At 65.8% G+C, this 56516-nt stretch carries 54 protein-coding genes, 1 tRNA gene and 1 other RNA gene (1 of these 56 running past the window's edge); 24 read left to right on the top strand and 32 right to left on the bottom strand.

All coding sequences use genetic code 11. The features are described 5' to 3' along the window. From GNZ21_RS05845 to GNZ21_RS05835, 3 genes are all read left to right on the top strand, one after another. Positions 1 to 189, top strand: the final stretch of a protein-coding gene (locus GNZ21_RS05845; protein ID WP_373868351.1) for a quaternary amine ABC transporter ATP-binding protein. The gene continues 999 nt to the left of window position 1, outside the view; the window shows 189 of its 1188 coding nt (coding positions 1000–1188); its start codon lies off the left edge, out of view; the stop codon is at positions 187 to 189. After that, on the top strand, positions 186 to 1121 hold the full coding sequence (locus GNZ21_RS05840) for an ABC transporter permease (protein ID WP_157322272.1): 936 nt from the start codon (positions 186 to 188) through the stop codon (positions 1119 to 1121). The genes GNZ21_RS05845 and GNZ21_RS05840 overlap by 4 nt, the downstream gene beginning before the upstream one ends. A 77-nt stretch (positions 1122 to 1198) precedes the next feature. Further along, positions 1199 to 2176, top strand: a complete 978-nt coding sequence (locus GNZ21_RS05835) for a glycine betaine ABC transporter substrate-binding protein (protein WP_157322271.1) — start codon at positions 1199 to 1201, stop codon at positions 2174 to 2176. Positions 2177 to 2237: 61 nt separating this feature from the next. Here the strand turns inward: GNZ21_RS05835 and ltrA are convergent, their stop codons facing one another. Both ltrA and aceA read right to left on the bottom strand, forming a co-directional pair. Next, the gene (gene ltrA / locus GNZ21_RS05830) at positions 2238 to 3539 is read right to left on the bottom strand and encodes a group II intron reverse transcriptase/maturase (protein WP_157322374.1); all 1302 of its coding nucleotides are present in this window, start codon (positions 3537 to 3539) and stop codon (positions 2238 to 2240) included. Between the two features lie 685 nt (positions 3540 to 4224). After that, complete coding sequence (gene aceA, locus GNZ21_RS05825; protein WP_157322269.1) at positions 4225 to 5583, bottom strand: isocitrate lyase; 1359 nt, start codon at positions 5581 to 5583, stop codon at positions 4225 to 4227. A 197-nt stretch (positions 5584 to 5780) separates the two neighbouring features. Between aceA and GNZ21_RS05820 the strand changes: the two genes are divergently transcribed. Next, positions 5781 to 6335: a thermonuclease family protein gene (locus GNZ21_RS05820; RefSeq protein WP_157322267.1), complete on the top strand. Its 555-nt coding sequence runs from the start codon at positions 5781 to 5783 to the stop codon at positions 6333 to 6335. A 71-nt stretch (positions 6336 to 6406) separates the two neighbouring features. Here GNZ21_RS05820 and GNZ21_RS05815 read toward each other — a convergent pair whose 3' ends face one another. Next, positions 6407 to 6811, bottom strand: a complete 405-nt coding sequence (locus GNZ21_RS05815; RefSeq protein WP_229659316.1) for a hypothetical protein — start codon at positions 6809 to 6811, stop codon at positions 6407 to 6409. Positions 6812 to 6897: 86 nt separating this feature from the next. Beyond that, positions 6898 to 6994: signal recognition particle sRNA small type (ffs, locus tag GNZ21_RS05810), an RNA gene on the bottom strand. A gap of 66 nt (positions 6995 to 7060) precedes the next feature. Between ffs and GNZ21_RS05805 the strand changes: the two genes are divergently transcribed. The 6 genes from GNZ21_RS05805 (at position 7061) to GNZ21_RS05780 (ending at position 13860) form a co-directional block, all read left to right on the top strand. Further along, positions 7061 to 7567, top strand: a complete 507-nt coding sequence (locus tag GNZ21_RS05805) for an SRPBCC family protein (protein WP_157322264.1) — start codon at positions 7061 to 7063, stop codon at positions 7565 to 7567. Next, the gene (locus tag GNZ21_RS05800) at positions 7564 to 8349 is read left to right on the top strand and encodes a tyrosine-protein phosphatase (RefSeq protein ID WP_157322262.1); all 786 of its coding nucleotides are present in this window, start codon (positions 7564 to 7566) and stop codon (positions 8347 to 8349) included. Before GNZ21_RS05805 ends, GNZ21_RS05800 begins: the two co-directional genes overlap by 4 nt. A 63-nt stretch (positions 8350 to 8412) precedes the next feature. After that, positions 8413 to 8501 (top strand) — tRNA-Ser (locus GNZ21_RS05795). A 470-nt stretch (positions 8502 to 8971) separates the two neighbouring features. Then, on the top strand, positions 8972 to 9913 hold the full coding sequence (locus GNZ21_RS05790; protein WP_157322260.1) for a hypothetical protein: 942 nt from the start codon (positions 8972 to 8974) through the stop codon (positions 9911 to 9913). A 29-nt stretch (positions 9914 to 9942) separates the two neighbouring features. Continuing rightward, positions 9943 to 11142: a hypothetical protein gene (locus GNZ21_RS05785; RefSeq protein ID WP_157322258.1), complete on the top strand. Its 1200-nt coding sequence runs from the start codon at positions 9943 to 9945 to the stop codon at positions 11140 to 11142. 171 nt (positions 11143 to 11313) lie between these two features. Further along, the gene (locus GNZ21_RS05780; protein WP_157322255.1) at positions 11314 to 13860 is read left to right on the top strand and encodes a bifunctional metallophosphatase/5'-nucleotidase; all 2547 of its coding nucleotides are present in this window, start codon (positions 11314 to 11316) and stop codon (positions 13858 to 13860) included. A 57-nt stretch (positions 13861 to 13917) separates the two neighbouring features. Here GNZ21_RS05780 and GNZ21_RS05775 read toward each other — a convergent pair whose 3' ends face one another. Then, positions 13918 to 15051: a GuaB3 family IMP dehydrogenase-related protein gene (locus GNZ21_RS05775; RefSeq protein ID WP_157322253.1), complete on the bottom strand. Its 1134-nt coding sequence runs from the start codon at positions 15049 to 15051 to the stop codon at positions 13918 to 13920. Positions 15052 to 15061: 10 nt separating this feature from the next. Next, the gene (gene guaB / locus GNZ21_RS05770) at positions 15062 to 16582 is read right to left on the bottom strand and encodes an IMP dehydrogenase (protein WP_157322251.1); all 1521 of its coding nucleotides are present in this window, start codon (positions 16580 to 16582) and stop codon (positions 15062 to 15064) included. A 193-nt stretch (positions 16583 to 16775) separates the two neighbouring features. On the opposite strand from guaB, the gene GNZ21_RS05765 reads away from it, so the two are divergent. The 4 genes from GNZ21_RS05765 (at position 16776) to groL (ending at position 21518) form a co-directional block, all read left to right on the top strand. Next, the gene (locus tag GNZ21_RS05765) at positions 16776 to 17972 is read left to right on the top strand and encodes a sulfurtransferase (protein ID WP_157322249.1); all 1197 of its coding nucleotides are present in this window, start codon (positions 16776 to 16778) and stop codon (positions 17970 to 17972) included. A gap of 136 nt (positions 17973 to 18108) precedes the next feature. Next, a complete protein-coding gene (locus GNZ21_RS05760) occupies positions 18109 to 19365 on the top strand; it encodes a YeeE/YedE family protein (RefSeq protein ID WP_157322247.1) in 1257 nt (418 codons plus the stop codon). A gap of 222 nt (positions 19366 to 19587) precedes the next feature. Further along, a complete protein-coding gene (gene groES / locus GNZ21_RS05755; protein ID WP_188503368.1) occupies positions 19588 to 19884 on the top strand; it encodes a co-chaperone GroES in 297 nt (98 codons plus the stop codon). A 35-nt stretch (positions 19885 to 19919) separates the two neighbouring features. Beyond that, the gene (groL, locus tag GNZ21_RS05750) at positions 19920 to 21518 is read left to right on the top strand and encodes a chaperonin GroEL (protein ID WP_157322245.1); all 1599 of its coding nucleotides are present in this window, start codon (positions 19920 to 19922) and stop codon (positions 21516 to 21518) included. Positions 21519 to 21658: 140 nt separating this feature from the next. Here groL and GNZ21_RS16065 read toward each other — a convergent pair whose 3' ends face one another. Then, positions 21659 to 21790, bottom strand: a complete 132-nt coding sequence (locus tag GNZ21_RS16065; protein ID WP_268234802.1) for a hypothetical protein — start codon at positions 21788 to 21790, stop codon at positions 21659 to 21661. A 101-nt stretch (positions 21791 to 21891) separates the two neighbouring features. Here GNZ21_RS16065 and GNZ21_RS05745 point away from each other — a divergent pair, with 101 nt between their 5' ends. Beyond that, on the top strand, positions 21892 to 22710 hold the full coding sequence (locus GNZ21_RS05745) for a CPBP family intramembrane glutamic endopeptidase (RefSeq protein WP_188503369.1): 819 nt from the start codon (positions 21892 to 21894) through the stop codon (positions 22708 to 22710). On the opposite strand, the gene GNZ21_RS05740 is transcribed toward GNZ21_RS05745, so the two are convergent. The 6 genes from GNZ21_RS05740 to GNZ21_RS05715 all read right to left on the bottom strand — a co-directional run bounded on the left by GNZ21_RS05740 (position 22699) and on the right by GNZ21_RS05715 (position 27334). Then, positions 22699 to 23277, bottom strand: coding sequence for an arsenate reductase/protein-tyrosine-phosphatase family protein (locus GNZ21_RS05740; protein ID WP_157322243.1), 579 nt, complete (start codon positions 23275 to 23277; stop codon positions 22699 to 22701). The genes GNZ21_RS05745 and GNZ21_RS05740 overlap by 12 nt on opposite strands. A 7-nt stretch (positions 23278 to 23284) precedes the next feature. Then, on the bottom strand, positions 23285 to 23812 hold the full coding sequence (locus tag GNZ21_RS05735; protein WP_157322241.1) for a GNAT family N-acetyltransferase: 528 nt from the start codon (positions 23810 to 23812) through the stop codon (positions 23285 to 23287). Positions 23813 to 23907: 95 nt separating this feature from the next. After that, positions 23908 to 25455: a DEAD/DEAH box helicase gene (locus tag GNZ21_RS05730; protein WP_229659317.1), complete on the bottom strand. Its 1548-nt coding sequence runs from the start codon at positions 25453 to 25455 to the stop codon at positions 23908 to 23910. A gap of 8 nt (positions 25456 to 25463) precedes the next feature. Further along, a complete protein-coding gene (locus GNZ21_RS05725) occupies positions 25464 to 25697 on the bottom strand; it encodes a DUF3107 domain-containing protein (RefSeq protein ID WP_157322237.1) in 234 nt (77 codons plus the stop codon). 104 nt (positions 25698 to 25801) lie between these two features. Further along, positions 25802 to 26434, bottom strand: a complete 633-nt coding sequence (locus GNZ21_RS05720) for a TetR/AcrR family transcriptional regulator (protein ID WP_157322235.1) — start codon at positions 26432 to 26434, stop codon at positions 25802 to 25804. A gap of 42 nt (positions 26435 to 26476) precedes the next feature. After that, a complete protein-coding gene (locus GNZ21_RS05715; protein WP_157322233.1) occupies positions 26477 to 27334 on the bottom strand; it encodes a PHP domain-containing protein in 858 nt (285 codons plus the stop codon). A 59-nt stretch (positions 27335 to 27393) separates the two neighbouring features. On the opposite strand from GNZ21_RS05715, the gene GNZ21_RS05710 reads away from it, so the two are divergent. Beyond that, positions 27394 to 28944 carry an aminopeptidase P family protein gene (locus tag GNZ21_RS05710; RefSeq protein ID WP_157322231.1) on the top strand — a complete coding sequence of 517 codons (1551 nt, stop codon included), beginning with the start codon at positions 27394 to 27396 and terminating at the stop codon, positions 28942 to 28944. A gap of 18 nt (positions 28945 to 28962) precedes the next feature. Here GNZ21_RS05710 and GNZ21_RS05705 read toward each other — a convergent pair whose 3' ends face one another. Beyond that, positions 28963 to 29787: a general stress protein gene (locus GNZ21_RS05705; RefSeq protein WP_157322229.1), complete on the bottom strand. Its 825-nt coding sequence runs from the start codon at positions 29785 to 29787 to the stop codon at positions 28963 to 28965. 32 nt (positions 29788 to 29819) lie between these two features. On the opposite strand from GNZ21_RS05705, the gene GNZ21_RS05700 reads away from it, so the two are divergent. The 4 genes from GNZ21_RS05700 (at position 29820) to GNZ21_RS05685 (ending at position 34714) form a co-directional block, all read left to right on the top strand. Then, positions 29820 to 30968 carry an Mrp/NBP35 family ATP-binding protein gene (locus GNZ21_RS05700; RefSeq protein WP_229659318.1) on the top strand — a complete coding sequence of 383 codons (1149 nt, stop codon included), beginning with the start codon at positions 29820 to 29822 and terminating at the stop codon, positions 30966 to 30968. Positions 30969 to 31123: 155 nt separating this feature from the next. After that, the gene (locus tag GNZ21_RS05695) at positions 31124 to 32161 is read left to right on the top strand and encodes a TAXI family TRAP transporter solute-binding subunit (protein WP_157322227.1); all 1038 of its coding nucleotides are present in this window, start codon (positions 31124 to 31126) and stop codon (positions 32159 to 32161) included. A gap of 31 nt (positions 32162 to 32192) precedes the next feature. Then, the gene (locus GNZ21_RS05690; RefSeq protein ID WP_157322225.1) at positions 32193 to 32678 is read left to right on the top strand and encodes a DUF1850 domain-containing protein; all 486 of its coding nucleotides are present in this window, start codon (positions 32193 to 32195) and stop codon (positions 32676 to 32678) included. After that, on the top strand, positions 32678 to 34714 hold the full coding sequence (locus tag GNZ21_RS05685) for a TRAP transporter permease (protein ID WP_157322223.1): 2037 nt from the start codon (positions 32678 to 32680) through the stop codon (positions 34712 to 34714). The genes GNZ21_RS05690 and GNZ21_RS05685 overlap by 1 nt, the downstream gene beginning before the upstream one ends. A 28-nt stretch (positions 34715 to 34742) precedes the next feature. Here the strand turns inward: GNZ21_RS05685 and GNZ21_RS05680 are convergent, their stop codons facing one another. Together GNZ21_RS05680 and GNZ21_RS05675 are read right to left on the bottom strand one after the other, a co-directional pair. Continuing rightward, the gene (locus GNZ21_RS05680) at positions 34743 to 35327 is read right to left on the bottom strand and encodes a Sec-independent protein translocase family protein (RefSeq protein WP_157322222.1); all 585 of its coding nucleotides are present in this window, start codon (positions 35325 to 35327) and stop codon (positions 34743 to 34745) included. A 29-nt stretch (positions 35328 to 35356) separates the two neighbouring features. Beyond that, complete coding sequence (locus GNZ21_RS05675; RefSeq protein ID WP_157322220.1) at positions 35357 to 36202, bottom strand: hypothetical protein; 846 nt, start codon at positions 36200 to 36202, stop codon at positions 35357 to 35359. Positions 36203 to 36298: 96 nt separating this feature from the next. Between GNZ21_RS05675 and GNZ21_RS05670 the strand changes: the two genes are divergently transcribed. Beyond that, positions 36299 to 36940: an O-methyltransferase gene (locus GNZ21_RS05670; RefSeq protein WP_157322218.1), complete on the top strand. Its 642-nt coding sequence runs from the start codon at positions 36299 to 36301 to the stop codon at positions 36938 to 36940. On the opposite strand, the gene GNZ21_RS05665 is transcribed toward GNZ21_RS05670, so the two are convergent. From GNZ21_RS05665 to GNZ21_RS05635, 7 genes are all read right to left on the bottom strand, one after another. Next, positions 36941 to 37111, bottom strand: coding sequence for a DUF3117 domain-containing protein (locus GNZ21_RS05665; protein WP_157322216.1), 171 nt, complete (start codon positions 37109 to 37111; stop codon positions 36941 to 36943). A 58-nt stretch (positions 37112 to 37169) separates the two neighbouring features. Then, positions 37170 to 37499, bottom strand: a complete 330-nt coding sequence (locus GNZ21_RS05660) for a DivIVA domain-containing protein (protein ID WP_157322214.1) — start codon at positions 37497 to 37499, stop codon at positions 37170 to 37172. 96 nt (positions 37500 to 37595) lie between these two features. Next, complete coding sequence (locus tag GNZ21_RS05655; protein ID WP_157322211.1) at positions 37596 to 38534, bottom strand: undecaprenyl-diphosphate phosphatase; 939 nt, start codon at positions 38532 to 38534, stop codon at positions 37596 to 37598. Positions 38535 to 38538: 4 nt separating this feature from the next. Further along, positions 38539 to 39489: an ABC transporter permease gene (locus tag GNZ21_RS05650; protein WP_157322209.1), complete on the bottom strand. Its 951-nt coding sequence runs from the start codon at positions 39487 to 39489 to the stop codon at positions 38539 to 38541. After that, complete coding sequence (locus tag GNZ21_RS05645; RefSeq protein ID WP_229659319.1) at positions 39486 to 40481, bottom strand: ATP-binding cassette domain-containing protein; 996 nt, start codon at positions 40479 to 40481, stop codon at positions 39486 to 39488. The genes GNZ21_RS05650 and GNZ21_RS05645 overlap by 4 nt, the downstream gene beginning before the upstream one ends. Positions 40482 to 40558: 77 nt before the next feature. Further along, complete coding sequence (locus GNZ21_RS05640; RefSeq protein ID WP_157322205.1) at positions 40559 to 42715, bottom strand: prolyl oligopeptidase family serine peptidase; 2157 nt, start codon at positions 42713 to 42715, stop codon at positions 40559 to 40561. A 176-nt stretch (positions 42716 to 42891) separates the two neighbouring features. Continuing rightward, entirely contained in the window at positions 42892 to 45585 is a 2694-nt protein-coding gene (locus GNZ21_RS05635; RefSeq protein ID WP_157322203.1) for a phosphoenolpyruvate carboxylase, read from the bottom strand. 125 nt (positions 45586 to 45710) lie between these two features. On the opposite strand from GNZ21_RS05635, the gene GNZ21_RS05630 reads away from it, so the two are divergent. Then, entirely contained in the window at positions 45711 to 46217 is a 507-nt protein-coding gene (locus GNZ21_RS05630; protein ID WP_157322201.1) for an aminoacyl-tRNA deacylase, read from the top strand. A gap of 39 nt (positions 46218 to 46256) precedes the next feature. Here the strand turns inward: GNZ21_RS05630 and GNZ21_RS05625 are convergent, their stop codons facing one another. The 5 genes from GNZ21_RS05625 to GNZ21_RS05605 all read right to left on the bottom strand — a co-directional run bounded on the left by GNZ21_RS05625 (position 46257) and on the right by GNZ21_RS05605 (position 52554). After that, the gene (locus GNZ21_RS05625) at positions 46257 to 47579 is read right to left on the bottom strand and encodes a deoxyguanosinetriphosphate triphosphohydrolase (protein ID WP_157322198.1); all 1323 of its coding nucleotides are present in this window, start codon (positions 47577 to 47579) and stop codon (positions 46257 to 46259) included. A 123-nt stretch (positions 47580 to 47702) separates the two neighbouring features. Then, complete coding sequence (gene dusB, locus GNZ21_RS05620) at positions 47703 to 48902, bottom strand: tRNA dihydrouridine synthase DusB (protein WP_157322359.1); 1200 nt, start codon at positions 48900 to 48902, stop codon at positions 47703 to 47705. A gap of 111 nt (positions 48903 to 49013) precedes the next feature. Next, positions 49014 to 50006 carry a GNAT family N-acetyltransferase gene (locus GNZ21_RS05615; protein ID WP_157322196.1) on the bottom strand — a complete coding sequence of 331 codons (993 nt, stop codon included), beginning with the start codon at positions 50004 to 50006 and terminating at the stop codon, positions 49014 to 49016. Between the two features lie 82 nt (positions 50007 to 50088). Then, on the bottom strand, positions 50089 to 51471 hold the full coding sequence (locus tag GNZ21_RS05610) for a glycine--tRNA ligase (protein WP_157322194.1): 1383 nt from the start codon (positions 51469 to 51471) through the stop codon (positions 50089 to 50091). A gap of 78 nt (positions 51472 to 51549) precedes the next feature. Further along, positions 51550 to 52554 carry a DMT family transporter gene (locus GNZ21_RS05605; protein WP_157322192.1) on the bottom strand — a complete coding sequence of 335 codons (1005 nt, stop codon included), beginning with the start codon at positions 52552 to 52554 and terminating at the stop codon, positions 51550 to 51552. Positions 52555 to 52805: 251 nt separating this feature from the next. On the opposite strand from GNZ21_RS05605, the gene GNZ21_RS05600 reads away from it, so the two are divergent. Beyond that, the gene (locus GNZ21_RS05600) at positions 52806 to 53051 is read left to right on the top strand and encodes an RNA-binding S4 domain-containing protein (RefSeq protein ID WP_157322190.1); all 246 of its coding nucleotides are present in this window, start codon (positions 52806 to 52808) and stop codon (positions 53049 to 53051) included. 18 nt (positions 53052 to 53069) lie between these two features. Here GNZ21_RS05600 and GNZ21_RS05595 read toward each other — a convergent pair whose 3' ends face one another. Beyond that, positions 53070 to 53726: an alpha/beta hydrolase gene (locus GNZ21_RS05595; protein ID WP_157322188.1), complete on the bottom strand. Its 657-nt coding sequence runs from the start codon at positions 53724 to 53726 to the stop codon at positions 53070 to 53072. A gap of 70 nt (positions 53727 to 53796) precedes the next feature. On the opposite strand from GNZ21_RS05595, the gene GNZ21_RS05590 reads away from it, so the two are divergent. Further along, on the top strand, positions 53797 to 54687 hold the full coding sequence (locus GNZ21_RS05590) for an SGNH/GDSL hydrolase family protein (protein WP_373868352.1): 891 nt from the start codon (positions 53797 to 53799) through the stop codon (positions 54685 to 54687). On the opposite strand, the gene GNZ21_RS05585 is transcribed toward GNZ21_RS05590, so the two are convergent. The 3 genes from GNZ21_RS05585 to GNZ21_RS05575 all read right to left on the bottom strand — a co-directional run. Then, entirely contained in the window at positions 54684 to 55100 is a 417-nt protein-coding gene (locus GNZ21_RS05585; RefSeq protein ID WP_157322186.1) for a molybdenum cofactor biosynthesis protein MoaE, read from the bottom strand. The two genes, GNZ21_RS05590 and GNZ21_RS05585, sit on opposite strands and share 4 nt — an antisense overlap. After that, entirely contained in the window at positions 55097 to 55585 is a 489-nt protein-coding gene (moaC, locus tag GNZ21_RS05580) for a cyclic pyranopterin monophosphate synthase MoaC (RefSeq protein WP_268234803.1), read from the bottom strand. Before moaC ends, GNZ21_RS05585 begins: the two co-directional genes overlap by 4 nt. Next, positions 55582 to 56516: molybdopterin molybdotransferase MoeA (locus tag GNZ21_RS05575; RefSeq protein ID WP_157322184.1), on the bottom strand; the 935-nt coding region annotated here is incomplete at its 5' end. The genes moaC and GNZ21_RS05575, both read right to left, overlap by 4 nt.

The raw sequence follows: 56516 nt of genomic DNA, 5'->3' as shown, positions 1-56516 counted from the left end.
CCCACCACCGCGCCGGAGACGGTGCTCGCCGAGCTGCTCAACGCCGCCGCCGAGCATGCGGCCGGGCTGGCCGTGGTCGACGGCAGCGGGCGGCTGCAGGGCGTGATCCCCCGGGTCACCCTGCTCAGCGCTCTGGCCGACCCCAGCTCGGGGCCCTTCACCACTGTTCCCGAGGAGGTGGCGGCATGAGCCTGAGCACCCTGCCGCTGGCTGCGGAGGAGACCGAGGGCACCGGCATCCCGCGGCTGCCGGTCGGCGAATGGCTGGAGACCGGGTTCGACTGGTTCCAGGACACCTTCAGCCGGCTGATCGACTGGGCGGACATCGCCTTCGAGACCTCCGCGGAGGGGCTGGCCGAGCTGCTCGCCGGCCCGGATGCACTGATCCTCACCGCGATCCTCGCCCTGATCGCCTGGCTGGCCAAGGACTGGAAGCTGGCGGCGCTGACCGTGCCGCTGATGCTGTTCATCGTCAGCGTGGACCTCTGGGAGCAGTCGCTTCAGACCCTGGCGATGGTCGCAGTGGCGGTGGTGGTCGCGCTGCTGATCGCCATCCCGCTGGGCGTCCTGGCGGCCAAGAGCCAGACCGTCTCCCGGGGGGTCAGACCGGTGCTGGACCTGATGCAGACCATGCCGGCGCTGGTCTGGCTCATCCCGACCCTGTTCATGTTCGGCCTCGGCATGCCCGCCGGCATCCTGGCCACCATCATCTTCGCGTTGCCGCCGGGGGTCCGGCTCACCGAGCTGGCCATCCGGCAGGTGGACTCCGAGGTGGTCGAGGCCGGGCACGCCTTCGGCTCCACTGGCCTGCAGATCCTCTTCCGGATCCAGTTGCCGCTGGCGGTCAAGACCATCATGGCCGGCGTCAACCAGGTGATCATGCTGGCCCTGTCCATGGCTGTCTTCGCCGGCTTTGTGGGCGGCGGCGGCCTGGGCGGCGTCGTGGTCGGGGCTATCAACCGGCTGGACCTGGCCCGCGGCCTGGAGGCCGGGCTCTGCGTGGTGATGCTCGCCGTGTTCCTGGACCGGGTCACCGCCTCGCTCAGCGCCGAGGACGGCCGCATGCTGAGCCGGCTGCTGCGCCGCCGGCGGCAGGCTCCGCAGCCTCTTGCGGTCACCTGACCCCATGATCTGCCCGCCCAAGGCGGCGGGAACTGTAGAAGAAGAGTTCGTACCATAACGAAAGGAAGTGGCACACTATGAAGCCCTCATCAACATTTCTGAAATCGGCCGCTGTACTGTCCGTGCTGGGCCTGAGCCTGGCCGCCTGCGGCGATGACAACGGCGAGAACGGCGAGGAGCCTGACGACGCCGACGTCGAGGACACCGACACCGGTGACGACGCCGTTGACGAGGAGGAGGACGACGACGCCGCCGAGGCCGCCGGTGACGGCGGAACCATCACCCTGGGCTATATCGAGGGCTGGACCGACGGCTCCTCGCTGACCTTCCTGTGGCAGCACATCCTCGAGGAGCAGGGCTATGAGGTGGAGGTCATGGCCCTCGGCGACGCCGCACCGGTCTACCAGGGCCTGGCCGACGGCGACATCGACGTCTACCCCTCCGCCTGGCTGCCGGTGACCCACGAGGCCTATTTGGACCAGCACGGCGACAACCTGGAGGACCTCGGTGCCTACTATGAGGGCGCAGTGCTGACCCTGGCCGTGCCGGAGTACACCGACATCGACTCCATCCCCGAGCTGCTGGACGACCCGGAGGCCTTCGACAACCGCGTGGTCGGCATCGAGGCCGGGGCCGGCCATATGGCGGTCACCGGAGACACTGTCTTCCCCGGCTACGGCCTGGATGAGGAGTTCGACCTGGTGGAGTCCTCCACCGCCGCGATGCTCGCGGAGCTGGACAACGCCATCTCCGCCGAGGAGGACATCGTGGTCACCCTGTGGCGTCCCTTCTGGGCCTACGGCAGCTGGGACATGAAGGATCTGGAGGACCCCGAGGGCCTGCTGGGTGAGGAGGAGACCCTGAACTTGGTGGCCAACGCCGAGTTCTCCTCCGAGTTCCCCGAGGTGGCCGAGTGGATGAGCAGCTTCGAGCTGACTGACGATCAGTACGCCGAGCTCGAAGATCTGGTGGTCAACGAGTACGACGACGGTCCCGAGGGCGCTGTCGAGTGGGCTGAGAACAACCAGGATGTCATTGACGAGCTGATCGGCTGAGCTTCAGGCCCGCTGAACAGCTGAACAATCGAGTAGGCGGGCCGGTTGCCCGGCCCGCCTCTCACACCACCGTACGTGCGGAGCTTCGCATACGGCGGTTCGCTGAAGCGTTGAAGCGGTACCAAGCAGCAGTGAAGAACCACAGACCCAGCTCTGACCAGTACTCATTAGGCAACGCCCGGGAAAGGATAGGAGAGCCAGCCACCCGCCAGTACCCACGGCTGGAATAACTCCACTGATAGGCCTGAGAGGGGGCCACACCAAGACGACGTAAGTTCCGCCGCCTGGTGCCGGGCCGTTTCCATTCCTTCCACCGGATCTGACGCATCCGACGACGAAACCATTCATCCAAGGCCCTAAAGACCCTTGGCGTGGCAGCGACGCCGAAATAGCCCATCCAGCCCCGAACGAACCGGTTCAACCTGGTGATGCGCTCACCCATACTGATACTCCACCGGCGCGAGGTCAGCTCACGGATTCGCTGCTTGAGTCTTTTCAGAGACTTCGGCCCAACCCGAATACCGACCTTCCCGCCAGCAAGAAAGAAGAACCCGAACCCCAGCAACGTGGCTACAGTCGCTGGGTTGATCGTGGACTTCTGCTGGTTCACCCGCAGTTTCAACCGCCCTTCCAGCACCTTAGTGGCCTGGGAAAGGACACGTTCTGCAGCACGCTTCGACCTCACAAAGATGCGGATATCATCGGCATACCTGACGAACCGATGTCCCCGGTCTTCGAGCACCTGGTCGAAGTCGTGGAGCATGATATTGCTCAGCAACGGCGAAAGAGGACTCCCCTGCGGGGTGCCCTCGGCCACCGTCTGCCGGATACCATCAGCCATGACACCAGCAGTCAGATACCGCCGGATCAGGCGCAACACCCGCTTATCCTTCACTACACGGGCTACTCGGTGCATGAGCTTATCGTGATGGACCCGGTCAAAGAACGAATCCAGATCAACCTCGATCACCCACCGGTACCCCTGCTCCACAAAAGTCTGCGCTGTGCGCACAGCATCATGGGCAGAACGCCCCGGCCGGAACCCGAAAGAAAACTCCGAGAAACCTTCCTCGAAGATCGGGCTCAGCACCTGGGCAATAGCCTGCTGGATCAACCGCTCCAACACGGTCGGGACCCCTAACACCCGCACCCCACCATCAGGTTTGGGAATCGAAACCTGACGAACAGGTGCAGGCCTATAAGCCCCTGAATCAAGCGCATCCCGGGTCTGATCCCAGTGATCACGACACCAATCCCGCAACTGTGCGGCACTCATCCCATCACCCCCTGGGGCACCGGCATTACGCTCAACCCGCTTCAACGCGGCCAACAGATTCTCCCGAGAGAAAACCTCCTCCCACAGCCCCTGCTGGCCCTTGGCACCACCTGCTACGGGCGCTAGAACATCACTGCGCTCAGGTGGGGCACTTCTCGGATGCACCGATACTCCTCCATCCACTCTGACCCCAACAGGGCATCTGCGATCATCATGATGCTCACCAGCAACACAGCCAGTGATGACCAAACAACAGCGTTCAGCCCTTCCCTGCACTTTCAAATAACGAGGAGATGTGTCCCCGGAAAACCCGTACAAGTACTACGACCTCTGCTGACTCCTACCCCACCTGACCCTGGACCTCTCGACCCAAAACCCCCACCAACGGTGGGCACGGGGCAGGCCTCCCCGGATAAGAACATTGACTTTCACCTGGCCCCGCCGCATTTACACCCCAGCCGTTCTTGGTGGAACGGGCATCACCATCTCTGGCTGGCTTACCCCAACCGGGACGCCTCATATGCGATTCGTGTACCTCAGAACCAGGCTTTGCCACCAGCTTCCTCCCCACCCCACCTCACGATGAAGCAGTTGCCTTCGGCTAGAAGTTAAACCACCTTCTCCTCCAAGGGACTCACACCCTCAAGCCAATGCCCATGCCGGGCGTACCAGAACTGTGCCCCCAGGAGGACCTCGAAACACTCCCGGGGGCACAGTCGTCTCTACTGCCACGTGCTGATCTGCTTGCCGCAGACCCCTGCCCCTTTCCAGCTCAGTGGAACTGACCCTCTTCGGTGGAGCCGCGCAGGGCCACTGTGGAGGATTCGGGGTTCAGGGTCGTGGAGACCGCGTCGAAGTAGCCGGTGCCGACCTCCCGCTGGTGCTTTGTGGCGGTGTATCCCGCCGCCTCGGCAGCGAATTCCTTCTCCTGCAGCTCCACATAGGCCTTCATCTGCTCGGCGTTGTAGCCCTGGGCCAGTTCAAACATCGAGTAGTTCAGGGCGTGGAACCCGGCCAGGGTGATGAACTGGAAGGTGTAGCCCATGGCGCCCAGCTCGCGCTGGAACTTAGCGATAGTGGCATCGTCGAGGTGCTTCTTCCAGTTGAAAGATGGGCTGCAGTTATAGGCCAGCATCTGGTCGGGGTGCTCGGCCTTGACCGCCTCTGCGAACCGTTTGGCCACCTCGAGGTCCGGGGTGCCGGTCTCCATCCAGATCAGATCCGAGTAGGGGGCGTAGGCCTTGGCGCGGGCGATGCAGGGATCGATCCCGTTGCGCACTTTGTAGAAGCCCTCAGCGGTGCGTTCGCCGGTGATGAAGGCGGCATCGCGCTCGTCCACGTCAGAAGTGATCAGAGTGGCGGCCTCAGCGTCGGTGCGGGCGATGATCACGCTGGGGGTCTTGGACACATCGGCGGCCAGCCGCGCTGCCTGCAGGGTACGGATGTGCTGACCGGTGGGCACCAGCACCTTGCCGCCCAGATGGCCGCACTTCTTCTCGGAGGCCAGCTGGTCCTCCCAGTGCACCCCGGAGGCTCCAGCGGCGATCATCTGCTTCATCAGCTCATAGGCGTTCAGGGGGCCTCCGAAGCCGGCCTCGGCGTCGGCCACGATCGGCACCAGCCAGTCCTCCACGGTGCGTTTGCCCTCGAGGTATTCGATCTGGTCGGCACGCAGCAGGGCATTGTTGATCCGGCGCACCACAGCGGGCACCGAGTTGGCCGGGTAGAGCGACTGATCGGGATAGGTCTGCCCGGAGAGGTTGGCGTCCCCGGCCACCTGCCAGCCGGAGAGGTAGATGGCGCGCAGCCCGGCCTTGACCTGCTGCACCGCCATATTGCCGGTGAGGGCGCCCAGAGAATTGGTGAATGTGCCGGCAGCATGCTCGGCGGTGAGCTGGTCCCAGAGCTCCTGGGAGCCGCGCTTTGCCAGGGTGAACTCCTCCTGAACTCTGCCTTGGAGCTTGACGACCTCTTCGGCGGAGTAGTCGCGGGTGGTGGTCTGCCAACGGGGATTCGTGTCCCAGTCGCGCTGCAGAGCCTGGGCCTTCTCCTCAAACACATCGCGGGTCTCCGGCTGGGGCGTACCGGCCGATCCGGTGGCGGCGGTTGTTTCCTCGGTGGTGATGGTCATGGGGAATCTCCTTTGATTCGTGGTTGTCATCGCTGACATTCCCCAGTTTTCGGCACTTTGCAACCCCTCCGCCAGCTCATGTGAGGTGAAGATCTGCAATTCTTCGCATTATCGAAGATTCAGTGGAACTGGCACCCGTTCAGTGCCTGCCTGCATCGCACCATCCAGAGAACGACGACGCCGATAGGCTCCTCATCATGAACCCACCACCACAGCGCCCTGGCCGGCAACCACTCTCCCGCGGCATCTGGGTCTGGGCAGGCATAATTCTGGTGGCTGTCCTAGCCGCAGCCGTGCTGGGCTGGTGGCAGTCCCGGCCGCCTGAGCTGCCGGAGGGATTCTCCGATGAGGCCTCCGCGGCCGAGGTGGTGCGGATCGTGGACGCAGACACCATCATCGTGGAACTCCACGGCGAACAGGAGCGGGTGCGGCTGCTGAACATCGACGCTCCAGAGACGGTGCACCCGCATCAGCCGGTGGAGTGCGGGGGCCCGGAGGCCACCGAGGCGATCAATGGGCTGTTGAGCCCAGGGGACGTCGTCGTACTGGAGTTTGATGAGGAGCTACGGGACCGCTATGACCGGCTGCTGGCCGGGGTCTTCGCCGAGGAGCTGTTCATCAATGAGGAGCTGGCGCGGCAGGGATGGGCGGAGCCGGTGTATTTCGCCCCCAATGACCGCTACCTCGAGGTGATCGAGGAGGCCTGGGCCCAGGCAGAAGCAGAGGGCCTCGGTCTGTTCTCCCTGTGCTAGTGGCGGCCGCCTCACCGCGGCCATCGGATCTGACCACGGCCGGGGCACGAGGCTCCCGGCCGCACCAGGACTTAGGCGTTCTCCTTCTTCCACCGGCGGGCAGCGATGAAGCTGCGCACTCCCAGGAAGAGGTAGACCACCAAGATCACCAGGGAGATGAAGGCGGTGACCACTGCGGCCGGGCGCTCATGGTCTCCGGCCAGCAGGTCGGCGGTGCCGCTCAGCGGCATGATCATGCCCAGCGTACCGATCAGCGCAAAGAGCAGTGCGATGTGGATGCCTGCCATCAGGTTCTTCAGGGCGATGCCACCGCTGATCAGCAGCAGCACGCCGATAATCGCCGGGATGAGGGCAGTCCAGTGGTCGGTGTCATTGGTCAGCGAGTAGAGGTACCCTCCACCGCCCACCAGCACCAGCAGGCCGCCGGTGATGAAGGTCAGCTTGGGCATCGGGGAATTGGTGTAGGTCTCAGCCATCGGAGCTCTCCTTGAGAATTTGCGGCGCGGAACGGTTCTCTCCGCCAGTGTACCGTTGGTTTCTACGCCACGTAGAAGAACTGGGTATTAGAAACCCCACGCGCACCTGCCAGAGCCCGCCTACCCTTGCTACCGTCAGGTCCTGGGGGAGTTCAGCAGGATGACACCACGCGTGGGGCCAGATTTCATCCTACCGCGACTCCCGCCCCCCGGGCCAACTGCGCCGGCAGTGGCCGGTAGGCTGGCATGGTGAGTTTTGCACAGAATGAGCCGGTGCGCCGCGAGGCTGGGCCGGATACGGTGAGCTATTCGATCACGGTCAGCGCCCCTGCGGATGAGATCTATGCCCTGGTGGCCGATCCGCACCGCCACCACGAGATTGACGGCTCGGAGACCGTCCAGTCCCGGGCGATGGGCCCGCATGAGCTCACCGAGGGGGCTCGGTTCACCGTCCACATGCGCAAGTACCGGCTGCCCTACCATCTACCGCTGCGGGTCACTCGGGCCCGCCGGCCTGCACCTGGATCCCCTGGTGTGATCGAGTGGCGCCAGCCCACCGGGCATCGCTGGCGCTGGGAGTTCGAGTGCCTGGAGGACAACGACGCCGCGACACCCCGCACACTGGTGACGGAGTCCTTTGACACCGCACAGCAGTTTCCGCCGGCCCGGGCTGTGCTGAAGCTGGCCAGGGTGTTTGCGGCCAACGCGGAGAGCATCAGAGAGTCCCTGCGGCGGGTCCAGCGGAGGTTTGCATGAGCATCGAGACCAGCACCGCAGCTCAGACCCTCCCACTGGTGAACCTGCGCGATCTGGGCGGGATCCAGGTGGAGGGCGGGCGAGTGAAGTCCGGTGCGCTGTGGCGCTCCGATGATCCGACCATCTCCCCGCGCGCGGAGCTCTCTGAGCTGGCATCGCAGGGACTCACCGCCGTGCTGGACCTGCGCTCCACCCCGGAGGCTGAGCTTTCTCCGCACCGATTCAGCGGTGAACTCGGCGTGCGTGCCCACCATCTGCCGTTGGCCGAAACCGCGGTGCATCCTCTGGCGCTTGTGGAGGCCGCCCCGGCCGTGCGTTCCCCTGCGGATGTGGGCCACTGGTACGCAGGCCTGGTACGCAGCCATATCCACGAGGTAGCCGAAGGGCTGCAGGTGATCGGCCATACCGAGGGCGGAGTCCTGTTCCACTGCGCGGCCGGGAAGGACCGCACCGGGATTCTTGCCGGGGTAGTGCTGACCCTACTGGGAGCTGACCGCAGCGAGATTGTAGCCGACTATGCCCGCACCCAGGAGAACCTGAATCAGATCTTCGAACGGCTCCGGCACGCCGCCTATACCCGGGCCCAGGATCCCGACGATGAGGACGCCGCCCGGGCTCGAGAGTTCTTCTCCTCGAACCACCCGCTGCTCGCCGCCACCCCCGACTCCATGGACTCGATGCTCACTGAACTGGGCGGTTCGGGCGGGATTCTGGACCTTTTGAAGCAGCAGACCGATCCGGATGAGCTCGCCGAGGGGCTGCACTCCAAGCTCGTCGATTAGCCGATGTGCTTAACTACCTAGTTTTCAGCTAGGATGTATCGGTCCTCATATGAGGGCAGCTTTGGAGACGTGACCGAGCGGCCGAAGGAGCCACCCTGGAATGGTGGTGCAGGGTTAATTCTCTGCCGAGGGTTCAAATCCCTCCGTCTCCGCCGAGCGAATCCCCGTCTGATCAGGTTGTTTCTGATCCAGGCGGGGATTCTTCAGTCTGATCCCGGATATCCTTCCCGCACAGGCTGACAGTTGCTATCTGCTGTCCCAAGAGAGGCCTGAGTGGCGAGCGCCCGCCACCAGATCGGCCTGACCTGCCCTCACCGCCCTGTGAGTCCCGCATGACCGAGAAGACCGATGAAGTGGCCCGCCTGATCGGCGAGGAAGGGAGGTGCCAATGAACAGATTAATTCCCAGAAGCAAACTCCGCGAATCCTCGCGGTCAGCTCGATCCTACGGCATCGCTGAACCACCAGGGTTAACGCGATTGTGACACCATAACGACGATCGTTACATTATTTGCATGCATTTGCCTTGAATTGCGTTCGCAAAGGGTCTAGCGTCTTAGTCAGATGCCCCGCACGGGTATCGGAAGTCACCGCCGACCCCACCGACGCAAGGAGCGAGGATCATGAACGGCACAGCCCCAACCCCCACCACATCCCCCTATCCTGCGCTGCGCCGCACTCCGGTGCGCACGCTGAGCGCACTGACCATCGCGGCCGGACTGGTCCTTGCCGCCCCCGCAGCCGTCTCCGCAGCAGGTGCGGACCAGCCGCACCGGGACTTCGGCACCGAGGGCACCCTGGATGAGGCGGAAATCAGCTTCGAGGACTTCACCGCCGAACAGGAGTACCTCATCTACATCTCCATCGAAGGTGGGCCCGCGGCGCGTGGTGTGGAGTCCCTGGTGCACGCAGAGGGTCTCCTCGGCGAGGAACTGGATTTCTACCTACTGCCGCAGGAGGAGACCGAGAGCGGGATCATCGATCTGGGAACCGACGCGGTGGAGGAGCACTACACCATCAATATCCACCAGGAGAATGTGGCAGTGAACCATGTGGCTCAGGTTCGGGTCGATGAGTCTTTCAACCCCGGTCAGTACTGGTTGGTCGCCTACACCAGCGGTGGTGAGGCGGCGGGCTGGCAGAGCTTGCAGCTGGGCCAGGAGGACCTCTCCGAGATCCTGGAGTACCAGGGTGATCAGAAGACCCGCAGCCCCAAGGAGCTTCACGCGAGCCTCACTGCTCTGGCCGAGGCCGGGGAGGGCGAGGACTTGTTGAACATCTTCTGTGCCGATCCCGACCACGGTCACCTCTGCGAGAGCTCTGCTGAGGAACCTTCACAGAGCCAGGAGCCTCAGGAGCCTTCTGCCCCCACGGATCAGCCCAGCGAGTCTGCATCACCGTCTGCACTGCCCAGCGAAACCCCCGAATCCGAGCCCGCGAGCAGCAACGAGCGCCTGGCAGACACGGGATTCGGGGTTCTCACCCTGGGCCTGGTGGCAGCCGGGCTGCTGACGCTGGGCATTTTCTTCGCCCTGCGCAGCCGGGATAATAGCCCCAGCGTCTAAGCCACGCGCCAGGAGAGGACCAACTTGCTATGACACATAATCGACGTCTCCCGGCACTGGTTGCGGCTGGGGCACTGACCCTGATGAGCCCGGCCGCAGCATATGCCGAGGCACCGGAGCACGGAGCCCTCTCGGAGGAGAACTACGGTGGTCTCTCCCTGGGCGAGGGGGTGGGAACATTCCCCCTGGACTCCGCTTTTGAGCTGATGCTGCTCTCCGAGGACTTCGATATCCCAGAGTCGTTAGAAATCTGGGCACTCTCCCCGCAGGGCGATGAAATCCTGATCGGTTCTGGGGCTACCGAGTCCAGCAGCTACCAGAACCCAGGCTCACCCACCTACCCTGAGGCGGCGGTGGAGCTCATCGAGGTCGAGCTGCCCAGCTCGGAGATCGCCGGCTCCGACTGGTACGCGTTCGCCGCTGTGGATGGGGACAGCGGAGATCTGGTGACCTGGCAGGTCTATCCAGTGCTGCTCGAAGGCGATGATCACAGCTTCGACGATGATAGTCTCCAGCAAACTTGGCCCGTGCCCGACCCCCAGGACCGCACCAGCCCCAGCAGCACCCCGCCCACTCTGGAGGTGCTCACTGAGGAGACCTACGGGCTGGTGAGCATCCATCAGAATGAGGCGATTCTGCCGTTGGACGAGGAGATCACGGTAGATGTTCAGGCCGATACCTACGCCGATCTCTGGCTGCTACCCCCCGGCGGTGAAGAGGCGGTGTTCTTACCGGCTCGGGTGACCGACTCCACCGAGGAGACCATCCAGTGGGCCACCCAGATCAGCAGCGAAGAGGTGGACTACACCGGGATCTACGGCCTGATCTACGTTTCCGGGAGCGAGGTGCTGGGCTGGGCTCCCTTCGGCATCACTCTGGAGGGCGAGTCCTTGGACGCGGGCCTGCCGGGGGTCCATGACTCCGCGGACGGTTACGCCGACCGCAGCATTTGGCCAGTGCCGGACTCCGTGCCCGGGCCCGAAGAGGAAGGTGCCGAGGAGGACGAGCAGGCCGAGCAGCCGGAGGACGAGACTACGGAAGCACCCACTGAAGAGCCCACCGAGGACCAGCAGCCGGAGGGCACAGATGAGACTGATCCGGCGCAGACCGAACAGACCTCTGGGGACAACGGGGTCAATGTCTGGGTGGTGGTGCTGGCGATCGCCGGCGGGGCCCTGATCGCCGCCGGGATTGCCTACCTCATCGGCAATCGTCGGAGAAGCTCCTGAGGCTGACTCGCCGCCAGCAGCGCCCACTGGACAGCTGTGGGCCTTGTCACCAAAGAGCGGGGAAATGTTCCTCTGAACGTTCCGCAGCGTTCATCCACGATTGGTCAGATCGGAGCAGCGCGCCGATTATGGTTGCGCTGCTCCGATCCGCACTGATGACGAGGACTTTCAATGACCCAATCGCCTTATGCCGACGAGCCCACGCGCTGGAGCCGCCGGCTCACCGCTGTGGGACTGACTGCCGTACTGCTGACCGGCACCGCCGCAGCCTCCGCCACCACCGAGGAGTCCCTGGAGAACCAGGCCGATTCCAGCACTGAGGATTCCAACACCGAGACTCAGAGCACCACCTCCCTGGACCAGGACAGCGCCGCCGAAACAGACCCCGAGGGCGAAGACCCCGAGGCGGGCCAGGAAGCATCCGAGGCATCCGAGGATGACGGCCAGCAAGAAGATGAGGGCACTCTGGGCGCATCCGAGCAGGATGAGGACCCGGATGAGGCTGTCTCCTCCGAGGATGAATCAGATGAGCAGACCGAGGAGACAGCTGAGCTCTTCGCTGATGGGGAAGATGAGGGCACAGAGGAGGCAGGCGCCGTCGTCGATCTCCAGATTCTGACCACCAACGACTTTCATGGCCGCGTGGAGCGCGATGGGAACATCGCTGGGGCTGAAATCTTCGCCTGCACTGTGGACCACTTCCGCGGTGAGAACCCCAATACCCTGCTGGTGGGCGCAGGCGACCATATCGGTGCCTCCACTTTCACCTCCTGGGCCACCAACGACGAAGTGGCTATCGAGTCCTTGAACCTCTGGGGCATGGATGTCAGCACTGTGGGCAATCACGAGTTCGACACCGGCTGGGCGGACTTCCGTGACCGGTTCATGCCGCTGAGCGAGTTCACCTGGCTGGGCGCCAATGTGGTCGATGAGAACACCGGGGAGCCGATCCTGGACCCCTACGAGATTCATGAGGTGGGCGGGGCCAGCATCGCGTTCATCGGCCTGAACACTATGAACATGCCGAACCTGGTCTCCCCCGGCGGTGTCGAGGGCATCGAGTGGACCGACCTGTCGGCCACCGCGAACTACTGGGCAGAGCATATCGCGGAGAACGAGGACGCCGACCTCACCATGGTCCTGGTCCACGAAGGTCTCGGCCAGCCCGGCTTCGCAGAGCTGACGGAGAACGCGCACGAGGACATCTTCGCCATCGTCTCCGGGCACACCCACCAGACCTACGCCCAGCGCACCGAGGCCGGCACCTGGGTCACCCAAACCGGCGAGTACATCCGCAATATCGGCCAGTACACCATCCAGTTCGACCTGGAGACCCGCGAGGTGGTGGACTCCAGCTACGAGAACCTGCCGCTGATGAGCGAATTCGACGAGGGCTGGAACCCGGTCTACTGCAACTCGGGCGACCGTCCCGATGTAGCAGCCCTGGTAGCCGATGCTGTGGAAACCGCCGAGGAGGTCGGCAACCAGGTGATCGGCCAGGCCGACCCCGGCTTCGCCCGCGCCCAGAACCAGGACGGCAGCGAGAACCGCTCGGCCCGCTCCACCATGTCCGATGTGATCGCTGACGCCCAAGCCTGGGCTGCACGCCAGTCCGCCAATGACGTCGACTTCGCTGTGATGAATCCCGGCGGTGTACGCGCTGACCTGCCCCCGGGAACTGAGGGCGCCGGCGGCGAGGTCACCTTCCGTGACCTGGCCACCATCCAGCCCTTCGGCAACCTGATCAACTCCGTGGAGATCGACGGCCACGGGATCAAGGCGGTGCTGGAGCTGCAGTGGCGTGAGGGCCGCGACCTGATGCTGGGCACCTCCAGTGAATTCACCTACACCTACGACCCGACCCGTGACTACGGCGACCGGATCACCGGCATGTGGCTCAACGGGGAGGAGCTGGACCTCGACGCCACCTACCTGCTGGCCGCCAACTCCTTCCTGGCCGAGGGTGGCGATGGCTTCACCCCCTTCGCAGCGGGCAACCGCGGAACTACCGGGCAGGTGGACATGGATGGGTTCATCGCCTTCTTCCAGCAGGGCCGTGAGGGTCAGCTGGAGATCGGACCGAATCTTGCTAAGCGGTCCTTGGCGCTGACCTGGGTCTCTGATCCAGAGGCTGTCTACTCCCCCGGCGAGGAGATCGCCGTGGACCTGGCCGGCCTGTCCTGGAACACCCCGGGCCTGCCGGAGCCGGAGGCTCTGGAGATCACCTTGGGTGATGTCTCAGTGGGTACAGCGCAGGTAGATACCTCCTGGCCGGAGATCTGCGAGGACAACGATCTTCGCGGCACTGCCGAGGTCCGGGTGGAGGTTCCCGCCCTGGTGACTTCGGCGGGCAGCTTCTCCCCCGGCTTCAGCGCCGGAGCCTGGGCAGGCGACGAGGCTGAGGTCCCACTGACCATCACGGAGCCGCAGACCGGTCTGGAACTGACTCTGATGGTCACCGTGGACTCGGCCGTGGCTGAGGAGCCCGATGAGGAGGACCCGGCCGATGAGGACCCCGCCCCTGTGGAGGAGGACGAAGAGGCCCCTGCTGAGGAGGAGGACCCCTCTGCCGAGCCGGCCGGCGACACCGATGAGAAGAGCGCACTGGCGCAGACCGGTGCGACCCTCACCGCTGTGGCCGCGATCGCACTGGCGCTGCTGGTGCTCGGCGTGTTGCTGCTGATGATCCGCCGCCGTCAGGCCTCCAGCATCAGCTGACTCTGAACGCTAAGGGCTGCTGAGGCCGGACCCTCACGGGGGTTCGGCCTCAGTCGTTTAATGCTTGGAGCTCGGTGAGACGGTGGCGTCCACCCGCTGGAATGACTTCAGGTCCACATAGCCACAGGAGGCCATCGCATGCCGGAGGCCGCCCATCAGGTTGGAGGAGCCATCAGTGTGGTGGCCCGGCCCCAGCAGCACCTCTTCCAGCGAGGCCACAGTGCCCACCCGGGTACGGTGGCCTCGTGGGAAGTTCGGGTGCACCGCCTCCAGGCCCCAGTGCCATCCCTGACCCGGTGCTTCCTCAGCCCGGGCCAAGGTGGCGCCGAGCATCACGGCGTCGGCCCCCATGGCCAGGGCCTTGACGATATCGCCTGAGGAGCCCAGTCCGCCGTCGGCGATCACATGGACATAGCGTCCGCCGGACTCATCCAGATAGTCGCGCCGGGCGGCAGCGATATCACTGATCGCAGTGGCCATCGGCACCCGAATGCCCAGTGCCCGATGCGTAGTGGTTGCGCTGCCTCCGCCGAAGCCGACCAGCACGCCGGCGGCACCGGTGCGCATCAGATGCAGCGCGGGGGTGTAGCCGGCAGCCCCGCCGACTATCACCGGCACATCGAGTTCGTAGATGAACTCCTTGAGGTTCAGTGGGTCCACTGTTTCTGAAACATGCTCAGCGGAGACTGTGGTGCCGCGAATGACAAACATGTCCACCCCGGCGTCGAGCACTGTCTGGTAGAACTCCTGGGTGTTCTGCGGAGTCAGCGATCCGGAGACCACCACCCCGGCCTCCCGGATCTCAGCCAGCCGCTGGGTGATCAGCTCAGCCTTGATCGGCTCGGCGTAGAGCTGCTGCATCCGGCGGGTGTTGGTCGGCGAGATCTCCTGGCTCTCCAGGTGGGCGATCTCCTCGAAGACCGGCTCCGGGTTCTCGTACCGGGTCCAGAGGCCCTCCAGGTTGAGCACACCCAAACCACCGAGTCTGCCCAGAGCGATCGCAGTCTCCGGGGACATCACCGAGTCCATTGGTGCACCGAGCACCGGCATGGAGAAGGTATAGGCATCGATCTGCCAGTCCAGGGAGACGTCCTGCGGGCTGCGGGTACGCCGGGAGGGTGTGATGTTGACATCGTCCAATGCCCAGGCGCGGCGTCCGGTCTTAGCGAGTCCGATCTGGATCTCAGTCATGTGGGGCTCCTCAGCGGCCGCGGTAGTTGGGGGATTCGACGGTCATCATCACGTCATGCGGATGTGACTCTTTCAGCCCCGCCGAGGTGATCCGCACGAACTTGCCTTTTGCCTTGAGCTCCTCGATGGTGTGCGCACCCACGTAGAACATGGTCTGGCGCAGCCCCCCGGTGAGCTGGTGCAACACCGCCGAGAGCGGTCCGCGGTAGGGCACCTGGCCCTCGATGCCTTCCGGGATGAGCTTCTCGTCGCTGGGCACATCTGCCTGGAAGTAGCGGTCCTTGGAGTAGCTGGTGTTCTTTCCACGGGTCTGCATGGCACCCAGGGAGCCCATACCGCGGTAGGCCTTGAACTGTTTGCCGTTGTAGAAGACCAGATCGCCGGGAGACTCTGCGGCTCCGGCGAGCAGGGAGCCCAGCATTACAGCGTCAGCCCCGGCCACCAAGGCCTTGCCGATGTCCCCGGGGTGCTGCAGACCGCCGTCGGCGATCACCGGCACCCCGGCCGGGATAGCAGCCTTGGCCGCCTCATAGATCGCAGTCACCTGGGGCACGCCCACCCCAGCCACCACACGAGTCGTGCAGATGGAACCGGGCCCGACGCCGACCTTGACAGCGTCGGCACCGGCCTCCACCAGTGCCTGTGCCCCCTGACGGGTGGCGGCCTGACCGCCGATGACATCTACGCCTTCGGCGGCAGGATCAGCCTTGAGCTTGGCGATCATCTCCAGCACCCCCCGGGTGTGCCCATTGGCGGTGTCCACCACTAGCACGTCCACGCCGGCCTCAATGAGGCTCATGGCCCGCTGATAGCCGTCTCCGAAGAACCCGACGGCGGCTCCCACCCGCAACCGGCCCTCATCGTCCTTGGTGGCCTGGGGGTACTTATCGGCCTTGTCGAAGTCTTTGATGGTGATCAGCCCGGTGAGCTTGCCGGACTCATCCACCAGGGGCAGCTTCTCCACGCGGTGCTCGCTGAAGATCCTCAGCACCTCGGCGTTGGGGATGCCTTCCTTAGCGGTGATCAGCGGGGCACGGGTCATCTTCTCGGCCACTGTGGTGGTGGTGTACTCGGCGTCCGGGATAAAGCGGATATCCCGGTTGGTGATGATGCCCAGCAGTGTGCCGGACTCATCGACCACCGGCAGCCCGGAGATCCGGTAGTGCGCGCAGATCTCGTCCAGCTCAGCAATAGTGGCCCCGGGGCCGATGGTCACCGGATCAGTGATCATGCCCGATTCGGAGCGCTTGACCTGATCCACCTGTTTGGCCTGTTCCTCGATGGAGAGGTTGCGGTGGATGATCCCGATCCCGCCCAGCCGGGCCAGGCCGATCGCCATCGGCGCCTCGGTGACGGTGTCCATGGCCGCGGAGACCACCGGTGCGTTCAGACGGATATTTCGGGTCAGCTGTGTGGCTGTATCCGCCTCTGAAGGAATGACATCAGTCTCCCCCGGCAGCAGCAGGACATCATCGTAGGTCAGACCGACCAGGGCGAATGGGTCATGCCCCTCGTCATGGGTGTGGCTCAATGCGGGTGCCTCTCAGAACAGTTGCGGTGACGGGTCAGACAATCGTCAACAAGTCTACTGGGGGGCACAATTCCCGTGCTGGTTCCGCAGGAGCGCACCGGAGTATGACCTTGTGTGAACTTATCTCGGCGGGGATTGAAGATATTGGCGCATAGTGGTGAGTGCACTGCACCGATTGCGAAAGGCGTACCTGATGAGCAGCGAAGACAGCACTCCGGCTGAGGGCACCCAGACCCCGGCCAAATCCACCTCTGGGTTGAAGACCGGCATCGCTATAGTGGCCGTGGCCGCCCTGGCCGGCACGGCAGGCTTTGCCGTGGCCAACTCCACCGGCGGCTCGGAGGTGACCGGCGGCGGCCCCACGGCCCAGGGTGAGGGCGCCACTGCCGGCGAAGCTGCCGCTACCGTGACTGCCGTGGACATCCCCGGCGAGAACCGCGGCTACGAGGAGGTTCACACTGACGAGCCTCTGGTGGACACTGACTGGCTGGCCGAACGCCTGGATGAGGGTGACCTCTACGAGCAGGGCATCGTGCTCCTGGACGTCTCCGAGGACCTGCCCACCTCGGAGCTGACCCCCTACTCCGAGGCGCATATCCCGCAGGCGCAGTACGTGGAATGGTCTTCAGCGTTCACCCAGCCGAACACCCGCGAGTTCATCTCCGCCGAGGAGTTCACCGAACTCGCCCAGTCCCTGGGAATCAACGACGACACCACCGTGGTGCTCTATGGGGACAACAACAACTGGTTCGCTGCCTATGCCGCCTGGGTCTTCAACCTCTACGGGGTTCAGGACGTGAAGCTGCTCGACGGCGGCCTGCACAAATGGGAGATCTACGACGGCCGTGAACTGACTGAGGAAGTACCCTCCGTGCCCGAGGGCAGCCTCGAGGCCAAGCCGCAGAACCATGACATCCGCGCCTTCCAGCCAGAGGTGCTGGAGATCGCCGAAGTCAATGCCGCCGCAGGTGGTGAGGCCGCTGCTGATGTGAATCTGGTTGACATCCGATCCGCCGAGGAGCACAACGGCGAGGTAGGCGTGGACCCGGAGATCTTCCAGGGCGAGGGCGCATCCATCTGGGGGCACATCCCCGGCTCCGTGAACGTCACCTGGACCCAGATCGTGGACCCCGAGACGGGCGAGTTCCTGCCCGCCGAGGAGATCCGCGCCATCTACGAAGAGGCCGGAGTCGATTTCAGCAAGCCGATCATCGCCTACTGCCGGATCGGTGAGCGCGCCTCGCACACCTGGTACGCACTCAGCCAGATCCTGGGCGAGCAGGTGAAGGTCTACGACGGCTCCTGGTCGGAATGGGGCAACTCTGTGGGTGTCCCGGTGGCCAATAACTCCGGTCAGCGCGCCGGACTCTGGGGCCAGTCCGGAGACTGAACCGTGCTGATCCTGCCGACGCGTCCACCGCGCTCGGCTCTCGGCCGCCTGCAGCGGCCGCGGCCTTCACACCTAAAGCGGAACCGGGCTCAGGTCATCCTCAGCCCGGTTCCGGCGCGTCCAATACGAGGAAGATATGACTATAGAAGTGAAAGCCGACCGTGAACTCGGCTGGTCCCGGGGTGACACCCTCCGCACCTCGATCGCAGCGGCCGTAGCCGCACTGCTGCTGGGCACCGCCTGGTTCCTGACGGCAACCGACGGGGAGGGCCTGGGCGGTTCCAATGCTGCTCTGATGCTGCTGGTCGGAGCTGGGCTGGGCATCCTGTTCGAGCGCGGCCGGTACTGCTTCTTCTGCGTCTTCCGCGATCTGTTCGAGAAGAGGAACAGCCGGGGGATGTACGCCATCCTTGTCTCCATTGCAGTAGGGATGATCGGCTACGCGGTGATCTTCTCCACCCGGATCCCCACCCCCACTGGTGACAACACCCCATCCGACGCCCATATCGCCCCGGTCTCCATAGCCCTGGTCATCGCCGGCCTGGCCTTCGGCCTGGGCATGGTGATCTCCGGAGGCTGCATCGCCGGGCACCTGTACCGGCTCCCCGAGGGGCATCTGCGCTCCCTGCCCGCCCTGGGCGGCGTCGTCCTGGGCTTCGGTGCCGGATTCCTCAGCTGGGACTTTATGTACTCCAGCTTCATCATCGGTGCCCCGGTGCCCTGGTTGCCCGCAGGCAACGGTTACACCATGGCAGTGCTGGTGCAGCTGGGGGTGCTGGTGGGCCTGGGATGGTGGCTGCTGCGCTGGAACCCACCTGTGCAGGGGCGCGGGGACCGGGTGGTGGACGCCACCGAGGTCCGCCGCCTGGTGTTCTTCAAGCGCTGGCCCGCACTGATGACCGGTGCCGCCGTGGGGCTGCTGGCCATTCTGGCCTACTACAAGGATGTTCCGCTGGGGGTGACCAGCCAGATCTCCTCGCTGACCCGCACCGGGATGACCGAGGCCGGTATGCTGCCGCACTTCATGCCGGGCCTCGATGAGCGGCTGGCCGGCTGCGTGGCAGTGGTGGTGCACACCATCACCACCAACGGCTGGCTGGTCATCGGCATCGTGCTGGCCTCACTGGCCGCTGCCCTGCCGGGGCGCCGGGTCCGGTTGGAGAAGACCACCGCCTTCAACTCGATCACTGCTCTGCTGGGCGGGGTGCTGCTGGGCTGGGGGGCCATGATCGGGCTGGGCTGCACTATCGGCGTGCTGCTCTCCGGCACCCATGCTTTCGCGCTCTCCGGCTGGGTCTTCGGGGCCGCCGTCGTAGCGGCCGCCGGACTCAGCTTCCGCCTCGGACTGCACCGCCGAGCCGCACCTGGTGTTTTTAGCACTCTGCTTGATTGAGTGCTAACGGGCGTTCTATAGTTCTATTAGCACTCGGCGTCACCGGGTGCTAACTCTCCGGCGGCCGTCAACCGCCTGAGTGTGAAAGCCTGACGGAGACCTCCGGCTCCCGCGACGACGGTTGGTCACTCCACAGGCGAGCAACAAGAAAAGCCGGGTGCGGCGTCGTCGTGCTCGGTGCAAGCCAAGAGAAGATCAACTTCAGCAAAGGAGAGAGCTGACGTGTCAGTCTCCATCAAGCCCCTCGAGGATCGAATTGTTGTCCGCCCCCTGGAGGCCGAGCAGACCACCGCTTCCGGCCTGGTCATTCCGGACACCGCCAAGGAGAAGCCCCAGGAGGGCGAGGTCGTGGCCGTAGGCCCCGGCAAGGTCTCCGACTCCGGTGAGCGCCTGCCCGTAGACGTCGCCGAGGGCGATGTGGTCATCTACTCCAAGTTCGGCGGCACTGAGGTCAAGGTCGGCGGCGAGGAGTACCTGGTGCTCAACGCCCGCGACGTCCTGGCCAAGGTCGAGAAGTAAACCACTTATCTACTCGATCTAAGGAGTAAAAACCTATGGCTAAAGAGCTTCTGTACGATGATGCCGCCCGCAAAGCACTTGAGGCCGGCATCAATAAGCTCGCCGACACCGTCAAGGTCACCTTGGGCCCCAAGGGCCGCAATGTGGTGCTCGACAAGTCCTGGGGTGCGCCCACCATCACCAACGACGGCGTGACCATCGCCCGCGAGGTGGAGGTTGAGGACGCCTACGAGAACCTCGGCGCCCAGCTGGCCAAGGAGGTCGCCACCAAGACCAATGACGTCGCCGGCGACGGCACCACCACCGCCACCGTGCTCGCTCAGGCCCTGGTCAAAGAGGGTCTGCGCAATGTGGCAGCCGGTGCTGCCCCCAGCGAGATCAAGCGCGGCATCGAGGTCTCCGTGGACGCGGTCACCCGCCGTCTGCGCGAGAACGCCCGCGAAATCTCCGGGCAACAGGAGGTCGCCTATGTCGGTGCCATCTCTGCTCAGAACGATGAGGTCGGCGAACTGCTGGCCCGCGCCTTCGAGACTGTGGGCAAGGATGGTGTGATCACCATTGAGGAGGGTTCCACCACCTCCACTGAGCTGGATGTCACCGAGGGTATGCAGTTCGATAAGGGCTTCCTCTCCCCGCACTTCGTCACTGACGCTGAGCGTCAGGAGGCCGTGCTGGAGGACCCGCTGATCCTGATCCACCAGGGCAAGATCTCCAATATGCAGGAGTTCCTGCCGGTGCTGGAGAAGGTGCTGCAGGCCAAGAAGCCGCTGTTCATCATCGCTGAGGATGTGGAGGGCGAGGCGCTGTCCACCCTGGTGGTGAACAAGCTGCGCGGCACGCTGAACGCCGTGGCCGTGAAGGCCCCCGGCTTCGGCGACCGCCGCAAGGCCATGCTGGAGGACATCGCCACCCTGACTGGCGCCACCGTGATCACCCAGGACCTGGGCCTGAAGCTGGACCAGGTCAGCCTGGACGATCTGGGCACCGCCCGCCGGGTGACCGTCACCAAGGACGAGACCACCATTGTGGACGGAGCCGGTGCCAAGGAGGACGTGGAGGGCCGGGTCGCTCAGATCAAGGCTCAGATCGAGACCACCGACTCCGAGTGGGACCGCGAGAAGCTGCAGGAGCGGCTGGCCAAGCTGGCCGGCGGCGTTGCTGTGATCCGCGTGGGCGCTGCCACTGAGGTGGAGCTCAAGGAGCGCAAGCACCGCATCGAGGATGCCGTCTCCTCCACCCGCGCTGCTCTCGAAGAGGGCATCGTGGCCGGCGGCGGCACCGCGCTGATCAACGCGCTGTCCGTGCTGGACGAGGACTCTGAGGTCCAGGCCCTGACCGGCGACGCCGCTGCTGCAGTAGGCATCGTCAAGCGCGCCCTGGTCCAGCCGCTGCGCTGGATCGCCCAGAACGCCGGCGAGGACGGCTTCGTGGTCGCCTCCAAGGTCGCGGAGCTGGAGCCCAACCACGGCTTCAACGCCAAGACCGGCGTCTACGGCGACCTGATCAACGACGGCGTGATCGACCCGGTGAAGGTGACCCGCTCTGCCCTGCAGAACGCGGCCTCCATCGCCGCACTGGTCCTGACCACCGAGACCCTTGTGGTCGAGAAGAAGGACACGCCCGAAGACGACTGATCCCAGTCTGATTCCCCTCAGAGCTAAGGCCCTGGTTCCGGCAGCGGGACCAGGGCCTCACTCATCTCCAAGGTGGTGACCCCCGCTGTTTTCGGCTTCTGAGCGCCAAAACTCCCCGTTTACGCCAAAAACGGCGGTGATCAGCGCTTCTCCAGTAGCCGGCGCAGTCGGGCGATGACCCCTGCGAAGCGGCTCCTGGCATGGACACTGTTGACCAGGACCACAGTCCACCCTTGCGCTTCGAAGGCCGCATTGCGCCGTTGGTCCAGCACCTGCTGCTCTAGTGGAAGAATGCACTAGATGCAATGTGGTGTCACTTCGCATCTTCGAGACCTGTGGATAACCCTGCATCCGGTTTCCGTAGAATCAACAGGTGACCAGCACGACGCCGCCCTCCCATCTCTCTGCGGACGGCGGCGCTGTCTCCCGCCGCTTCTACGCCTGGGAGGTAGGCATCGTGCTAGCGCTCTCCCTGGGCCGCAGTGCGGTCTATGCAGTGCTTCAGCTGGCCGAGCGGCTGAGCATCGCCCCGCTGTCCGAGCAGAGCGCCACCGTGCAGCGCTCCCGCTCCCGGGCGGAGTTCTTCGACTTCAGCTACCAGCTGCTGGACTCACTCTTCGCCCTGGTACCGGTGACCCTGGTCCTCTACCTGCTCTTCCTCCACGGAGGCAATCCTTTCCGGCGCTGGGGCCTGGACTTCCGCCGGCCCGGCAGGGACTGGGCACTGGGAGCCGGGCTGTTCGTGCTCATCGGACTGGGCACCCTGGTGGTCTATGCCGCCGGGCGCGGACTGGGCCTGACTGTGCAGATCGTGCCGAGCGACGTCACGGAGTACTGGTGGTCAGCGCCGGTGCTGCTGCTGGCCGCACTGCGGCACTCCCTGCTGGAGGAGGTCATCATGGTGGCCTACCTCTTCGACCGGGCGCGCCGGATCTGGCCGCAGCTGGCCACCTCCACCGCTGCGCTCTGGCTGCTCATCCTGGCCTCAGCGGCCCTGCGCGGGGCCTATCACCTCTACCAGGGCTTCGGCCCCGGCTTCGGGAACCTGGTCATGGGGGTGATCTTCGGCTGGCTCTACCTGAGGTACGGGCGAGTGATGCCGCTAGTCATCGCGCACTTCCTGCTCGACGCCACTGCGTTCCTGGCCTTTCCGCTGGTACTGACCAGCTTCGGCCTGGACTCACTGCTCTGAAAGCTGTTCCTGAAGCCCCAGCACCTCGGCCAGCTTCTCAACCGGCTCACGGATCTGCTGGAAGGACTCGTCGAACACTGATTCCGGCAGCATATAGGGGTCGACAACGTCCTCCTCATCAGCTGCCCCAGCCTCCCGGCGTGCCCTGTCCAGCACAGTGACCAGGGCTGCGAGCTTCTCGACGGTGCTCCCGCCCTGGGCAGCCTGCCCAACATCTTCCAGGAGATGGCCGAACTTGATGTGGGTGAAGATCTTCTCGCGCGCCTGCGGGACCTCGGCGAGCATGTCCCGGACGTGGACACCGGTGGCGGCCAGGATGAGGTCCGCACGATCGATCATCTCCGGGGTGACCTGCTCGGCTGTGAAGTCTGCGGTCTCCGCCCCGTACTCGGCGATCCGGCGCTTCATCGGCTCCTGCATATCCTCGCCGTCATGGGCGTAGGTGCCCCCGGAGATCACCTCGATGCCCGGCTCGTCCCGGAACAGGTGGGCCAGCAGGCGCTCCATGGCGGGCGAGCGGCAGATGTTTCCGGTGCAAACGGTGAGGATGGTGAACTGTGCGCTCATCAGGGGGTCACACCTCTCGGCGGAAGAAGGGGAAGGTGGCCTGCTTCTGGGGGATGTTCAGCACGAAGTCCCGGCGGGGGTCACGGACGAACCCCTCCGACTCGTAGAGGGCGTGCGCGGCGGTCATCGAGCGCAGGCTGCACAGAGCCACGCCGAGGATCTCCGGGCGGGATTGGGCTTCGGCCATGATATGGCGGACCAGTGCCCGGGCGACTCCACGGCCCTGGAACTCGGGCGCCACTGCCAGCATCCGGAACTCCATCTCCCCGGGTAGGGCGACCTCCGCATAGGCGCCGTCGAAGTCGGTGACGGTGGCGGAGCCGGCGACGACGCCGTCCACCTCGGCCACCAGCAGCCGAGCCTTGGCTGCCCGGTCGGCCACCTCGGTGAGGTGCTGAAGGTAGGTGTCCTGGGGCCCCAGGTGTCCGCCCTCCAGATAGGCGGCGACGGTCAGCTCACCGATGCGGCCGAAGTCCGCTTCCTGTGCGGGGCGGATCTGGGCAGTGGAGGTGGTCTCGGGCGTCGTCGTACTCATAGGTTCTCCATCGGCTTGAGCACCGCTGTTTTCGGGCTGTAAGCGCCGATTTCGGGCTCGGAAGCCGAAAACAGCGGTACTCGACTTGTGGTGTGCTACTCGGAGGAGCCGGAGTCAGTCTTGGTGACCTTGCGGCGGCGCCGGCGGCGCTGGGAAGAGCGGGAACCGCCCTCCTTCTTGGGCTGCTCAGCGGAGCCGGCGGCGTCGTTGGTGTTCCCGCCCTGCTCCCCGCTGGAGCGGCGCCGGCTGCGGCTGCGGCTCCAGCCAGTATCGCGGCCACCCCCGGAACGATTGCCATCGCGGCCCCGGCCTGAACCGCCCTCACGCCTATTGCGCCCGCCGGAACGGTCCGGACCGCCGAGCTCCTCGAGCTCCTCGCCCTCCAGGCCCTCTTTGGAACGCTTATGCCGGGGCAGCCTGCCCTTGGTGCCCTTGGGGATGTCGAGGTCCTCAAACAGGTGGGGGGAGGATGAGTAGGTCTCCACCGGTTCAGGCTGGTCCAGGCCGATCGCCTTATTGATCAGGCTCCAGCGCGGGACATCCTCCCAGTCCACAAAGGTCACGGCGGTGCCCTTCTGCCCGGCGCGGCCGGTGCGGCCGATCCGGTGCAGATAGGTGGACTCGTCCTCCGGGCAGACGTAGTTGATCACGTGGGTGACGTCCGTGACGTCGATGCCGCGGGCGGCGACATCGGTGGCCACCAGCACATCGACCTTGTCATTGCGGAAGGCGCGCAGGGCCTGTTCGCGGGCTCCCTGGCCCAGATCGCCGTGGATGGCGCCGGCGGCGAATCCGCGGGTCTTCAGTTCATCGGCCAGTTTGTCGGCCTGCCGCTTGGTGCGGGTGAAGATGATGGTCCGGCCGCGCCCCTCTGCCTGCAGGATCCGGGCGATCATCTCGTCCTTGTCCAGCGAGTGCGCCCGGTAGACCACCTGGCGGATGTCCTTCTTGGTCACACCCTCGTCAAAGGGGTCGGCGGCGGAGATATGCGTGGGCTTGGTCATGAACCGCCGAGCCATGGAGACCACGGGCCCGGGCATGGTGGCCGAGAACAGCATGGTCTGGCGCACCTCGGGCACGTAGCTGAGCAGCTTCTCCACATCGGGCAGGAAGCCGAGGTCGAGCATCTCATCGGCCTCGTCCAGCACCACGATCTTCACGTTCTTCAGGTTCAGGTGCTTCTGCCGGTGCAGATCGATAAGCCGCCCGGGGGTGCCCACTACGATCTCCACGCCGGCGTTGAGCTGCTTGATCTGCGGCTCGTAGTCACGCCCGCCGTAGATGGTGGCGATCCGTGCGCTCATCTTGGACCCGGCAGTTGTGAGGTCCCCGGCCACCTGGACGGCCAATTCACGGGTGGGTGCCACGATCAGCGCCTGGGGTGCGCCGGGGCTGGGCAGCGCCTCATAGGCGTCCGTGCCGGGTGAGGCCACCCGCTGCAGGGCGGGGATCCCGAAGCCGAGGGTCTTACCGGTGCCGGTCTTGGCCTGGCCGATGATGTCATTGCCGCGAAGGGCGATCGGCAGGGTCTCGGCCTGGATGGGGAAGGGGGAAATGATGCCCTTCTCGGCCAGCGCCTCAACGATCTCGCTGCGGACGTCGAAGTCCGCGAAGGTCAGAGTGTGTTCTGCAGTGTCTGTCATTCGTTCTTTCATTCAGCGACGGCGGCAAAGCCCACCGTCTGTTTGGTGTCGGAGCCGATCTCTACGTATCCGATCGAGGCCACCGGCACCACCACTTTCTTCTCGCGGCGGTCGGTGAGACTCAGCAGCGGCTTGGACTTCTCGATCGCCTCGGCCACGGTCTTTTCGATCTCCTCGGCCGAAGCCTTGGTGTCGACGACGATCTCGCGGGTCACGTTCTGGACTCCGATGCGTACTTCCATGCCACTCCTTGAGGTTTTGGGGCCGGCGCCGCTTACGCTCACAGCAGGAGCAGTACGACGCCGCAGTACAGGTCTTTACGCCCGATCCTACCTGCCCAGCCCGGTCAGGACTGCTCCGACTCCTTGGGAAAGCCGGATATTCCGCGCCAGGCTAAACGGGAGGTGAGCTGCGCGGAGGTCTCCAGGTCGGGGCGTTCGGACAGCTTGGACCAGTGCCGGGCGGCAGTGGTGGCCATTCCGATCAGCCCGTGACCGAGCATCGTGGCCTCGGCCATGGGCTGGCCGGTGTCATCAGCGATCACCTCAGCAATGGCGAAGGCCAGGGCATCGTGGAACCGCTCCAGCCGTTCGGCCACAGTGGGGTCATTGTCCATACCTGCGGCAAAGATCAGCCGGTAGGCCTCATCTTTGCGGGCGATGAACTCGTAGAAGGCGGTGACCGTTCCGGAGACCCGCTCCTTATTCGTCTCGGCCCCGCCGAGCACTGAGGTCAGCTCGTCCTGCAGCTGACCCAGGTGCTTGTCCAACAGGTCCAGGAACAGCTCATGCTTACCGGGGAAGTGCTGGTAGAGCACGGGCTTGGAGACCTGTGCCGATTCGGCGATGTCATCCATAGAGGCGGCGTGGAAACCTTTGGCCACAAAGACTCTCAGGGCACAGTCCAGCAGCTGGGCCCGCCGCTGCTCGCGTGGGAGTCGTTTGGCCCGGCCTGGTTCGGACGCTGGTGCCGTAGTCATGGGTGATGATTGTAGGCCATGGGGCCAGGCTGAGACTCTGGCTCAGTCGGGCAGCGGCCCAGAGCCTGCTGATCCGGTGCCGGCCGCCAGGATTCGCGCCACCTGCTCAGGATCGGTGGTGTGCTCCCCCAGCCGGTTCGGCTTACCGGTGACCCCGTGGTAGTCCGAGGAGCCGGTCACGATGAGGTCCCGCCGCCGTGCCAAGTCCAGCAGCAGCTGCTGACCCTGGGGCGGATTGTCGCGGTGGTAGACCTCCACGCCCAGCATGCCGGCATCCACCAGCTCCTCAAGTTCGGCCATCGAGAGTGTGTTCCCGCGGGCACCGGCCATCGCATGGGCAATGATCGGGACTCCCCCGGCCGCACGGACTCGCTGCACCACCTCGGTGGGATGCGGGTTGTCCTGCCCCACGTAGTAGCGGGAGCCCTTGTGCAGATAGCGCTGGAAGGCCTCGGTGCGCGATTCCACCACCCCAGCGGCGACCAGCGCATCGGCCAGATGCGGGCGACCGATCGAGGCCTCCCCGGTCACCTGCTCCAGCACCAGCTCCCAGCTGATCGGAAAGTCCTCAGCCAGGCGCTCACAGATCCGTTTGGCCCGCTCCACCCGACCGCCGCGGGTGGCAGCGTTGATCTCCAGCATGGCAGGTTCGGCCGGATCATGCAGATAGCTGAGCATATGCACACTGGCGGAGTCGGTCTTGGAGCTGATCTCCATCCCCGGGATGAATGCCAGGCCGTGCTCCTGCGCGGCTGTGCGGGCCTCCTCCCAGCCGGCATTGGAGTCATGATCGGTGAGCGCAATCCCGGCCAGTCCCGCCCGAGCGGCCTCCGCAACGACATGCGCCGGCGGCTCAGTGCCGTCGGAGACCGTGGAGTGAGTATGCAGATCAAAGCTCATGCTCCCCACTGTATCCACTGGCCCCGCATCGGGAGCGCCTCGGGACATAGACTGATTTCATGACATCTGATGCGCAGACCAGTGATGAGAGCCAGCAGCTGCAGGACCGGGTCAACAACCGTTCCCAACGCCCCCAGTCCGAGGCGTTCAAGGCATTCATGGCCGCCCAGTGGGCACCCACCGAGGGGGGCGAACACCCCCGTGATGAGGTGGCGGACTTCACCCCGCGGCGTCGGGCTGCTGTCTCCGAGCGGTTCGCCGGCGAGCGCATCGTGATCCCAGCCGGGCCGCTGAAGGTCCGCTCCAATGACACCGACTACCGGTTCCGGCCGCATTCGGCCTTCGCGCATCTGACCGGCCTTGGGGTGGACCATGAGCCCAATGCCGTGCTGGTCTTCGAACCTGCGGAGCACCAGGCCCCTAGCGCCTGGGACACTGCCCACCACGAGGTGACGCTGTACTTCAAGCCGATGGCCGGGCGTGACACCGAGGAGTTCTACGCGGACTCCAGGCACGGTGAGTTCTGGATCGGGCCGCGGCCGGATCTGGCGGAGTTCGAGCAGCGGCTGGGCATCAGGACCCGGGACCTGGACCAGTTCGAGGCGGCACTGAGCAAGGATGTGGGCCCGGCGGCCAGCGGCGGCACCCAGGTGCGCCTGCTGCGCGAGGCCGACCTGAACGTGGATGCTCTGGTGGACACTGCCCGGGCCGAGGCCAGCATGGACCTGGAAGCCTCCGATGCGCTGGACGCTGAGCTGACCGAGTTCTGCTCCGAACTCCGCCTGGTCAAGGATGACTGGGAGGTGGAGCAGCTGCGCGGATCGGTGGCTGCGACCATCGCCGGCTTCGAGGATGTAGTGCGTGCCCTGCCGCGTGCAGTGGGCCATGATCGCGGGGAGCGGATCGTGGAGGGTGCCTTCTTCGCCCGCGCCCGGCTTGAGGGCAATGATCTGGGCTATGACACCATCGCGGCCTCCGGGAATAACGCCACGATCCTGCACTGGATCCGCAACCACGACCGGATCGATCCCGGTGAGCTGCTGCTGCTGGATGCCGGGGTGGAGGCCGATTCGCTCTACACTGCGGACATCACCCGCACCATTCCGGTCTCCGGCAGCTACTCACCGGTGCAGCGCCGGGTCTACGAGGCCGTGTTGGCCGCCGCTGACGCCGCATTTGAGGTGGTGCGTCCGGGCATCAAGTTCCGCGATATCCACGCCACCGCGGTGAAGGTGCTGGCGGAGCACCTCGACGATTGGGGCCTGCTGCCGGTCTCCCTGGATGAGGCGCTCTCTCCCGAGGGCCAGCAGCACCGGCGCTGGATGCCGCATGGCACCAGCCATCACCTGGGGTTGGATGTCCACGACTGCGCCCAGGCCAAACGCGATCTCTACCTGGACGGGGTGCTCGAGCCGGGCATGGTCTTCACCATCGAACCCGGCCTGTACTTCAAGAACGAGGACCTGGCGGTCCCGGAGGAGTACCGCGGGATCGGGGTACGCATCGAGGACGATGTGCTGGTCACCGAGGACGGCTGCGAGAATCTCTCCGCGGCTCTGCCCAGGAAGGCCGATGATGTCGAGTCCTGGATCGCCCGGCTACAGGCTTAGCGTCCCCACGCCTCAGGCCTACTTCTGCTCAGTGTCCTGGGCGCCGGGGCGCTGAGTGTTCTCCGGCGCAGCTTCAGCGCCCTGGTCGCTATCAGACTCCTCGTCAGCGCGATCTTCCCGCTGCACATCGGCCAGGCGGACTCCGTAGCGGGGCCTGCCGTCAGGCTGGACCCAGTCGCTCTTGGGGTCCGCAGATGACGACGACGCCCCCGGCTGCTCATCCAACCCCGGCTCACCGGATTCCGGGGCACTGTGGTGCGCCGGCGTCGTCGTACTGGACACAGCAGCTGCCCGCCCCGCTTGGCGCTGGGCGGCGGCATCCAGATTGGTGGGCTTGCCGGTGGGGTCGTTGACCGCATTGAGGCTGCTCACTCCGGCCCCCTGCATCAGTTGCCGGGCCTTGCCCGCAGACTGGAAGTCGCAGACCACATCAAAGGTGGTGGCGGTGAGCTGGGAGGCCGAGATAAACCCGCGGGCCCCGCGGCGGGCGGAAAAGCTGATCACCCCAATGATCATCCAGACCGCCATGCCCATCAGCACCGCCATCCCGAAGTTCACCAGCAGCATGCCCTCCGGGGAGAACAGCATCAGCAGCAGGCCCATGAAGGCTCCGAACAGGGCACCCTGGACGGCGCCGGTCAGTGCCACCCGCGGATAGCTCAGCCGCCCGCGGACCTTCTCCACGCTGCGCAGGTCATTGCCCACGATGGTGATCGACCGCAGGTCGAAGCCTTGGGCGGAGGCCAGGTGGTCCACCACTTTCTGGGCCTCCTCATAGGTGCGGTAGCGGCCCAGCAGCTCCCCGCGCGGCAGTCCACCAGTGTGCAGTCCGAGATTCGCCATAGTCCCATTGTGCCCGCAACTACACTGGGAGGGTGACCGAATCAGCTGCTGCCGAACGTGTGCTCCGCCGGCTCGCCGAGGTTCTGGACCCTGAGCTGCGGGTGCCGATCACCGAGCTGGGCATGGTGGGGGCAGTCGGGGTCGACGACGCCGGGCTGGCCAGGATCACCGTTAAGCTCACCACTGAGGCCTGCCCTATGCGCAGCCGGATTGCCGAGGAGGTCAGTGCGGCCGCGGTGCGGGCCGAGGGGGTGCGCACCGCTGATATCACCTTGGATGTGATGTCTCCGCAGGAGCGGGCCGGCCTGAAGGAGCAGCTGCGCGGCGGCCTCAGCGCCAAAGCCAACCGATTCGCCCAGCCGGACTCTCTCACCAAGGTCTACGCAGTGGCCTCCGGCAAGGGCGGGGTGGGCAAGTCCACCGTGACGGTGAACCTGGCCTGCGCAATGGCCGCCCAGGGGCTGAAGGTCGGGGTGATCGACGCTGATGTGCACGGTTTCTCCGTCCCGGGGCTGATGGGCATCACCGATCGACCCACTCGGCTGGACGAGCTGATCCTGCCGCCGGTGGCCTATGGGGTCAAGACCATCTCGATCGGGATGTTCGTGGACGGCAACCAGGCGGTGGCCTGGCGCGGGCCGATGCTGCACCGGGCCGTGGAGCAGTTCCTCACTGATGTGCACTTCGGGGACCTGGATGTGCTGCTGCTGGACCTGCCCCCGGGCACAGGTGACATCGCGATCTCGGTGGCCCAGCTGCTGCCCGGCTCTGAGCTGCTGGTGGTGACCACCCCGCAGACCGCGGCCGCCCAGGTAGCGGAGCGGGCCGGAGCGCTGAGCACCCAGACCGGCCAGCGGATCGCAGGAGTGGTGGAGAATATGGGGCCGATGACACTGCCTGACGGCACGGTGCTGGACCTCTTCGGCTCCGGTGGCGGGCAGCTGGTTGCCGACCGGCTGACCGAGCAGCTGAGACAGGCTGGAGAGGTGCAGACCCCGGTCCCCCTGCTGGGATCGGTCCCCCTGGACCCTGATCTGCGCCGGGCCGGTGACCAGGGCGCCCCGGCGGTGATCTCGGCACCGGACTCACCGGCCGGGCAGGCGATGCGCGCGGTGGCGCAGCGGCTGGCCTCCCGAGCACGCGGTATCGCCGGCCGGCAGCTTCCGGTGAGTCTCCGCTGATTCCGCATCGCAGAAACCTCCCCGGCGCCGGCTGCAGGAGGTAGTGGGTGGGCGGTAACAATTGGGCCACGTAGCCTGGAATATCCGGGAGATTGTGGGGTGGTTCGCGTAGCCTGGTGAGACACACCGCATTCATGATTTTGAGGAGCAACACGATGACGTGGACAACCCAAGCCACCCGACTGACCGCAGCTGCGGCAGCCGCAGCCCTGCTGCTGAGCGCCTGCGGGGATGATGACAGCGATACCAACGGCAACGGCGCGGAGGTGGACCCCGGCGAGGCCGCCGATGATTCCGAGGTGGGCGATCTGGACGCCGAGTTCATCACCATCGCCACCGGCGGATCCTCCGGGGTCTACTACCAGATCGGTGCCACGATGACCGATATCCTCGCCGATGAGTTGGACTCCGACACCTCGGTGCAGGCCACCGGCGCCTCGGCGGAGAACATCAACATGATCAGCGACGGCGATGCCGAACTGGCCTTCACCATGGGTGATGCCACCGTGCAGGCGCTGACCGGCACCGGCCCGTTCGAAGACGAGCCCCGCGAGGATCTGATGGCGATCGCCACCCTCTACCCCAACACTGTGCAGCTGGTGGCCCGTGCTGACTCCGGCATCGAGTCCGTGGAGGACCTCGAGGGCGCCAATGTGGCTGTAGGCGATGTGGGCTCCGGTGTGGAGCTCAACGCCCAGATGGTGCTGGACGCCTACGGACTCAGCTATGACGACATCAACGAGGACTATCTCTCCTACGCAGAGGCCACCGACCAGATGGCCAACGGCCACATCGACGCCGCCTTCGTCACCTCCGGGCTGCCCAACCCCACCCTGGTGGAGCTGGGCACCAGCACCGATTTCGTGACAGTGCCGATCGATGGCGAGGGTCGCGACAATCTGCTGGAGGAGCACGACTTCTTCGCTGCCGATGTCATCCCGGCCGGCACCTACCTCGATGAGGAGGATGTAGAGACGGTGGGCGTGACCAATCACCTGCTGGTCACCTCCGAGCTCTCGGAGGACGCGGTCTATGACATCACCGCCGCGCTCTTCGACAACCTCGACCGCATCCACTCCTCGCATGCCGCTGCTGAGCAGATCACGCTGGAGACTGTCACCGAGGGCATCGTGGTGCCACTGCACCCCGGTGCTGCCCGCTACTTCGAGGAGAACGGCGTCGACCTCGACTGATCGTCTGGACCCCAGAGACCGGCGGCGGCTGTTGGGCCACTTCGGCTCAGCGGTCGCCGTCGCCGTCCTGGTACTGGCCCCGGCCCTGGGCTGCGCAGCGCAGGTGCCGGAGCACCGGGTGGTCCTCGCTCACCAACGCACTGATGAGGTCTACGCCGAGTATGAGGTGGCCCAGGGGGCCGTGATCACCCAGACGTGGATCCATTCGATTGAACTCTCACCCTGGACCGACTACTACCGAGTGGAGATTCCGGAGGACGGCAGCGAGCCGCATCTGGTGCTGGCGAGCACCGAGTTTGAGGAGTACGGTGCGGGGATGCCTCTGGACGAGGGTGATGTCACCTTTGGCGGAGGACGCATCCGGATCGATAACATTGACCGCAAGTTCGATACGATCAGCTGGTTCCACTCACATAAAGCGGAGTATGAGCTCACCGTCGGGGACCGCGTGAGGATCAGCGCAGACCAGCTCCCCGACCGTGAACCCATAGAACTGAGAATCGAGACTGCACCGTGATGACGTCTAAGAAGGCCGCTGAGCCTGAGCCCAAGCGGAGGTCTGAGCCCGAGGTCGAGACGGTCGAGCTCAACAGCGGTGATGCCGATGCCCGAGGCGCCCTTCAGGAGGAGGCCGCCGAGGCGGTGGCCAAGTATGACGCCGAGTCCAGGGTGCGCACCACGCAGTGGAAGCCGCTGGCACTGCTGATCAGCGCGGTGGCAGTCTTCACTGCGCTCTACCACATGTGGACCGCCTACGCCGGGCCACCGGCCACGATGATCCACCGGTCCATCCACGTCTCAGCAATGCTGTTCCTGACCTTCATGCTCTACCCGCCCTCGCGGAAGGCGATGCAGAACTGGTGGCGGATCCCGGATGCCCTGCTGGCTCTGGCCTCCACAGTGCCGACCATCTACCTGATAGTCAACTACGAATCCATCGTGCTGCAGGCCGGCCGGTTCACCACCACCGATGTGCTGGTAGGTGCCCTGCTGGTGGTACTGGTGCTGGAGGCCGCCCGTCGGGTCACCGGTTGGGCGCTGCCCATCCTGGCGGTGCTGTTCATCCTCTTCGGCATGTACGGCCGCGAGCTGCCCGGGCTGTTCCGGCACCGCGGCTACGACTGGGACACTCTGGCCTATAACTTCTACGCCACCACCGAGGGGATCTTCTCCACGGCGATCGGGGTCTCGGCCACCTACATCTTCCTGTTCATCCTCTTCGGCGCGTTCCTGGCCAAGTCAGGAATGAGCCAGCTGTTCAACGACCTGGCTCTGGCCATCGCCGGGCAGACCCGCGGCGGTCCCGCAAAGGTGGCCACAGTGGCCTCCGGGTTCATGGGCTCGATCAACGGCGCGGCAATCGCCAATGTGGTCTCCACCGGTGCTTTCACCATCCCGCTGATGAAGAAGATCGGCTATACCCGCACCTTCGCCGGTGCCGTAGAGTCCACCGCAAGTGTGGGTGGCCAGATTCTGCCCCCGATCATGGGCGCGGCCGCCTTCATCATGGCCGAGACCCTCGGCGTTCCGTACACCACGGTGGCTCTGGCGGCTATCGTCCCGGCCCTGCTCTACTACGTGAGCCTGATCGCCCAGATCCATCTCCGTGCCACCAGGATGGGCCTCAAGGGCATTTCCAAGGACAGCCTGCCCGCGGTCTGGGATGTGCTCAAGGAGCGCGGCCATATGCTGCTGCCTCTGGTGTTCCTGATCTACATGCTGTTCTTCACCGGTTACACCATTCTCTACTCGGCGCTGTTCACCATCCTGGTGACGATTGCTGTCTCCATGCTCCGTAAGACCACCCGGATGAGCCCCCTGGGTATGATCCAGGCTCTGGACCAGGGCACCCGCTCGGCCATCTCAGTGGCCATCGCCTGCGCCTCAGTGGGTGTGATCGTCGGCGTAGTCAACATCACCGGGTTCGGCGTGATCCTGGCCAGCGCCATTGTGGACCTCTCCGGCGGAGTGCTGTTCTGGACCCTGGTGATGTCTATGTTCGCCTGCCTGGTGCTGGGCATGGGCCTGCCCTCGATCCCGGCCTATATCGTCACCGCGACTATGGCCGCACCCGCGCTGGTGGAGCTGGGGGTGGAACCGCTGGTCGCCCACCTGTTCGTGTTCTACTTCGGGCTCTTTGCCAATATCACTCCACCGGTGGCCCTGGCCTCCTTCGCGGCGGCCGGCATCTCCGGCGGACGGCCGATGATGACCGGCGTGGCCTCCATGAAGCTGGCCGCGGCCGGCTATGTGATCCCCTATATCTTTGTCTACAATCCGGACCTGCTGCTGCGAGATGTGGACTTCATCACCGGCGTGCAGGTGGTGGGCTCCGCCCTGGTGGCAATTCTGCTGCTGGCCACCGCCCTGGAAGGCCACTTCATGGTGGATATGGCCTGGTACCTGCGGCCGATCATCGCTGTGGGCGCGGTCATGATGCTGTCAGCCGATCTCACCCTCGACCTGATCGGCCTGGGTCTGGTTGCCGCCGTCCTGGCGGTGCAGATGATCCGTGCCAAGGCTCAGAACCGCCTGCACATCAGGTCAATCTGAGCACATCACACAGAGTCTGAAACGCAGCTCAGGTGGCCTCGGTGTCATAGGGTGCCGAGGCAGTGGCCAGGGGGTCGGCGTCAGCCTCTGCTGGTGCCTGGCCTGCGCCGAGTCCGGCTGCTGCAGAGCCGGCCACTCCAGCCGCCAAGGCACTGCTGTTCGGGCCTTTAGGTGTGAGGGCCGAGGCCGCCGCAGTCGGCCGGGAACCGCGAGGTTCGGGACCCGTCCCGTCTGAAAGACGGTGCGGGCCACCTCGTGGCGAGCCGAGCGGGGTTTCCCCGCCGGCGGAACCGGTGCTGAATAGCTCCACGGGGTCCACGGACTTCTTCACACTGCCCATTGCCGCCCTGGCATCCTCGTACTCATCGGCCAGGGCCTCGCGGATGATCCGCCGGGGGTCGTACTGGCGGGGGTCGTACTTCTGCCAGTCAACCTCGTCGAAGTCAGTGCCGGTCTCCTCGCGGAACCGCACCTTGGCATCATCGGCCCAATGCCGGGCTCGCCGAACCCAGCGGGCCAGGGTCTGGGCATAGATCGGCAGCCGTTCCGGCCCCAGCAGCACCAGGGCCAGCACAATGAGTATGAGGAACTCGTAGAAGTTGATGCCTGGCACAGGAAAACTCTACCGCGTGATGGAGCCTGCTACCTCTCCCCGAACCAGCCGAGAAGCTCGTCGAAGCCGCGCTCCAGCCGGTCTGCCGGGCCGGGCACATTCGGGGCCAGCTGCACCCGGGAGCGGTCGGTGATCATCACCCAGGAGGTGATCTCGGAGGCTCGGTGCTCGGGCAGGCTGGAGGTGATCACATACTGGGCGCTGGGCGTCTCCACTGCTGTGGTCCAGGTCTCGGCCTCATCCTCCAGGTAGAGGAACGCCTCCTGGCCGGTGGTCAGCTCCAGAGCCTCGGCGGTGACCGCGTCCAGGTCCACCACAGAATGCAGCTTCTCCTGCAGCGGGTGGAGCTCCACACCTTCGGCCTCGGCGCGGGTCTCGGCCACATTGATGAAGGAGGTGCCGTCGCTCAGCCGAACCTGGATGGTGCGCACGCTCTCCACGGAGCTGGTCTCCACGTAGTCGTGCTGGAACCCATCCCGGTCCAGATAGGGCACCGCCCAGCCCAGCGGCTTGAGATCCCCGATCCGCTCCACCGGGAGCTCCCTGACCTCGGTGCTCTTGATCGATCCCGGGAGAATGGCAGCTGTCTCGCCCACCAGATACTGCTCATCGGTGCCGACCGGGGCCTGCAGGGCTGAGACTGCGGCGAGATCACCATCGGCTGAGACATTGGGACTCTGCCGCGGCTCGGGCGGCAGCAGCTCAGTAACTGTAGGACTAGTGGGGGCAGTTCGCCCGCCCAGCACCCAGGCGGCAGCCAGAACAATGCAGACCACAAGCGCGCAGGAAGCGCCGAAGACAGCAGCAACCCAGCTGAGACTGACTCGGCTGGGTGCACGTGATCCGCGGGTGGTGCTGCTGGTTGTGCGGGACATCCCCGCTAGTGTGCCTGGATTTGCTGAATGTATCCTTATTTTTTGCTGTGAGTCTGGGCCCTCCTGAGCTACCGCCCAGGGCGCTATAGTTCAGTCATGACATCGCCGGACAAGATCAAATACGCCAGCTGGGCCTATGCCGAGGAGCATGCTGGTCCGGACAGTGTTGCCGAGCAGGCCGCCGCCCTGGGTGCGGATCTTGGCCTGGAGCCGCTCTCGGAGGGGACGGCCGCTGCCCTGACTGTACTGGCTGCCGCTGCACAGGCCCGTTCCGTGGTGTGCATCGGACTGGGGACGGGACTGGGCGCAGCCGCACTGCTGCGCGGGGCCGCCCAGAATGCGGTGCTGACCGGGATCGATGCCAGCGCAGACTCAGTCAGCGCTGCCCGTGCGCTGCTGCAGGCGCAGGGCACGGCTTCCTCCCGGACCCGGCTGATCACCGGAAAAGCGGATCAGGTGCTGCCCCGGCTCACCTCAGGTGGCTATGACATGGTGCTCATCGACACCGAGGCCACCGATGCACCCGGCTATGCGGAGCAGGGGCTGCGCCTGCTGCACTCCGGGGGCCTGCTGGTGGTCAGTGATGCCCTGGACAGGGACAGGCTGCCGCGGCCGGCTGTCAGAGAGCCCTCCACCCAGGCGATGCGTCAGGTGGAGGCTGGGCTGAAGGAGAACGACGCCGTGCTCAGCGCGCTGTTTCCCACAGGCACCGGTCTTCTGGTGGCGGTGAAGAAGTAGTTATTCGCCCACTGCCTTAATGAGGCACTGCTTGAGGGATTCAGCCTCCTCATTGTTGATCTCCAGCACCAGGCGGCCGCCGCCGTCGATCGGCACCCGCATAATGAGGCTGCGCCCCTCCTGGGTGACTTCCATCGGGCCGTCGCCAGTACGCGGTTTCATAGCAGCCATCGGGCTATCCCTCTTCCATAGTCATGCCGATTATCAGGGTTAACACCTCTATTATCCCTCACTGAGCAGCAATGTCACCCTGATCACCCTGCCCGGGGCGCCCTGAGGTACGCTCACTCTGAGCCTCTCGCAGCTGTGCGGTAAGGGCCTCGAGCAGCTTGTCCACCTGCTCCATGCGGTAGCCGCGCGGGGCGGCGTCGAACCTCACCTGCTCCAGGTGATCCGCAGTCAGCCCCTCTGCTCCGGCCTGGGCCAGCAGCTCATCCACTGAGTCCCCAAGGCCGGCCGGGGACTCCTCGCGGGGAGCAGGCTCACCGTCCCAGGCTCCCACCAACAGCACCACGACGACGCCCAGGGCCGCCACTGCGACCACAAACAGCCACATCATGGCTCCAGCCTACGTGCTCGACGGCGCCTGGCAGCATCGAACGCAGCTGTTCGTCCGGGAAAGGACTCTGCACAGTGGCCATACCGGAACAAACGACTACGCTCGTACCGGCGCCGGCGCGGACTGCGCCTCGGCATCCTGTTCCTCATGGATGGGGGTCTCATCCACCGGAGGGGGGTCACTGAGATCGGGCTGGAAGATGAGGATGAAGATGGCGAAGGCCACCACATAGACCGCGAAGATCCGGAACCGTGCCTTATAGAGCAGGGTGAGCACCATCCATAGCGCCAGGCCGCCGACCACTGCGGAGACGATGAACGCCATCCAGTAGGCCTCCGCGCTGATGCTGAATCCGCCCTGGTGGCCGATCAGACTGCGCGACTGCACTGCAGTGGCCGAGACAATGGTGGGGATCGCCACGAAGAAGCTGAACTGTGCGGCTATCCGCCGGTGCATGCCCAGCATCAGGGCCGCGGCAATGGTGATCCCCGAACGCGAGATTCCGGGGAACAGCGCCAGCGCCTGAGCCAGGCCGATCACCACAGCCACCCAGATGGTCATCTGAGCTGCGCCCCGCCAGGTATGGGTCACGCTGTCGGTCCACCACAGGATGCCGGCGGTGACCAGCAGCAGCACGGCCACTATCCACGGGGTGGCGAATACCTCACCGCCGTACTCACGGATGACCAGGCCCAGCACTCCGGTGATACCCACTACGATCACGCCCAGCAGCATCAGCTTCAGGTGGATCAGATGCCGGAAGGTCCTCCGCTGGAACAGCCAGCCGATCTCCCGGGCAGTGCCGCGCAGCAGTCTGACCAGCGGCTTCCACATCACCACGATCACCGAGACCATAGTGCCCAGATGGACCACCAGGTTGAAGAAGATCATCTCCGGGCTGTCCGGTGCCGGGATGGTGGAGCCGGTGTCCATCAGCCAGTGCTCGGCGATCACCAGATGCGAGGAGGAGCTGACCGGGATGAACATGAACAGCCCCTGGATCGCGCCCAGGAGCACAGCTTCCCACAGCGTCAAGGAATCAGCTCTTCCGGTTGTAGAGGTACATCGAGATCGGTGCGAACACTGCCACCAGCACCAGGCAGTAGAGGGCAACCAGGCCGATGCTGGCGGCGTCGTAGGTGCCGTCCATCAGCTCACGCACTGCGGTGACCAGCACCGATACCGGGTTGGCGTCCACCACCGGCTGCAACCAGCCGGGCATCGTGGCTGTGGGCACAAAGATGTTCGAGGCGAAGGTCAGCGGGAAGATCAGGGTCATCGAGACCCCCATCACCGCCTCCTCGGTGGGCATCAGCAGTGAGACCATGGTCCACACCCAAGAGAGGCAGAAGCTGAACACCAGCAGCAGGGCGAATCCGGCCAGCACGCCGCTGACCCCGCCGTCGGGGCGGAACCCCACGATGAAGCCCACGGTGAGGATGATAGTTCCGGCCAGGGTGTAGCGGACCTGGTCGCCCAGCAGGGCGCCGACCAGCTGGGCGGGCCGCCAGGTGGGCAGCGAGCGGAACCGGTCGAAGATGCCCTTGGAGATGTCCTTGTTCAGGGTCAGCCCGGTGTACATGGTGATCATGATCAGGGTCTGCACAAAGATCCCGGGGATGAAGAACTGCACGTACTCGGTGATCGCGGCCCCGCCGGTCTCTCCGGACCCGGAGACCACAGCGCCCATCGCTCCGCCGAAGATCAGGGTGAACATCACCGTCATCATGATCGGGAAGATGGTCACGTCGAAGAGCTGCATCGGAATGTGCTTGATCTTCAGCATGGCGCGCCAGCCGAAGGTCACAGAGCCGGAGAGCGCACCGGAGGGGGTGGGGCGCTGATCCGTGGGCAGCAGCACAGCGCTGATTCCGGCGGCGGACACTTGCTCTGCCGCTGCGCCGGACCCAGCGGCGCCGGCCTTCGCGCCTGAAGTCGGCAGATCGCGGTGCTCCTGGCTCAGCGGTGGGGTGTCGGTGTTCTGGCTCATCGGGCTGCCTCGGCAATCTCGGGCTCGGCGTCGTCGTTCTCTTCTGACTCTGCGGGTTTGCCGGTCAAGGCCAGGAAGACTTCGTCCAAGCTGGGCTGGCCGAAGCTGAAGGTCTCCACCAGGATCCCAGCCTCCTCCAGGGCGGCCAATGAGGGGGATGCGCTGGCACCCTCGCCCAGCCGTGCACTCAGCGCCGCGGAGTCCTTCTCCCGGACTACGACGCCGCCCACCGCGCGTTCCAGGACCGCAGCGGCCTCCTCACGCTGCACCGGGTCAGCAACCCGGACTTTCAGGGCTCCGGCACCCACCTGGGACTTCAGCTGGCCCGGGGTGCCTTCGGCGATCACCCGGCCGTGATCGATAACTGCGATCCGATCGGCGAGCTGGTCTGCCTCCTCCAGGTACTGGGTGGTCAGCAGGATGGTGGTTCCCCCGGCCACCAGAGTCCGGATGATGTCCCAGACCTGGTTGCGGGAGCGGGGGTCGATACCGGTGGTGGGCTCGTCCAAGAACATCAGCTCCGGGGTGACCACCAGGGAGCCGGCGATGTCCAGACGGCGGCGCATACCTCCGGAGTACTTCTTGACCTGCCGGTCGGCGGCCTCTGCAAGCCCGAAGGCCTCCAGCAGGTCCCTTCCGCGTTTCCGGGCCTGCTGCTTGCTGAAGCCGAGCAGGCGGCCCAGCAGGATCAGGTTCTCGATCCCGGTGAGGTCCTCATCCAGGGAGGCGAACTGGCCGGTCAGGGCGATGTTCTCGCGGATGGTCTTGGGCTCGGTGTAGACGTCATAGCCGAGCACCCGCGCTTCACCGGCGTCAGGGCGCAGCAGGGTGGCCAGCATCCGGATGGTGGTGGTCTTGCCGGCGCCGTTGGGGCCGAGCACACCGTAGATGCCGCCACGTGGAATGCTGAGGTCCACGCCGTCCACGGCGGTGTTGTCGCCGAAGGTCTTGACGAGGCCGTGCGCCTCGACAGCATAGGGGGATGGGGACACGGGGATGCCTCTCCGCAGAAGAATGGGATCCAGGGTCATATCCTACCGGCTCCGCGGGGCTCCGCCGCACCCCGGTGTCAGAGGCCCAGCCGCTGGGCCAGCCAGCGGTGGATGAGCGCGTTCATCACCGCCTGCTGCTCCGGGTTGGCGGCTCCGCCGTGCCCGCCCTGGGTGTTCTCCCAGTAGGTCACATCGGCGCCGATCTCCTCCAGGGCCGCGGTCATCTTGCGGGCGTGGCCGGGATGAACACGGTCGTCCTTGGTGGAGGTGGTCAGCAGCACCGGCGGGTACTCAGCACCGGTCTCGAGCAGATGGTAGGGGCTGAACTTCTTGATGTACTCCCAGTCATCGGTCTCCGGATCGCCGTACTCAGCGCGCCAGGAGGCTCCGGCCAGCAGCTTGGCATAGCGCTTCATATCCAGCAGCGGCACTTGGATGACCACAGCCCCGAAGTCTGACGGGTACCGGGTGAGCATGTTTCCGGTGAGCAGCCCGCCGTTGGACCCGCCGCGGCAGGCCAGCTTCTCCTTGGTGGTCACCCCAGTGGAGACCAGGTCCCGGGCCACTGCGGCGAAATCCTCATAGGCCTTGTGCCGGTTCTGTTTCAGCGCGGCTTGATGCCACCGCGGACCGTACTCTCCTCCCCCGCGGATGTTCGCCAGGGCGAAGACGCCGCCTTTCTCCAGCCAGGCCTTGCCGACCAGGGAGAGGTAGCCCGGTTTCTGGCTGATCTCGAAGCCGCCGTAGCCGTAGAGGACCGTGGGCTTGGGCTCCGTGCCGGCGATAGCCTCACGGGGCGCTCCCGCGGCGGCAGCCTGAACTGTCTCTGCCGGGCCGATCAGGAAGTAGGGGATCCGGGTGCCGTCCTCGCTCTGGGCGAACCGCTGCACTGCGGCCAACCCTTCTGCACTGAACCGCTCCGGGGCCTGTTTGACCTGCTCATAGGTCTCCTCACCGCCCTCCAGCAGCGGGGCCAGCGAGCCGAGGTACTTAGTGGTGGGGGTCAGGAAATCGTCAGCGGTGATCCAGATATCATCTGAGTCCCGGGAATCGAAAGCCCCCACGGAGAGCGAGCCGGTGATCCCGGTGAGTACCCGCCGGGACTGCCAGTCACCCGCCTGGTCCCTCCAATGTGCCTCCACATGTTCGACCACATCCTCCATCACCGTCAGCGCGAAGAGGTTGCGCGTGGCGGTGATGCCCTGCAGCGAGGTTGACTCGGTAGGGGTGAACAGCGGGGTCAGCCGGGCTTGGTCCCCATGCAGGAATGCCTCGGCGTCTGTGACATAGAGGCTCCCACCGGGGAGCACGACGCCGCCGATCCTCACCTCAGTGCGCGGGGCGAAGAAGATCAGCTCGCGGTGGAAGCCCACCTGCACGTCGGTGGGCACGTCGATGAGCCGCAGTACGGGCTCACCCTCTGGGTCATAGTCGATGAGGTAGGTCTCGGAGTCGTAGAAGCCCAGTACCCGGACTGCCACATGACGTTCGAATCCGGGGGTGGAGTCGTAGCCGGCGGAGGCCACCATGTCATCCTCGGCCACTGAGATGATCGGCTCAGCCTCCAGCAGATCCGTGCCGCGGACCCAGCGGCGCGCGATCCGCGGGTATCCGGAGGAGGTGACCGGGGTGTCCTCAGTGGGGCTGGCCTGATCAGTGGAGGCGTAGACCGTATCGGCGTCGATCCAGCTCAGCCCGCCTTTGCCCTGTGGGCGGTAGAACCCGCCGTCCTCGGGGCTGATGAACTGCCGGGTGTTGAGGTCGAACTCGCGGGTGAGGTCCGCGTCAGAGCCTCCGGGTGAGAGATCGATCAGAGCCCGGGAGTAGCCGGGGATCTCTTCACTGGCCTGCTCCGGGCGCAGTACGGAGGCCCCGTGCCAGACCCAGGTGGTGCCCTCCTCCGCGGAGAGTGCGTCCAGATCCAGCAGGGTCTCCCATTCCGGGCTCTCTGTCTTATAGGACTCCAGGGTGGTGCGCCGCCAGATGCCCTGCGGGTGCTCTGCGTCGGTCCAGAAGTTGTAGAAGAAGTCCCCGCGCTTGATGATCCCCGGGATGCGGTCGGAGGCGTCCAGGATCTGGCGCAGGGAGTCCTTCAGCGGGGCGAACTGCTCGTCCTTCAGCTGCGCCTCAGCATCGGCGTTGCGCGCCTGCACCCAGGTCAGGGCGTCCTTGCCCTCGACGTCCTCCAGCCAGATGTACGGGTCGTTCTCGGGGTTGATCACACGCTGGGTCATGCATTCCACCCTACTGCCCAGGAGGCCCGCTTTCCCTCCGGGAATCCGCACCCGCATCGTGCCTCCACTCGCCGCATGCGCTCACTTCGTTCGCCAGGTTCGCACGCGGCTCCCACCGCAGGGCCTGCCAGAACGCCGCGGGAGCGGAACCCCTCCACGCGGCCCTCACAACACTATTAGCCGGTGTTCTGAAGCCCTGCTGCGACCCCTTTGAGGGTGATGAGCAGCAGGTTGCGCGGGTCCTGGATCTCATCATCGCAGAGATGGCCTGCGCGGAGCTTCTTCAGGGCCCGCAGTTGGATCAGGCTCAGGGCGTCCACATAGGGGTTGCGCAGCTGGACAGCCCGGCCGAGCACTCGGTGCTCGGCCAGCAGCCGGTCCTGGCCGGTGATCGCCAGCACCCATTTCTCGGTGAGGTCCAGTTCCTCCAGCACGGCGGCAGCCAGCTCAGGCTTATCCCCGAGCGCCAGGTAGCGGCGGGCGATCCGCCGATCGGTTTTGGCCAGGGACATCTCGATATTGTCGATCATCGCGGCGAACAGCGGCCATTCGGTGTAGGCCTGCCGCAGCAGGTCCAGGCTGCCCACCTTCTCCAGCGCGGTGCCCAGCCCGTACCAGCCTGTGAGGTTGATTCTGGCCTGGCCCCAGGCGAAGTTCCAAGGGATGGCGCGCAGGTCCTCCAGGGATTCTACGGAGAGCCCACGTTTGGCCGGCCGGGAGCCGATGGCCAGCAGCCCGATCTCGTCCTGCGGGGTGACCTGGGCGAACCAGGGTGCGAAGCCCTCCGCGCGGACTAGCTGGTGGAAGCGTGCCCGGGAGGCCTTATCGAGCTGTTCGGCCAGCTCTGCGAACTTCTCAGCGGCTGCAGCGTTGTGCTGCTCGGTGGAGGGCGCTGAGGCCATCAGGGTGGCAGCGGCGACCTGCTCGATATGCCGCAGGGCAATCTCCGGATTGCCGTAGCGGGCGTCGATCACCTCGCCCTGCTCGGTGACCTTGAACCGCAGGTCCACTGAGTGCGGGGGTTGGGCGAGGATGGCTCGGTTGGCCGGTCCGCCGCCGCGGCCCAGGGCTCCGCCGCGGCCGTGAAACTGGGTGAGCTGGATGTTGTTCCGCACCGCCCAGGCGGCGATCTTCTCCTGGGCGGCGTAGAGCGCCAGAGTGGCGGCCACTGGCCCGACGTCCTTGGAAGAGTCCGAGTAGCCGAGCATCACCTCCATGCGGCGGCCGGTCTCCTCCAGTCGCTTCTGCAGATATGGGTTCTGCAGAGCCTCTTCCAGGATGTGCGGTGCGTTCTGCAGGTCTTGGTAGGTCTCGAACAGCGGGATGACGTCTAGTACCGGGGCGTGTCCTGAGGGTTTCTCGGGCGTGCCGCCGAATGCTCTTTCCGCCAACATATAGACATCGGCCAGATTCGCTGCGCTCTGGGTGAAGGAGACGATATAGCGCCGGGCGGTGTTGACGCCGTAGCGCTGCTGCAGCGAGGCGATGGCTCGGAAGGTCTCCAGGACCTCTTCGCCGGGCACGGCCATCTTCGCCACGGAGGCGGGATCCTCCAGCCACTGCAGGGTCTGGCTGTGCACCGCGGAGTGCTGGCGCACCTCCAGCTCGGCGAGGTGGAAGCCGAAGGTCTCCACCTGCCAGATGAGTTCCTGCAGGTCTCCGTAGGCGGCCCGGGCTGCACCGGAGTTCACCAGAGACTGCTGCACAGTGCGCAGGTCCTCCAACAGCTCCTCCGGGGCCCGGTAGGCCAGATCCGCGTTGCGGGCCCGGGTGGCGGAGACACGGGAAGCGATCGCCAGCAGTACCTTTCGGTGCGGTTCCCTCGGGGAGTGCTGGGCGGCCTGTTCGGTGAGTTCCTCGGAGAGCTGCTTCTGCCGGTTCCACAGTGCCAGCAGGGCGTCATCGGGCACGGTATAGCGGTCATCCAGGGTCAGCGAAAGCCCTATGGTGCGGGTGCGCCGCGCCAGGTTCTCCAGCACCCGGTCTGCGGCCTGGGCCGCAGCCTGCCGGGTGATGGAAGCGGTGACGTTCGGGTTGCCGTCGCGGTCCCCGGCGATCCAGGAGCCCAGGCGGATGAAGGCGGGCACCTTAGGGGGCTTTTGCCCGGCGTCCTCGCCCTGCAGCCAGTCGTCCATCCGGCGGTAGGCCTCGGTGAAGACAGTGGAGAATGAGGATTCAAAGACGCCAAGCGCGGTGCGCACCTCGTCCAGGGGTGAAGGGTTGGAGACCCGCAGCTGGGCGGTGCGCCACATATTGTCGATCTCTTCGGTGATCTCCCGGGTGTTCCGGGCCTTGGCAGCAGGCCCCATCCGGGGGTCGTCACGCTCATCCAGCAAATTCCCGATGCGCCGCACACTGGCGGTGATCGCATTGCGCCGGGCCTCCGTGGGATGGGCGGTGAGCACCGGGTGGAAGCGCAGCTCCTTCAGCCTGCGCTGCGCCTCGGCCTCACCCACCTCGGCCGCCAGATGGGTGAAGGCGGCGGCCACTGAGTCAGAGGGCTTCTGCTCCTGGAGCGGGGACTCCCCGTCGCGAAGGCGCAGGGTGCGTACCCGGTGCTGCTCCTCGGCGAGGTTGGCCAGCAGGAAGTAGCAGGTAAAGGCCCGGGCCACCTCTTTGGCCCGCTGCGGGCTGAGCCCCGCTACAAACTCCTCCGCCTGGGCCAGGGTAGCCTCTGACTCATCCTCCACAGCGGCGATGGTCAGCGCACGCAGTCTCTCCACGTCCTCGTAGAGTCCGGCGGAGCCGTACTCCTGCAGCACAGTGCCGAGCAGTTCGCCGAGCAGGCCCACATCGCGGCGCATGGCCTCAGGCACCTCATGTTCGGCCGCGCGGCGGGAATGGTCGCTGGATGTGTGGGACTCAGACATGATGGGGGTTCCTCCGGTGGTGGCGGCAGCGGACCCCATTGTCACGCTCGGTTATGCGGTTGACCTAACGGTATCAGCGATACCGTGCAGCACAACGGCCCAAAGCACTAATACAGTTGTGCCCTATGAGTGAACTCTCTGGCCGTGAGCGGGTGCTCGCGGATGCTCAGGCCCGCGGGGTGCGTATCGAACTGGTGGAACGAGGCCCGGCTTCCTCCGTGGAGGAGGCCGCCGGCAATCTGGGAATCGAGCCCCGGAAGATCGTGAAGACTCTGGTGGCCAAGGCCAAAGTCACCCAGAGCACGCCCGAGCACAGCTATCTGATCGCGCTGATTCCCGGCGACAAACAGGTGGACTGGGCCAAGCTGCGCAAGCTGGCCGGGATGAAGAAGCTCTCCATGGCGGCCCCGGAGGAGGGGTACCAGGCCACGGGGTACCGCCCCGGGACCATCAATCCCTTCGGCGCCCGAGCGGCAGAGGGCGTCCAGTGGCCGGTCTACGCCGATGCCTCAATCAGTGGGCGGGTGTGCTTAGGCGCCGGGGAGCCGGGTCTGAACCTGTTTGTAGAGGCTGGGGAGCTCTTCGCGGCCTTCGGGGTCACCATCGGCGATATCGCCAAACACTCTGCCTGAGCCGCGGGCACGGCGATGCAGCGACTTTAAGGCCTAAACTCAGGCGAATAAAGCGTGGCGAACCGGCTGGCCCTTGACCAGGGTGGCGTACCACTCCAGGCAGGCGCCGTCGGTGAGTGAGGCGATCTGGTCGATGAGGGCACGGTGCCGCCCGGCGTCGTCGTCGGCTGTCCGGAAGTCCGCCTGGAAGGGCGGTTCCAGGAACCTGTCGCCGGTCTCAGTCAGCAGTGAGTGCAGGGCCTGCAGCACCTCGGTCTGCCGGGTGTATACCGGCAGCTGCTCCCGGGAGGCCATGATGTAGTGGGCGGCGATGCCCTTCATCACGCAGATCTCCTCCAGGGTCTCCTCCGGGATCACCAGATCTGCCTCATGCCGGACCAGCGGCTTGTCCCCGTGCACCTGGCGGGTGGCGGACCAGAAGGCGTGGCAGAACCGCCCGATCAGCTCGGAGGTCATGTTCTTCAGCGCAGCCAGGGCGCGGCGGGAGCCGTCGGATTCCAGCACCCAGTTCTCAGCGGACTCCAGCCGGGCGATGGCGGCCTCGATCCGGTCCTCCGGCACCCCGGGCAGGTACCACTCCTGGGTGGTCTGGACCACCCGTGCACGCTGCACCCCGTCCTGGAGAAACTTCAGCTGGAAGCGGCCGTTGACGATACCGTCCTCCACATCATGCACCGAGTAGGCGATGTCATCGGCGGCATCCATCACCTGAGCTTCCATGGACTTCCTGGTGCCCTCCACGCCGTCGCGCATCCAGAAGAACACCTGCAGGTCATCCTCATAGGCGCCGAACTTCTGGCTGCGGGTCCCGTCGGGCTTCAGCGGGGCCTCGTGGGCGCGCCAGGGGTATTTGACGGCGGCGTCCAGACTGGCGCGGGTCAGGTTGAGCCCGGCGGAGCGACCGTCCGGGTGGAAGCGTTTGGTCTCCAGCCGGGCCAGGATGCGTAGGGTCTGAGCATTGCCCTCAAAGCCGCCGATGTCTGCGGCCAGGTCATTGAGCACCTTCTCCCCGTGGTGGCCGAAGGGCGGGTGGCCCAGATCGTGGGAGAGGCAGGCGGCATCGACCACATCCGGGTCGCAGCCGAGCATCCGGCCCAGTTCGCGGCCTACCTGCGCCACCTCCAGGGAGTGGGTGAGCCGGGTGCGGGAGAAGTCGTCATTGCTGGGTGAGACCACCTGGGTCTTGGCCCCGAGCCGGCGCAGTGCCGAGGAGTGCAGCAGCCGGGCGCGGTCGCGTTCGAACGAGGACCGGTATACCGATTTGCCGTGCTCAGGCACCCAGCGGTCCTCATCCGCCTCGGTGTACCCGGGCGCCAGGGCAGCATACTGGCCCTCGATACGCTCTACGTTCCGCACGCTCATGAGGCCTAGCCTATCTGAGCAGTGTTGTGCGGGATGAGCTGCAAGGGACGGGAGGGAAGCGGTACAAGCCTGCAAGGGTACCGCGACCGACCGGAGCGCAGCAGATCGCCCGCACGGCGCTGCTCAGCCGCCGGAGGTGTCGACCTCGGCGTCCTGGATCATCTGGCGCTGGTCCTCGTTGAGCTCCTGGGAGGCCAGCCAGTCCTCGGGCAGGTGCACCTTCTTCGGTGAGCCGGCGCGCCCGCGGGGGCCCTCGGCGTCGTCGCCGGGGTAGCCGATCGACTGGTCCAGCTGATCGAGCAGCTCCTGAAGCTGGGCCATGGACTCCACGGTGACCAGCTGGGTGCGCAGCGCCGAACCCACCGGATAGCCCTTGAAGTACCAGGCCACGTGTTTGCGGATGTCCTGCATGGCTTTGCGCTCGTCCCCGTCGAAGTACGGAATGAGCATCTGGGCATGCCGCAGCAGGGTCTGGCAGACCATGCTCACGCCCGGCCGGTATCTGTCCTCGCGGCCCTCAAAGGCGGCCTGCAGGTCCCCGAACAGCCAGGGACGGCCCTGGCAGCCACGGCCGACGACGACGCCGTCCACCCCGGTCTGTTCCACCATGCGCACTGCGTCCTCAGCAGACCAGATGTCCCCGTTGCCGAGCACCGGCAGATCTGGCAGGGACTCACGCAGCCGGGCGATCGCCTCCCAATCGGCCTGGCCGGAGTAGTGCTGGCGGGCGGTGCGCCCGTGCAGGGCCACGGCCACCACACCGGAGTCCCGGGCCACCTTGCCGGCCTCGATGTAGGTGAGGTGGTCCTCGTCGATGCCTTTGCGCATTTTGACCGTCACTGGAATATTGCCCCGGGCTGCTTCACGGACGGCCGTGGCCACGATGGATTCGAAGAGCCGGATCTTCCAAGGCAGGGCCGAGCCGCCGCCCTTGCGGGTCACCTTGGGCACGGGGCAGCCGAAGTTCAGGTCGATGTGATCGGCCCGGTCCTCCTCCACCAGCATCCGCACCGCGTGCCCTGTGGTGACCGGATCCACCGAGTACAGCTGGACGGAGCGGGGCACCTCATCGGGCTCGTGCTTGATGATCCGCAGCGATTCCGGGCGGCGCTCCACCAGCGCGCGGGCGGTCACCATCTCGTTGACGTAGAGGCCGCCGCCGTACTCGCGGCACAACCGGCGGAAGGCGGTGTTGGTGATTCCGGCCATGGGTGCCAGCACCACCGGGGTGTCCACGGTGATGGGGCCCAGCTGCAGGGGCGGCAGCAGTGCGGTGGCGGTGGCGGCGTTGTGCTCACCACCGACGGCTGCGGGGCGTTCCAGGGTCTCAGTCACAGTTCTATTGTCCGGATTCGGTCAAGTCTGTGTAGGGATTTGCGCAAGCTGTAGGGAAATAACCCCATGCAGAGTGCAGAGCCCTACAGAGAATGAAGGTCAGGGGGTGTCGCGGGCGTAGATGAGGGCCTCGAAGTCGATCTCGGCTTCGTCGGAGGCGGTCAGCTCATCAGCGATCCGCTTCAGAGGTGCCATCGCGTCGTCGACCTCCACGGAGACCGGATACCGGGCAGAAACCAGGCCCAGCAGCTGGCGCACCGACTGCTCTGCGGCCTCACCCAGGGCGGGGTCCCACCCGATGAGCACATCGGCAGGGGCATCGGTGCGCTCAGGAGTGTAGCTGACCGCGAAGGCCAGGATCGCCTGAGGCTGGTCTGCGGCCACGGTGGCCTCGGAGCCCTCTTCGGCCGCTGCCTGCGGGCTGCGGGTCGAGCGCAGCACCACCGCACCGGTGGCACCGGATTCTGGGGAGAGCAGCATCTGCTGGGCCTTGCCGATGGTCATTTCCGAGGGATCCCAGTCATGGACGGCGTTGTAGAACTCAGCCACCAGCTGGCTCAGCTCCACCGAGCCGGTGGCGATCTCCTGCAGGTCGATGGGCAGGTGCTCCACATCAGGGACCGGCAGCGCGCCAGGCTGGATGATCACCTCCCGGGAGGTCTGGATCTTCCGGAAGCCATTGTCCTTCAGGAAGCACTGGGCAGCCGAGCCTTTAGCGCACCGGGCTTTGAGGCTCTGCACCGCACAGTTGGGGATCTCAGCTTCCAGAATGTCCAGCAGTTGGGCAGCGACCCCCTTGCGGCGGTGCTCCGGAGCTACCTCCACATAGAAGGAGAGCCGGTCCGGGTGCAGGGAGGAGCGGAAGATCGTCGCTGCGGCCACCGGCACACCGGCGTCCTCGGCCACGATGCAGCGGGACCAGGGTGCGTTGGAGGAGGGCCCCAGCAGGCTGCGATCCCGGTGGTGCATAGGGTTCTCGGGATCACCCCAGACCTCCAGGAGTGCGAGGTCATCACCGTCGGCCCAGGGGCGGACGGTGAGGCCGGAGTCCAGTGTCAGTGTTGGTTGGCCCGCAGGCGCTGTCGGCAACATCGCCAGCTAGCGTAGACCTGTTTACCCGACTGCGCAATGCACAGCACTGGACCTGGCGCCGCGGCGCTCCAGAAGCTGGCAGCTACCCCAGCAGCTTCTGCGCCAGGTAGCCCTGGACCTGGTCCAGGCTTACCCGCTCTTGGGTCATCTGGTCACGATCGCGGATGGTCACGGCCTGGTCCTCGAGGCTGTCGAAGTCGAAGGTGATGCAGAAGGGGGTGCCGATCTCATCCTGGCGGCGGTAGCGGCGGCCGATGGCCCCGGCGTCGTCGTAATCAATGTTCCACTGCCTGCGCAGGGCCTCAGCCAGCTTCCCGGCGGGCTCGGCCAGCTCGGGCTTCTTGGACAGCGGCAGCACCGCAGCCTTCACCGGGGCCAGCTTGGGGTGCAGCTTCAGCACGGTGCGCACATCCACCCCACCCTTGGTGTTGGGTGCCTCATCCTCGGCGTAGGCATCCACCAGGAATGCCATCATGGAGCGGGTCAGCCCGAAGCTGGGCTCGATCACATAGGGCACGTAGCGCTCTCCGGAGCCCTGGTCGAAGTAGCTGAGCTCCTTGCCGGAGTGTTTGATGTGCTGGCCCAGGTCGTAGTCGGTGCGGTTGGCGATGCCCATCAGCTCGCCCCATTCGGAGCCCTGGAACCCGAAGCGGTACTCCAGATCGATGGTGCGGTCGGAGTAGTGGGCGCGTTCGCCGTCGGGCACGTCGAACTCCCGCAGGTTCTGCGGGTTCACGCCCAGGTCGGTGAACCATGCCTTGCAGGCGGCGACCCACTCCTCGAAGTGCTCAGCTGCTGAAGCCGGGGGCACGAAGTACTCGATCTCCATCTGCTCGAACTCCCGGGTGCGGAAGATGAAGTTGCCCGGGGTGATCTCATTGCGGAAGGCCTTGCCGATCTGGCCGATCCCGAAGGGCGGCTTGCGGCGGGCTGCGGTGACCACATTGGCGAAGTTGGTGAAGATGCCCTGGGCGGTCTCCGGGCGCAGATAGTGCAGCCCGGACTCATCCTCGACCACTCCCAGGTAGGTCTTGACCAGGCCGGAGAACTCGCGCGGCTCGGTGAACCTGCCCTTGGTGCCGCAGTCGGGGCAGGGAACTTCGGCCAGCCCGCCCTCCGGGGCGCGGCCCTTCTTGTCCTCGAAGGCTTCGATGAGGTGGTCCTCGCGGTGGCGCTTATGGCATTGCAGGCACTCCACCAGGGGGTCGGTGAAGGTGTCCACATGCCCGGAGGCCTTCCACACCGCGGAGGGCAGGATGATCGAGGAGTCCAGGCCCACCATGTCCCCGCGCCCGCGCACGAAGGTCTGCCACCATTCGGCCTTGATGTTCTCCTTCAGCTCGGTGCCCAGCGGCCCGTAGTCCCAGGCGGAGCGGGAGCCGCCGTAGATCTCACCGGCCTGGAAGACGAAGCCGCGGCGCTTGGCCAGGTTGATGACTTTGTCGACGGTGGTCTCGGTGGCCATGGGCTCAGGTGCTCCTCGTGGGTGGTTCAGCAGGTTGTGCAGGTGCTCGGGCCGCGACGGGGCGCGACGCAGGCCAGCTTACCGCCCTCCGGGGCCCCGCCCGCGCATCAGATCGGGCAGTGAGGCGACGACGACGGCGAGCAGGGTCATCACCGTACCGAGCACTGTGGCAGCAGTCACCATCGAGCCGGGGGCGGGGACGAGCAGATCCAGCAGCAGCGAGCCGAGCAGCTGACCGGCGATCATGCCCATGGCGGCGATGAGCACCCCGACCTTGGTGACCAGGACTGCGCCAAGGGCGATGAAGACGACGCCGAGCGGCCCGCCGATGTAGTACCACCACACGGTGGGCAGCTCACCGGGGACGCCTCCGGCCAGCAGCAGCTTGCCCAGCCAGACCAGCAGCAGCAGGGCGGAGCCGGCGGCAAAGTTGAACAGGGTTGCCGGGATCGGGCTGCGGTAGGCGGCGGCCTGGTGCCCGTTGACCGCCTGCTGGGCGGCGTTGAGGAAACCGCCGGAGAACGGCAGGATCACCAGCAGCAGCCAGAGCAGCCCGCGGTCGGCGCCGGCCAGCTGCGGTGAGACCGCCCAGAGCACCGCGAGCACCGTCAGCGCTGCCCCGAGCACCCGCATCGGGCTGATCCTGCGGCGGCCCGCGGGCCCGAGGCCAATCCTGTCCCAGAGCAGCCCGCCGATGGTCTGCCCGGTGACCACTGCCACGGTGAAGACAGCCACCCCGATCATGCCGATGGTCAGGGTCTGGGTCAGCACGAAGTAGCCGCCTACGCAGCCGGCCAGCAGGTACCACCATTTGACTGCTCCGGAACGGAACGCCGGGACGACCCGGGAGACCGCCCGCCGTCCGGCGGGGGCGCAGAGCGCGATCAGGCATACCAACAGCAGGCCGGTGACGAAGCTGATCAGTGCTGAGAGATAGGGATCCCCGGTATGTGCGGAGAGCTCGGCGTTGATCCGGCCCTGGCCAGGGATCGCCATCCCGGCCGCCAGCATCACCAGGAGCAGGCCCAGCCAGACTGCAGGCGAACGCGCAGGATGGTCTGAAGCGGAGCCGGCGGGGGTCATGGGGATAAGACTAGACCTGTGTCCTGCCGAGTCTGGGCGTCGACTTTCACGATGCGGACTTTATGTTCCGCATCTCGTACTGTTGGCGAGCCTCCCCGCTGAGTGCGCACTTCTGCGGACATCTTGGCCCTCCAAGCACCCGAATCAGCCGTAAACCCTCGCACTCGACGGTCTGGCGCCCGGCCAGCGCTGCGCACGCCTGACACACCAGCGGGGAGCGGCCGCACGGCGGCAGCTGGGACACTGGAGGTATGAGCGAACAGATTGAAGTGCCGATCCGGGACGAGTCCATCAGGCTGGGCCAGCTGCTGAAGCTGGCCGGGGCGGTGGAGAACGGGGTGATGGCCCGGGAGGTGATCGCCGAGGGCCTCGTGCTGGTCGACGGGGAGCCGGAGACCAGGCGCGGCGCCCAGATCCGGCCGGGACAGAGAATCGAATTCAGAGGTGAGGAAATGGGCCTTAGTCCAGTCACCCTCGTCCTCGTGAATAACCCCTGACCACTCCCGGGCGGCGTCCTAGGCTTTGAGCACCTCAGCGGTGAGGAACTCGTTGACGTGGGCGATCTCCTGGGGGACCACCCCGTGGCCGGCCCCGGCGTAGAGCACTTTGGTGAGCTTCACGGTCTTATTCGCCCACTGGTGGGTGTAGTCGACCATCTCCTGGGGGATGATCGGGTCCTCCTGGTCCCGCCCCCAGAAGAAGGGCACCTGCTGGGCGGTGAGGGCGGCGTCGTCGAAATAGCCGGGCAGGCCCTCGCCCCGGTCGGGGTCCACGGCGAATCCGGAGAGCCCCACCATCGCGGCGAAGGCCTCCGGGCGGGTACGCAGCAGGCTGGTGCCGATCGCCATGCCCATCGAGAAGCCGATCAGGGTCACCGAGGTGTGCTGGCTGCGCACGGAGTCGATCCATCCCCAGAGATCCTCCACGGCGCCGCGGGCGGCGTCGGAAGAGTAGGCCAGCCGCTCAACGTCCAAGTCGAACCAGGTGTAGGCCCCGAAGCCCATGGCCACCGGGGCGCACACCGAGGCATAGGTGAAGTCCTGGGGCAGGCCGGGGATCATGCCCAGCAGGTCCCGCTCGTTGGCGCCGTAGCCGTGCAGCAGCACTGCCAACGGCGTGCCCTCACGCTCGGACTCCGGCCGGGTCCATTCCACCGTGTATTCAACAGTCATGGCTCAATCCTAGAAGAGATCATCCTCAGGGCTGATGGACGTTACTGACCGGTAGTGCGAAAATGCTGATGTGAGCGGAAACGAGAGCAGCAACGGGGCAGCGGCACCTGAGGCCGAGGAACTGGGCACGAGGCAGCGCGCGGAGACGGTGCATCCCTGGCAGCGCTATGTGGCTCTGGGAGACTCCTTCACCGAGGGCATCGGTGATCCGGACCCTGAGCGCCCCGGCTATCACATCGGCTGGGCCGACCGGGTGGCCCAGGAGCTGGCCCGCAGCACGGAGAACTTCGCCTACGCCAATCTGGCCGTGCGCGGGCGGCTCATCGAACAGATCCGGGATGAGCAGATCGCCCCGGCCCTGGAGCTCAAGCCCGATCTGATCACCCTGTGCGCCGGCGGCAACAACGTTATCCGGCCCGGCTCCGACCCCGATGAGACCGCACGCATTCTGGACACCATGGTCCAGCTGCTGGCCACCACCGGGGCCACCATTGTGCTCTTCAACGGGCCGGATGTGCACGACACTCCGGTGATGGGTTCGATCCGGGGCAAGGTGGCGATCTTCAACGAGAACGTGCGCACCGTGGCCAAGCGGCATGATGCGGTGGTGGCGGATATGTGGAGCCTGCGCGAGCTGACCGCCAAGGAGATGTGGGATGAGGACCGTCTGCACTTCTCCCCGCTGGGCCACCACACCATCGCCCGCGAGGTGCTGGACACCCTGAACGTGAAGCATGAGCTGGACCCGGTGACCCCGCAGCCCCCGGCCGAGCGGTCCTGGCGGGAGGCCCGGGTCGACGATGTGGTCTGGGCCCGGCACCACCTGTTCCCCTGGGTGATCCGGCGGCTGCGCGGACGCTCCTCCGGCGACGGCATCACCGCCAAGCGCCCGGAGATCGAACCGCTCTTCGGCGGCTCCATGCCACCGGGCGGAAGCAGCTCCGAGGCTGAGAAGAGCTAGCTCAGACCCACCCAGTCCTTGGAACCGTCGGTGTAGAACTGCTCCTTCCAGATGGGCACCTGGGCTTTGATCTGCTCGATGAGCTCTGCGCAGGCGGCGAAGGCCTCGGCCCGGTGCGCGGAGGCGCAGGCGGCCACCAGGGCGTGGTCACCGATCTCCAGGCTCCCTGTCCGGTGCGCGGCCCACACCCGTACCTGATGCTTCCGGGCCACCTCCGCGCACACCTCAGCCAGCACCTGTTCTGCACTGGGATGCGCGGTGTAGCTGAGCCTGCCCACGGGCTTTCCGCCGTCGTGGTCACGCACGATCCCGCAGAAGAGCACGACGCCGCCGCACTCGGCCGACCAGACCTCAGCTTCAGCCTGTGCCGGCTGGAGCGGCTGGGCTGAGACAGCTGTATGCACCACGCTCATAACCGGCTCCAGTCCCCGGAGACGCCCCCGGATTTTGTGATGACCTTTGTTTCAGCGATCACCGCGGCCCGGTCCACACCTTTGATCATGTCGTAGAGGGTCAGTGCGGCCACCGAGGCAGCGGTCAGCGCCTCCATCTCCACACCGGTCTGCCCGGTGGTCCTCACCTCAGCGGTGATCTGCACACTGCCGGGCTGGGGAGCATCCAGCTGTAGGTCCACGGTGACTTTGCTGATTGGCAGCGGGTGGCACAGCGGCACCAGTTCTGGTGTTTTCTTGGCGGCCATGATTCCGGCGATCCGCGCTGTGCTCAGGGCGTCTCCCTTGGCCAGCCCGTTCTCGGCCAACAGGCTGATTACCTCAGGTGTGGTCACCACCGTGGCGACTGCTGCCGCGGTGCGCGCGGTGACCGGCTTCGAGGAGACATCGACCATTGCGGCACTGCCGTCGCCGCGGACATGGGTCAGTTTCTCGGACTCGCTCACAGCAGGATTGCCTCCAGTGGGGTGCCAGCAGGGATCTCCACCATATCCTCCGGGATCTCCAGCAGGGCGTCGGAGCGCGCCAGATGGCCCAGCAGGTGCGAGCTGGGCCCGCCCACCGGCACCGCCGCGGGCAGCACCGCCGCCTGCCCGGCAGCCAGCTGCACCCGGCGGAACTGGCGCAGTCCGCGGGGTGAGACCAGAGGTTCCGCAAGCCGCACCGGCACGCGGCGCTGGTCCGGGCAGCCGGGGTCCAGGGAGGCCAGCGCAGGGCGCAGCAGAACCTCCAGGCTCACCGCACAGCTGACCGGGTTGCCGGGCAGGGCGATCACGGCGACCGGTCCGTGCTCAGCGCTCAGGCTGCCCCAGCCCTGGGGTCCGCCGGGCTGCTGGGCCACCGAGCCGAACTGCACGCCCCGGCTGCCCAGCGCCTGGCGCACCACTTCATAGGCCCCGGCGCTGATCCCCCCGGCGGTGATGATCAGATGCGGGCGGTGCTGGGCAATGAGTGCTTCCAGGGCGGCGTCGAACCTGTCCGGGCTGTCGCTGGGCACCCGGGCGGAGATCACCTGGTGGCCGAAGTCCTCACAGGCGGCACTGATCAGCACGGAGTTGGCATCGTAGAGCTGGCCGGGCCCCAGCGGCTCGCCCGGTCCGCGGATCTCCTCCCCGGTGGCCAGCACCAGAGTGAGGACCGGCTCGAGAACACGCACCTCGGCGGCTCCGCAGGCTGCCAGCAGGCCGAGCCGGGCCGGGGTCAGGGCGTCCCCGGGTCTGAGCACCGTCTCCCCTGCGGCCACGTCGGAGCCTGCCCGGCGGATGAACCGGCCCGGCTGGAGGTCCTCGGCGGTCAGATCCGTGAAGCGCACCTGGGCCGGTTCGCCCCGGCCCGGCGCCTCCAGCACGGTGAAGCCCTCTGCGGTCCTCTCCACCG

The organism is Nesterenkonia alkaliphila, from assembly GCF_009758175.1.
Classification (GTDB): domain Bacteria; phylum Actinomycetota; class Actinomycetes; order Actinomycetales; family Micrococcaceae; genus Nesterenkonia; species Nesterenkonia alkaliphila.
Note: the sequence above shows the minus strand (reverse complement) of the source record. Positions and strands in the feature narration are given on the sequence as shown.

Coding starts and splice junctions, on each gene's coding strand:
- GNZ21_RS05630 (WP_157322201.1), top strand. CDS start 45,711: ATGAGTGAACTCTCTGGCCGTGAGCGGGTGCTCGCGGATGCTCAGGCC.
- GNZ21_RS05790 (WP_157322260.1), top strand. CDS start 8,972: ATGAACGGCACAGCCCCAACCCCCACCACATCCCCCTATCCTGCGCTG.
- GNZ21_RS05710 (WP_157322231.1), top strand. CDS start 27,394: ATGACATCTGATGCGCAGACCAGTGATGAGAGCCAGCAGCTGCAGGAC.
- GNZ21_RS05695 (WP_157322227.1), top strand. CDS start 31,124: ATGACGTGGACAACCCAAGCCACCCGACTGACCGCAGCTGCGGCAGCC.
- GNZ21_RS05670 (WP_157322218.1), top strand. CDS start 36,299: ATGACATCGCCGGACAAGATCAAATACGCCAGCTGGGCCTATGCCGAG.
- GNZ21_RS05800 (WP_157322262.1), top strand. CDS start 7,564: ATGAGCATCGAGACCAGCACCGCAGCTCAGACCCTCCCACTGGTGAAC.
- GNZ21_RS05730 (WP_229659317.1), bottom strand. CDS start 25,455: ATGACAGACACTGCAGAACACACTCTGACCTTCGCGGACTTCGACGTC.
- GNZ21_RS05610 (WP_157322194.1), bottom strand. CDS start 51,471: ATGGCCACCGAGACCACCGTCGACAAAGTCATCAACCTGGCCAAGCGC.
- GNZ21_RS05760 (WP_157322247.1), top strand. CDS start 18,109: ATGACTATAGAAGTGAAAGCCGACCGTGAACTCGGCTGGTCCCGGGGT.
- GNZ21_RS05600 (WP_157322190.1), top strand. CDS start 52,806: ATGAGCGAACAGATTGAAGTGCCGATCCGGGACGAGTCCATCAGGCTG.
- GNZ21_RS05585 (WP_157322186.1), bottom strand. CDS start 55,100: ATGAGCGTGGTGCATACAGCTGTCTCAGCCCAGCCGCTCCAGCCGGCA.
- GNZ21_RS05660 (WP_157322214.1), bottom strand. CDS start 37,499: ATGATGTGGCTGTTTGTGGTCGCAGTGGCGGCCCTGGGCGTCGTCGTG.
- groL (WP_157322245.1), top strand. CDS start 19,920: ATGGCTAAAGAGCTTCTGTACGATGATGCCGCCCGCAAAGCACTTGAG.
- GNZ21_RS05840 (WP_157322272.1), top strand. CDS start 186: ATGAGCCTGAGCACCCTGCCGCTGGCTGCGGAGGAGACCGAGGGCACC.
- GNZ21_RS05780 (WP_157322255.1), top strand. CDS start 11,314: ATGACCCAATCGCCTTATGCCGACGAGCCCACGCGCTGGAGCCGCCGG.
- GNZ21_RS05625 (WP_157322198.1), bottom strand. CDS start 47,579: ATGAGCGTGCGGAACGTAGAGCGTATCGAGGGCCAGTATGCTGCCCTG.
- aceA (WP_157322269.1), bottom strand. CDS start 5,583: ATGACCATCACCACCGAGGAAACAACCGCCGCCACCGGATCGGCCGGT.
- GNZ21_RS05820 (WP_157322267.1), top strand. CDS start 5,781: ATGAACCCACCACCACAGCGCCCTGGCCGGCAACCACTCTCCCGCGGC.
- GNZ21_RS05735 (WP_157322241.1), bottom strand. CDS start 23,812: ATGAGTACGACGACGCCCGAGACCACCTCCACTGCCCAGATCCGCCCC.
- GNZ21_RS05835 (WP_157322271.1), top strand. CDS start 1,199: ATGAAGCCCTCATCAACATTTCTGAAATCGGCCGCTGTACTGTCCGTG.
- GNZ21_RS05765 (WP_157322249.1), top strand. CDS start 16,776: ATGAGCAGCGAAGACAGCACTCCGGCTGAGGGCACCCAGACCCCGGCC.
- GNZ21_RS05775 (WP_157322253.1), bottom strand. CDS start 15,051: ATGACTGAGATCCAGATCGGACTCGCTAAGACCGGACGCCGCGCCTGG.
- GNZ21_RS05740 (WP_157322243.1), bottom strand. CDS start 23,277: ATGAGCGCACAGTTCACCATCCTCACCGTTTGCACCGGAAACATCTGC.
- GNZ21_RS05615 (WP_157322196.1), bottom strand. CDS start 50,006: ATGTTGCCGACAGCGCCTGCGGGCCAACCAACACTGACACTGGACTCC.
- GNZ21_RS05785 (WP_157322258.1), top strand. CDS start 9,943: ATGACACATAATCGACGTCTCCCGGCACTGGTTGCGGCTGGGGCACTG.
- GNZ21_RS05595 (WP_157322188.1), bottom strand. CDS start 53,726: ATGACTGTTGAATACACGGTGGAATGGACCCGGCCGGAGTCCGAGCGT.
- GNZ21_RS05675 (WP_157322220.1), bottom strand. CDS start 36,202: ATGTCCCGCACAACCAGCAGCACCACCCGCGGATCACGTGCACCCAGC.
- GNZ21_RS05605 (WP_157322192.1), bottom strand. CDS start 52,554: ATGACCCCCGCCGGCTCCGCTTCAGACCATCCTGCGCGTTCGCCTGCA.
- GNZ21_RS05705 (WP_157322229.1), bottom strand. CDS start 29,787: ATGGCGAATCTCGGACTGCACACTGGTGGACTGCCGCGCGGGGAGCTG.
- GNZ21_RS05650 (WP_157322209.1), bottom strand. CDS start 39,489: ATGAGCCAGAACACCGACACCCCACCGCTGAGCCAGGAGCACCGCGAT.
- GNZ21_RS05715 (WP_157322233.1), bottom strand. CDS start 27,334: ATGAGCTTTGATCTGCATACTCACTCCACGGTCTCCGACGGCACTGAG.
- GNZ21_RS05665 (WP_157322216.1), bottom strand. CDS start 37,111: ATGGCTGCTATGAAACCGCGTACTGGCGACGGCCCGATGGAAGTCACC.
- GNZ21_RS05685 (WP_157322223.1), top strand. CDS start 32,678: ATGACGTCTAAGAAGGCCGCTGAGCCTGAGCCCAAGCGGAGGTCTGAG.
- GNZ21_RS05815 (WP_229659316.1), bottom strand. CDS start 6,811: ATGGCTGAGACCTACACCAATTCCCCGATGCCCAAGCTGACCTTCATC.
- GNZ21_RS05725 (WP_157322237.1), bottom strand. CDS start 25,697: ATGGAAGTACGCATCGGAGTCCAGAACGTGACCCGCGAGATCGTCGTC.
- GNZ21_RS05720 (WP_157322235.1), bottom strand. CDS start 26,434: ATGACTACGGCACCAGCGTCCGAACCAGGCCGGGCCAAACGACTCCCA.
- GNZ21_RS05635 (WP_157322203.1), bottom strand. CDS start 45,585: ATGTCTGAGTCCCACACATCCAGCGACCATTCCCGCCGCGCGGCCGAA.
- GNZ21_RS05640 (WP_157322205.1), bottom strand. CDS start 42,715: ATGACCCAGCGTGTGATCAACCCCGAGAACGACCCGTACATCTGGCTG.